The organism is Microbispora sitophila, from assembly GCF_014892245.1.
In the GTDB taxonomy this organism is placed as follows: Bacteria; Actinomycetota; Actinomycetes; order Streptosporangiales; family Streptosporangiaceae; genus Microbispora; species Microbispora siamensis.
The window spans coordinates 230,687-280,371 of record NZ_JADBGC010000014.1 but is presented as its reverse complement, the minus strand read 5'-3'; the positions used below and the strand labels follow the sequence as shown (position 1 = coordinate 280,371).

At 70.9% G+C, this 49,685-nt stretch carries 43 protein-coding genes, 1 tRNA gene and 1 rRNA gene (1 of these 45 cut by a window edge); 40 read left to right on the top strand and 5 right to left on the bottom strand.

The window, feature by feature from the left end:
* Window positions 1–110 precede the first annotated feature (110 nt).
* The 21 genes from rrf (at window position 111) to IL992_RS26145 (ending at window position 24,137) form a co-directional block, all read left to right on the top strand.
* Window positions 111–227: ribosomal RNA gene (rrf, locus tag IL992_RS26245) — 5S ribosomal RNA — on the top strand.
* A 531-nt stretch (window positions 228–758) separates the two neighbouring features.
* Window positions 759–2,096, top strand: a complete 1,338-nt coding sequence (locus IL992_RS26240; protein WP_193206018.1) for a bifunctional folylpolyglutamate synthase/dihydrofolate synthase — start codon at window positions 759–761, stop codon at window positions 2,094–2,096.
* Window positions 2,097–2,104: 8 nt separating this feature from the next.
* A complete protein-coding gene (locus tag IL992_RS26235; RefSeq protein WP_319018829.1) occupies window positions 2,105–2,443 on the top strand; it encodes a DUF4233 domain-containing protein in 339 nt (112 codons plus the stop codon).
* An 11-nt stretch (window positions 2,444–2,454) separates the two neighbouring features.
* Window positions 2,455–3,975: a hypothetical protein gene (locus IL992_RS26230; protein WP_193206016.1), complete on the top strand. Its 1,521-nt coding sequence runs from the start codon at window positions 2,455–2,457 to the stop codon at window positions 3,973–3,975.
* Window positions 3,976–4,173: 198 nt separating this feature from the next.
* A complete protein-coding gene (gene ndk, locus IL992_RS26225) occupies window positions 4,174–4,584 on the top strand; it encodes a nucleoside-diphosphate kinase (RefSeq protein ID WP_193206015.1) in 411 nt (136 codons plus the stop codon).
* A gap of 219 nt (window positions 4,585–4,803) precedes the next feature.
* Window positions 4,804–5,835: a rod shape-determining protein gene (locus IL992_RS26220; RefSeq protein WP_169984810.1), complete on the top strand. Its 1,032-nt coding sequence runs from the start codon at window positions 4,804–4,806 to the stop codon at window positions 5,833–5,835.
* A gap of 15 nt (window positions 5,836–5,850) precedes the next feature.
* Complete coding sequence (locus IL992_RS26215; RefSeq protein ID WP_193206014.1) at window positions 5,851–7,089, top strand: rod shape-determining protein MreC; 1,239 nt, start codon at window positions 5,851–5,853, stop codon at window positions 7,087–7,089.
* Between the two features lie 3 nt (window positions 7,090–7,092).
* Window positions 7,093–7,611, top strand: a complete 519-nt coding sequence (mreD, locus tag IL992_RS26210; protein WP_193206013.1) for a rod shape-determining protein MreD — start codon at window positions 7,093–7,095, stop codon at window positions 7,609–7,611.
* Entirely contained in the window at window positions 7,608–9,662 is a 2,055-nt protein-coding gene (mrdA, locus tag IL992_RS26205; protein ID WP_193206012.1) for a penicillin-binding protein 2, read from the top strand. Before mreD ends, mrdA begins: the two co-directional genes overlap by 4 nt.
* A 12-nt stretch (window positions 9,663–9,674) precedes the next feature.
* Window positions 9,675–10,847 carry a rod shape-determining protein RodA gene (gene rodA, locus IL992_RS26200; protein ID WP_193206011.1) on the top strand — a complete coding sequence of 391 codons (1,173 nt, stop codon included), beginning with the start codon at window positions 9,675–9,677 and terminating at the stop codon, window positions 10,845–10,847.
* Window positions 10,848–10,976: 129 nt separating this feature from the next.
* Window positions 10,977–11,225, top strand: coding sequence for a hypothetical protein (locus IL992_RS26195; RefSeq protein ID WP_193206010.1), 249 nt, complete (start codon window positions 10,977–10,979; stop codon window positions 11,223–11,225).
* Window positions 11,226–11,279: 54 nt separating this feature from the next.
* The gene (locus IL992_RS26190) at window positions 11,280–12,752 is read left to right on the top strand and encodes a tetratricopeptide repeat protein (protein WP_193206009.1); all 1,473 of its coding nucleotides are present in this window, start codon (window positions 11,280–11,282) and stop codon (window positions 12,750–12,752) included.
* A complete protein-coding gene (locus IL992_RS26185) occupies window positions 12,749–13,630 on the top strand; it encodes a phosphotransferase family protein (RefSeq protein ID WP_193206008.1) in 882 nt (293 codons plus the stop codon). Before IL992_RS26190 ends, IL992_RS26185 begins: the two co-directional genes overlap by 4 nt.
* Window positions 13,631–13,679: 49 nt before the next feature.
* Window positions 13,680–15,602 (top strand): TIGR03960 family B12-binding radical SAM protein, encoded by a 1,923-nt coding sequence (locus IL992_RS26180; protein ID WP_193206007.1) that lies wholly within the window; start codon window positions 13,680–13,682, stop codon window positions 15,600–15,602.
* Between the two features lie 94 nt (window positions 15,603–15,696).
* Window positions 15,697–16,428 carry a TIGR03936 family radical SAM-associated protein gene (locus tag IL992_RS26175; RefSeq protein ID WP_193206006.1) on the top strand — a complete coding sequence of 244 codons (732 nt, stop codon included), beginning with the start codon at window positions 15,697–15,699 and terminating at the stop codon, window positions 16,426–16,428.
* A 103-nt stretch (window positions 16,429–16,531) separates the two neighbouring features.
* Window positions 16,532–19,471, top strand: a complete 2,940-nt coding sequence (locus tag IL992_RS26170) for an Rne/Rng family ribonuclease (protein WP_193206005.1) — start codon at window positions 16,532–16,534, stop codon at window positions 19,469–19,471.
* Window positions 19,472–19,658: 187 nt separating this feature from the next.
* On the top strand, window positions 19,659–19,973 hold the full coding sequence (gene rplU, locus IL992_RS26165) for a 50S ribosomal protein L21 (protein WP_030505848.1): 315 nt from the start codon (window positions 19,659–19,661) through the stop codon (window positions 19,971–19,973).
* Window positions 19,974–20,018: 45 nt separating this feature from the next.
* Window positions 20,019–20,276: a 50S ribosomal protein L27 gene (rpmA, locus tag IL992_RS26160; protein WP_030505847.1), complete on the top strand. Its 258-nt coding sequence runs from the start codon at window positions 20,019–20,021 to the stop codon at window positions 20,274–20,276.
* Window positions 20,277–20,372: 96 nt separating this feature from the next.
* Window positions 20,373–21,722 (top strand): GTPase ObgE, encoded by a 1,350-nt coding sequence (gene obgE / locus IL992_RS26155; RefSeq protein ID WP_193206004.1) that lies wholly within the window; start codon window positions 20,373–20,375, stop codon window positions 21,720–21,722.
* Between the two features lie 13 nt (window positions 21,723–21,735).
* The gene (gene proB, locus IL992_RS26150) at window positions 21,736–22,866 is read left to right on the top strand and encodes a glutamate 5-kinase (RefSeq protein WP_319018828.1); all 1,131 of its coding nucleotides are present in this window, start codon (window positions 21,736–21,738) and stop codon (window positions 22,864–22,866) included.
* 14 nt (window positions 22,867–22,880) lie between these two features.
* Window positions 22,881–24,137 carry a glutamate-5-semialdehyde dehydrogenase gene (locus IL992_RS26145; RefSeq protein WP_193206003.1) on the top strand — a complete coding sequence of 419 codons (1,257 nt, stop codon included), beginning with the start codon at window positions 22,881–22,883 and terminating at the stop codon, window positions 24,135–24,137.
* Window positions 24,138–24,140: 3 nt separating this feature from the next.
* Here IL992_RS26145 and IL992_RS26140 read toward each other — a convergent pair whose 3' ends face one another.
* Complete coding sequence (locus IL992_RS26140; protein ID WP_193206002.1) at window positions 24,141–24,803, bottom strand: LuxR C-terminal-related transcriptional regulator; 663 nt, start codon at window positions 24,801–24,803, stop codon at window positions 24,141–24,143.
* 227 nt (window positions 24,804–25,030) lie between these two features.
* Between IL992_RS26140 and IL992_RS26135 the strand changes: the two genes are divergently transcribed.
* Window positions 25,031–26,575 (top strand): serine/threonine-protein kinase, encoded by a 1,545-nt coding sequence (locus tag IL992_RS26135; protein WP_404804787.1) that lies wholly within the window; start codon window positions 25,031–25,033, stop codon window positions 26,573–26,575.
* 45 nt (window positions 26,576–26,620) lie between these two features.
* On the opposite strand, the gene IL992_RS26130 is transcribed toward IL992_RS26135, so the two are convergent.
* Window positions 26,621–27,631, bottom strand: coding sequence for a M48 family metallopeptidase (locus IL992_RS26130; protein ID WP_404804786.1), 1,011 nt, complete (start codon window positions 27,629–27,631; stop codon window positions 26,621–26,623).
* 113 nt (window positions 27,632–27,744) lie between these two features.
* Here IL992_RS26130 and nadD point away from each other — a divergent pair, with 113 nt between their 5' ends.
* On the top strand, window positions 27,745–28,356 hold the full coding sequence (gene nadD, locus IL992_RS26125) for a nicotinate-nucleotide adenylyltransferase (protein ID WP_193205999.1): 612 nt from the start codon (window positions 27,745–27,747) through the stop codon (window positions 28,354–28,356).
* Window positions 28,357–28,492: 136 nt separating this feature from the next.
* Complete coding sequence (locus IL992_RS26120; RefSeq protein ID WP_193205998.1) at window positions 28,493–28,963, top strand: hypothetical protein; 471 nt, start codon at window positions 28,493–28,495, stop codon at window positions 28,961–28,963.
* Between the two features lie 26 nt (window positions 28,964–28,989).
* Here IL992_RS26120 and IL992_RS26115 read toward each other — a convergent pair whose 3' ends face one another.
* Window positions 28,990–30,234, bottom strand: coding sequence for an MFS transporter (locus IL992_RS26115; protein ID WP_226873776.1), 1,245 nt, complete (start codon window positions 30,232–30,234; stop codon window positions 28,990–28,992).
* A gap of 70 nt (window positions 30,235–30,304) precedes the next feature.
* Between IL992_RS26115 and IL992_RS26110 the strand changes: the two genes are divergently transcribed.
* The 5 genes from IL992_RS26110 to IL992_RS26090 all read left to right on the top strand — a co-directional run bounded on the left by IL992_RS26110 (window position 30,305) and on the right by IL992_RS26090 (window position 33,131).
* Entirely contained in the window at window positions 30,305–30,826 is a 522-nt protein-coding gene (locus IL992_RS26110; RefSeq protein ID WP_193205996.1) for a winged helix-turn-helix domain-containing protein, read from the top strand.
* A gap of 131 nt (window positions 30,827–30,957) precedes the next feature.
* A complete protein-coding gene (rsfS, locus tag IL992_RS26105) occupies window positions 30,958–31,362 on the top strand; it encodes a ribosome silencing factor (RefSeq protein ID WP_079321005.1) in 405 nt (134 codons plus the stop codon).
* Between the two features lie 25 nt (window positions 31,363–31,387).
* Window positions 31,388–32,023: a histidine phosphatase family protein gene (locus IL992_RS26100; RefSeq protein ID WP_193205995.1), complete on the top strand. Its 636-nt coding sequence runs from the start codon at window positions 31,388–31,390 to the stop codon at window positions 32,021–32,023.
* A 91-nt stretch (window positions 32,024–32,114) separates the two neighbouring features.
* Window positions 32,115–32,187, top strand: a tRNA-Ala gene (locus IL992_RS26095).
* Between the two features lie 143 nt (window positions 32,188–32,330).
* Window positions 32,331–33,131, top strand: coding sequence for a glycoside hydrolase family 16 protein (locus tag IL992_RS26090; protein ID WP_319018826.1), 801 nt, complete (start codon window positions 32,331–32,333; stop codon window positions 33,129–33,131).
* Between the two features lie 16 nt (window positions 33,132–33,147).
* Here the strand turns inward: IL992_RS26090 and IL992_RS26085 are convergent, their stop codons facing one another.
* The gene (locus IL992_RS26085) at window positions 33,148–34,533 is read right to left on the bottom strand and encodes a Dyp-type peroxidase (RefSeq protein ID WP_193205994.1); all 1,386 of its coding nucleotides are present in this window, start codon (window positions 34,531–34,533) and stop codon (window positions 33,148–33,150) included.
* Between the two features lie 144 nt (window positions 34,534–34,677).
* Here IL992_RS26085 and IL992_RS26080 point away from each other — a divergent pair, with 144 nt between their 5' ends.
* The 8 genes from IL992_RS26080 (at window position 34,678) to IL992_RS26045 (ending at window position 42,088) form a co-directional block, all read left to right on the top strand.
* A complete protein-coding gene (locus IL992_RS26080) occupies window positions 34,678–35,772 on the top strand; it encodes a carboxylate-amine ligase (protein ID WP_193205993.1) in 1,095 nt (364 codons plus the stop codon).
* A 75-nt stretch (window positions 35,773–35,847) separates the two neighbouring features.
* Window positions 35,848–36,201, top strand: coding sequence for a hypothetical protein (locus IL992_RS26075; RefSeq protein ID WP_079320999.1), 354 nt, complete (start codon window positions 35,848–35,850; stop codon window positions 36,199–36,201).
* Entirely contained in the window at window positions 36,198–36,611 is a 414-nt protein-coding gene (locus IL992_RS26070; RefSeq protein WP_193205992.1) for a hypothetical protein, read from the top strand. Before IL992_RS26075 ends, IL992_RS26070 begins: the two co-directional genes overlap by 4 nt.
* A 71-nt stretch (window positions 36,612–36,682) precedes the next feature.
* A complete protein-coding gene (locus tag IL992_RS26065; protein WP_226873775.1) occupies window positions 36,683–38,110 on the top strand; it encodes a CynX/NimT family MFS transporter in 1,428 nt (475 codons plus the stop codon).
* 73 nt (window positions 38,111–38,183) lie between these two features.
* On the top strand, window positions 38,184–38,846 hold the full coding sequence (locus IL992_RS26060) for an SRPBCC family protein (RefSeq protein ID WP_193205991.1): 663 nt from the start codon (window positions 38,184–38,186) through the stop codon (window positions 38,844–38,846).
* A 144-nt stretch (window positions 38,847–38,990) separates the two neighbouring features.
* Entirely contained in the window at window positions 38,991–39,791 is an 801-nt protein-coding gene (locus tag IL992_RS26055) for a dienelactone hydrolase family protein (protein ID WP_193205990.1), read from the top strand.
* Between the two features lie 220 nt (window positions 39,792–40,011).
* Window positions 40,012–40,872 (top strand): DMT family transporter, encoded by an 861-nt coding sequence (locus IL992_RS26050; RefSeq protein ID WP_193205989.1) that lies wholly within the window; start codon window positions 40,012–40,014, stop codon window positions 40,870–40,872.
* A gap of 235 nt (window positions 40,873–41,107) precedes the next feature.
* Window positions 41,108–42,088, top strand: coding sequence for a LacI family DNA-binding transcriptional regulator (locus IL992_RS26045; protein ID WP_226873774.1), 981 nt, complete (start codon window positions 41,108–41,110; stop codon window positions 42,086–42,088).
* Between the two features lie 98 nt (window positions 42,089–42,186).
* Here IL992_RS26045 and IL992_RS26040 read toward each other — a convergent pair whose 3' ends face one another.
* The gene (locus IL992_RS26040) at window positions 42,187–45,942 is read right to left on the bottom strand and encodes an alpha-L-arabinofuranosidase C-terminal domain-containing protein (protein WP_193205988.1); all 3,756 of its coding nucleotides are present in this window, start codon (window positions 45,940–45,942) and stop codon (window positions 42,187–42,189) included.
* A gap of 254 nt (window positions 45,943–46,196) precedes the next feature.
* Here IL992_RS26040 and IL992_RS26035 point away from each other — a divergent pair, with 254 nt between their 5' ends.
* The 3 genes from IL992_RS26035 to IL992_RS26025 form a co-directional block, all read left to right on the top strand.
* Window positions 46,197–47,189, top strand: a complete 993-nt coding sequence (locus IL992_RS26035; protein WP_193206045.1) for a LacI family DNA-binding transcriptional regulator — start codon at window positions 46,197–46,199, stop codon at window positions 47,187–47,189.
* Between the two features lie 75 nt (window positions 47,190–47,264).
* Window positions 47,265–48,254, top strand: a complete 990-nt coding sequence (locus IL992_RS26030) for an ABC transporter substrate-binding protein (RefSeq protein WP_319018825.1) — start codon at window positions 47,265–47,267, stop codon at window positions 48,252–48,254.
* Between the two features lie 76 nt (window positions 48,255–48,330).
* Window positions 48,331–49,685, top strand: the 5' portion of a protein-coding gene (locus IL992_RS26025; RefSeq protein ID WP_193205987.1) for a sugar ABC transporter ATP-binding protein. The gene runs 154 nt beyond the window's last position; only the first 1,355 of its 1,509 coding nucleotides appear in the window; it begins with the start codon at window positions 48,331–48,333; its stop codon lies beyond the right edge, outside the window.

Below are 49,685 nucleotides of genomic sequence, written 5' to 3'. Positions count from 1 at the left end.
GGAGCTGACCGGTACTAATAGGCCGAGGACTTGACCATGATGTGCTCGCGTTCACTATGTGATCTCAGAGACAGCAACCGCTTGTGAGTTGGTTGTGTGTTTCGTGGGGTTACGGCGGTCATAGCGGCAGGGAAACACCCGGTTACATTCCGAACCCGGAAGTTAAGCCTGCCAGCGCCGATGGTACTGCACCGGGGACGGTGTGGGAGAGTAGGACACCGCCGGACAATCTTTTGAATACGGAAGGGCCATCCTTGTTGGGGTGGCCCTTCCGCATTTCCCGGGGAGTTTTTCCTCGGGGCTCTGCTGGTGGGGTGTGGTGGGTGGTGTGTTGCCCCGGCCGGGTGTGGCCGGGGTTTTCGCATGTTCAGGGCTGCCGGTCGGCGCCGCCTGGTTGGCGGGGCCGTCTTTGGGGGCGGGAGCTGGCACAGGGGAGGAGCGGAGCGGGCGGGAGGGAGGACCGCAGCGAAGGCCCAGCGGAGCGGGCTTCGCGAGGACCGGACCTTCCGGCCGGCGCAGTGACGTCCCAACCCAGCGGAGCGGGCTTCGCGAGGACCGGACTTTCCGGCCGGCGCAGTGACGTCCCAACCCACACGACGTCCCCGTCTCAACCCAACGCCGTCCCACCCCCAAACGCCGTCTCACCCCAAACCATGTCCCACCCCACGCCGGCCAATACTCCACGCGGATCACCTCGTGCTCATGTCACCGGTCGCTCATATCACCCGCACCGCGTACCACCTCGTGAAGGGGTGGCCATGAGTTCCCGTACGCTGAGGGTCGTGGAATATCGAGCCGTCGAGCAAGCGATCATGGCACGGGGAGTGGAGTGGGATTTCAGTCCCACTCTTGACCGGATCACCGCGCTGATGGAGATCCTCGGCGACCCCCAGAAGTCGTACAAGGTCGTTCATATCGCGGGCACCAACGGGAAGACGAGCACCGCGCGCATGGTCGAGGCTCTGCTGCGCGAGCGTAACCTGCGGGTGGGCCGCTACACGAGCCCTCATCTGCAGTCGATGCGCGAGCGCATCTCGATCGACGGCGAGCCCTTGTCGGAGGAGCGGTTCGCCGAGGTGTACCAGGACATCGCCCCCTACCTCGAGATGATCGACGCCAAGGTGGGCAAGCTGAGCTTTTTCGAGGTGCTGACGGCGATGGCCTTCGCCGCGTTCGCGGACGCTCCCGTGGACGTCGCCGTGGTCGAGACCGGTATGGGCGGCACCTGGGACGCGACGAACGTCGCCGACGGGACGGTCTCCGTCATCACGCCCATCTCGCTCGATCACACGGACTACCTCGGCCCGGACATCGCCACGATCGCCGGTGAGAAGGCCGGCATCATCAAGCCGAAGGCGATGACCGTGCTGGCGCAGCAGGCGCTGCCCGCCGCCGAGGTGCTGATGCGGCGGGCGGCCGATGTCGGCGCGGTGGTCGCCCGCGAGGGGCTGGAGTTCGGCGTGCTGCATCGCGAGCTCGCGATGGGCGGCCAGATGCTCCAGCTCAGGGGCTTGAAAGGCGTGTACGAGGACGTGTTCCTGCCGTTGTACGGCGCGCACCAGGCGGGCAACGCCGCGGGCGCCCTGGCCGCCGTGGAGGCGCTGACGGCCGGCGACGACCCGCTGGGCGAGGAGGTCGTACGGCAGGCCTTCGCCCAGGTGAGCAGTCCCGGGCGGTTGGAGATCGTACGGCGGGGCCCGACCGTCCTGATCGACGCGGCGCACAATCCCGCGGGCATGGAGGCGACGGTCGAGGCCCTGACCGAGGCGTTCGGGTTCACCCGGCTCGTCGCCGTGGTGGCCGTGATGGCGGACAAGGACGTGGACACGATTTTGGACCTGCTGGAGCCGGTGGCCGAGGAGATCGTGGTCACCCGCAACTCCTCTCCTCGCTCGCTGAGCCCGGACGATCTCGCGGCCCGGGCGGAGGCGGTCTTCGGTCAGGATCGCGTCCACGTCGAGGACCGGCTCGACGACGCCATCGACAAGGGCGTCGCGCTGGCCGACCAGGGCGACGAGTTCGGCTCCGGCGTCCTCATCACCGGCTCGGTCGTGACCGCGGGCGAGGCGCGCATCCTCCTCAGGGCCACCAAATGAGCAGCGCCGTGTTCGAAGTGACCCCCGGCATGCGCCGGCTCTGCGCGACCGTCCTCGGGATGCAGGCGATCGTCGTCGCGCTCATCAGCCCGGTCGCGATCACCATCAATCACGTGTCCACGCCGCTCGCGCTGACCGTCGGGCTCGGGCTGGCCGTCCTGTGCGTGCTGGTCGCCGGCATGTTGAAACGCCCGTACGCGTACATTGCGGGCACCGTGCTTGAAATCCTGACAATCGCCACAGGATTCCTGGTCCCGGTCATGTTCTTTCTCGGGGTGATCTTCGCCGCCCTGTGGATAACGGCCATCTTCGTCGCTCGCCGTGTCGAAGGGGCAACGAAGCGCTAAAGTCGGCAACCATGGCCGTCCCTCCCGTACCGCAGGCTCGGACCGCCGTGCCGGTCCGTGCCGTGCGCGTCCCTCTGCTGGTCGACGTCGTCATCGGGTTGCTCACCTTGGTGGCCCTTCCTCTCGCGCTCGTCGCCATCCCGAACACGATCTCCGTGGTGGCGGCGCTGCTGCCGCCGGGCGTGTCGCAGGTCGATATGATCCGCGCACACGGCCTGGCGCTGCCCGCCATGCTGGTGACCGTGCCGCTCGCCGCAGTCGCGGTGCGCAGGCTTCGCGCGGCGCCGATCCTCGTGGCGGGGCTCACGCTGCTCGCGCTCGCCGACGTCGCCGGGGGGTACACCGACACCGTCGCGCTCGTCGGCGTGCTGCGCGTGCTCCACGGGATCGGCGCGGGCATGCTCGTGCCGGCCACGCTGGTCGCGGTGGCCGAGCGTCCCCGGCACCGGGTGCTGCTGCCGATCTGGGCGGGCGCGCTGGCCGCCTCGCTGCTGTCGGCCCAGGCCCTCGCCCTGTGGGCGATCCGTGACGTGTCCTCCTGGCAGGTCACCCTCCAGCCTTACCCGCTGCTCACCGGGGTGGCGCTGGCCCTCGCCGCGGCATACCTGGTGCTCTGGATGATCTCTGGCGACGGCGGGCCGCGGGCCGAGGGGGAGATCCTTCCCGCGGGCCGGCAGACGTCGGCCGAGCGCGGGCGGCTCGCACTGGCCATCGTGCCCGCCGCGGCCATCGCGGTGCTGGGCGTCGGGATCACCTTCGACTGGCCGCCGCACCTGGTCGTCGTCGCCGCGGCGGTCGTGGTGGTGGCGATGCTGGCCCTCGCGGCGCTCGGCACGTTCGAGGGGCCCGGCGGCCGTACGCTCGCGTTCGTCAACGTCGCGGTGGGGCTGGTGGTGCTGCCGACCGCCGCGCAGATGACCTACATCGAGCTCGGCGGCCCGCTGGGCGGTCCCGGCCTCAAGGGCCTGTGGGTGCCCTTCCTGGTGGCCGCGATGACCGCGCTCGTGGGCGCCGTCCTCGCGGGGCGGGCGCCCGAGACGTTCGCGGCCCGGATGACGGTCCTCGGTCTCGCGGCCGTCGTCGCGGGGCTGGCCGCGATCAGGCTGCTGGTCCCGGCGCCGTCGGGCACGCCGCTGGTGGTGCCGTTCGTCCTGCTGGCCGCCGGGTCGGCGGTGGCGCTGGTCGGCGCGTTCCGCGCGGCGGGCCTCGGATCGGCGATGCTGGGCCTGTCGCTGTGCTTCCCGGCCGTGCTCGCGGGCTTCCTGCTCGGCACCGGCATCCAGGTGAACCGGCTGCGCGACGCCGCGGAGACCGCGCGGGGCGACGGGAACGCCCTGGTCGACGGGTTCATCGACGCGTTGCACACGTGGGCGCTGGTCGGCGGGTTCGTCGTGGTCGGAGTGATCGTGCTCTCCTCCGTCCTGACCCGGCGGGCCGCAGCCGCGTCGGCGGACGGCGAGGTGGTGATTCCCGCGCCGACCCCGTCACCGGAGGAGGACGACATCCCCAGGGACGCCGGCCCGGCACACTGACACCGCCTCGAACGGTCCGCCCTGCCGCCGGAGACCCGCCGGCACCGGACTCGCCCGATCGGAGCGGCGTTCCCGGACCGGTAAGCTGCCGTTGCGTCGGAGCTTTCCAGCCGGAGCTCCCCAGACGCTTGACGGGTGGGCCCGCGATCCGCCGGGTCACCGTGTACGGCGAGTCAAACGACCTTAGGAGAAGAGACCGTGTCCGAGCGTACGCTTGTCCTGATCAAGCCCGACGGGGTCCGTCGCGGCCTCATCGGGGACGTCATCGGCCGCATCGAGCGCAAGGGCCTCAAGATCGTGGCGATGGACCTGCGCACGCTCGACGCCGAGACGGCCAAGGCCCACTACGCCGAGCACTCCGAGCGGCCGTTCTTCGGCGAGCTGGTGGAGTTCATCACCGGCGGGCCGCTGGTCGCGATGGTGCTCGAGGGCCCCCGGGCCGTCGAGGCGTTCCGCGCCCTGGCCGGCCTGACCGACCCGGTGAAGTCCACGCCCGGCACGATCCGCGGCGACCACGCCCTGGAGATCGGCGAGAACGTCGTCCACGGCTCCGATTCGCCGGAGTCCGCCGCCCGGGAAATCAAGATTTTCTTTCCGGACCGTTTCTAGTCCTTGCCACACGAGAGGCCCCGGTTTAAACCGGGGCCTCTCGTGTTTTTCCAGGTGGTGACCGAGCTTAGGTCGGGGGACATCGGTTTTTCCGGGGGCTTGAGAGCTCGATGTGCCCAGTGATGAGCACATGCCGTTACGATTCGAATGCGATGCGTCATCCCGCACTCCCGCTGAACCCGGTAACCGCTAACCACCTGAAGGAAGGCTTCCTTCCGCATGGGCAGCAAGCTGACATTCCTGGGCCGTGACATGGCTGTCGACCTTGGCACGGCGAACACTCTCGTCTACGTCCGAGGGCGCGGCATCGTCCTGAACGAGCCGTCCGTCGTCGCCATCAACGTCACGACAGGAAAGATCGTGGCAGTTGGGATAGAAGCGAAGCGGATGATCGGGCGGACGCCCGGAAACATCGTCGCGATCCGTCCCCTGAGAGACGGTGTCATCGCGGATTTCGATGTGACCGAGCGAATGCTGCGGTACTTCATCCAGAAGATCCACAAACGGCGGCACTTCGTGCGTCCGCGCATCATCGTGGCCGTGCCGAGTGGCATCACCGCGGTGGAGCAACGCGCCGTGAAGGAAGCGGGCTACCAGGCCGGGGCCCGCCGCGTGTACATCATCGAGGAACCGATGGCGGCCGCGATCGGAGCCGGCCTGCCGGTCCACGAGCCGACCGGGAACATGGTCGTCGACATCGGCGGCGGCACCACCGAGGTGGCCATCATCTCGATGGGCGGCATCGTGACCAGCCAGTCGATCCGCGTCGGGGGCGACGAACTCGACCAGGCGGTCATCGCCTTCGCCAAGAAGGAGTACTCGCTCATGCTGGGCGAGCGCACGGCGGAGGAGGTCAAGATCGCTGTCGGGTCCGCCTGCGTCACCGGCGAGGACTTCCACGCCGAGGTGCGCGGCCGCGACCTGGTCAGCGGCCTGCCGAAGACGGTCGTCATCAGCGCCGAGGAGATCCGCCGGTCGATCGCGGAGCCGGTCAACGCGGTCGTGGACGCGGTGAAGTCGACGCTGGACAAGTGCCCGCCGGAGCTCTCCGGTGACCTCATGGACCGGGGGATCGCCGTGACCGGTGGCGGCGCTCTGTTGCGCGGCATGGTCGACCGGTTGCGCGAGGAGACCGGCATGCCGGTCCACCTGGCCGAGAACGCGCTCGACTCGGTCGCGCTCGGCTCCGGGCGGTGCGTGGAGGACTTTGAAGCCCTCCAGCAGGTGCTCGTGCCGGAGCCCCGCAACTAAGGAGCGTCAAGCGTCATGAGAGACACCCGCCGTGCCCGTCTCACGCTCGGACTCCTCCTCGCCGTGGCGCTGATCCTCATCACCGTGGATCACCGGGCCGGGAACGACCACGTCCTCGGCCCGGTGCGTGACTTCACGGGCGCCGTGTTCGGAAAGGTCGAGCGCGTCGGCGCCGCCGTCACTCGGCCGATCACCGGATTCGTCGGCATGCTGCGCGACGCGCCCTCCGCCCAGCGCGCCATCGCGGACCTGCGCAAGGAGAACGCGCGGCTGCGGGACGAGGTGTCGGCGCAGCGGCTCGACAAGGCACGGGCAGAGAAGCTGGACCGCCTGCTCGGGCTGGCGGGGCTCGGCCGCTACCGCATCGTGCCGGCCCAGGTCGTCGCGCGGCGTACAGTGGCCGGTTTCGAGGACACGGTCGAGATCGACGCCGGCACCGGTGACGGGATCCGGCCCGACATGACGGTGCTGAGCGACGCCGGGCTGGTCGGCCGCGTCGTCCAGACAGGCCCGGCCGGCTCGACGGTCGCCCTGCTGACCGACCCGGCACTGTCGGCGGGGGCCAGGCTGGAGGGCGGCAACGAGCTCGGTGTCGTGAGCGGCCTCGGCGAGGAGGGCGGCGGCGGCAACCTCATCAGGTTCCGTCTGCTCGACTCGACCGTGCCGATCGGCGTGGGCCGCCGGATCGTCTCGTTCGGTTCTCAGCAGAGCAAGCCGTACGTGCCGGGCGTGCCGATCGGCGTGGTCGAGCGGGTGGACAACACGCCGGGTGAGGTGACCAGGACGGCCTACGCGCGGCCCTTCACCGACTTCTCCGCGCTGGACGTCGTCGGCGTGGTCGTCGCGGCGCCGAAGCGTGATCCGCGCGACGCGGTGCTGCCGCCGAAGCCGCCGCCGCCGAAGCCGCCGCGCGAGGACCAGCGGCGCGGCGACGACGGCCGCGGGCAGGGGCGCGCCTCGCTGGAGGCCGAGTGGGGGCTCGGCGACCGGGGCCGCGGCGCGGGCGACGAGTCGCGGGCCACGACCGAACGGCAGGCGCGCGAGGGCCGGCCCGAGGCCGCGCGGGAGCGGCGCGGTCGGCACGGCACCCAGGCCGTGGACGGGGAGCGGCAACCCCAAGAGCGGTACGCCCAAGAGCAGTACGCCCAGGAGCCGCCCGCCGCCCAGGAACGGCCCGCCGCCGACGAGCCGCGAGGCGCGCCCCGGCAGCGCGAGGGCGCCGCGGCGGACGACGGCCGCGGTGGGGGGAACTGACCGATGGCCCGCAACCTCCTCGCCGCGCTGCTGCTCTTCGTCGCTCTGGTGCTCCAGGTCAGCGTGGTCAACCGGCTGCTGTTCTCCTGGGCGCCCGACCTGGTGCTGTTGACGGTCGCCGCGCTCGCGACCAGGCGTGGGCCCGTGCCGGGTGCGGTGATCGGCTTCTGTGGAGGGCTCGCCTACGACCTGCTGCCTCCCTCCAACCACACGCTGGGCGAGTACGCGCTGGTCCTGTGCGCCCTCGGCTACGCGGCCGGGCGTGTGGGAGAGCGCGTGCCGCTGGTCGCGGTTGCGGCGTGCGCCGTGGTCGCGCCCGGCCTGCTGGCCGGTCTGGGCGCGCTGATCGGCGCCCCGGGGATCACCTGGCCGGTGCTGGCCACGGCATGGCCCCGGGCCGCGATCTGCAATCTCGTGGCCGCTCCGCTGGTGCTCCGGGCGGTCAAGATCACGCACGGCGGTCACCGGAAGCGCGCCGGTGGCGGCGAACTCGTGCCGAGCTGGAGACGGGGGACGGCATGACACGTTTGCGCGGACGCCTGCTCGTCCTGCAGGTGCTGGTCATCGCCATGATCGTGGTGCTCGTCGTCCGGCTGTGGCAGGTCCAGGTGGTGCAGGGGTCGCGGTTCGTCACGGTCGCGACGGAGACGCGCACCCGTGAGGTGCGGGTCCCCGCCCTGCGGGGGGCGATCCTCGACTCCTCCGGCCGCCCGCTCGTGCGCAACCGTACGACGCTGGTGGTCTCCGTGGACCGCGGCCGGCTGGAGCGGATGCCGGACGGCGGCGACGCGGTCCTGCGCCGGCTGTCCACCGTGCTGAAGGTGCCGCTGTCGAAGCTGAAGCAGGAGATCCGGGCGTGCGGCCCCGGCATCAGCCGCCCGTGCTGGCCCGGCTCGCCGTACACGCCGATCCCGGTCGCCGACAACGTCAACCCGCGGGCGGCGCTGCAGATCCTGGAACGCCAGGAGGACTTCCCCGGCGTCACCGCCGACATCCAGGCGATCCGCGACTATCCCGGCGGCAAGGACGCCGCCCAGCTCCTCGGCTACCTGCAGCCGGTGACGCAGAGCGAGCTGGAAAAGCGCGAGGGTCTCAAGGCCAACTACTCGGGCGTCGACCTCACCGGCCGGGACGGGCTGGAGCGCACCTACGACTCCGCCCTGCGCGGCACGCCCGGCCTGCGCAACGTCCAGGTCGACCGGATGGGCAAGGTCATCACGGTCAACCAGCAGTCCGACCCGGTCCCCGGCGACATCCTGGTGACCAGCATCGACGCCAACGTGCAGCGCGTCGTCGAGAAGTCGCTCGACCAGGCCATGCGGGAGGTGCCGAACTCGGACGGCGCCGCCGGTGTGGTGCTCGACGTGAAGACCGGCCGCGTGATCGCGATGGCCAGCCGGCCGACGTACGACCCCAAGGTCTGGACGGGCGGCATCTCGGAGAAGGACTACCGGCGGCTGCTGTCGGACAAGTCGGGCAAGCCGCTCGTGTCGCGAGCGATCGCCGGTGAGTACGCCCCGGGTTCGACCTTCAAGATCAGCTCGGTGTCGGCGATGGTCGCCGACGGCGAGCCCCTGCACGGCACCTACCAGTGCCCGAGTTCCTACAACGTCGAGGGCCGGTCGTACCCGAACGCGGGCGGCATGAGCCTGGGCGCGATCTCGCTGCACGAGGCGCTGGTCAAGTCGTGCGACACCGTGTTCTACAAGGCCGGGTACGAGGAGTGGCTGCGCGACGGCGGCAAGACTCCCAAGGCCAAGGTCAAGGAGCCGATGCCCAACATGGCCAAGGCCTACGGCTTCGGCAAGCGCACCGGCATCGACCTGCCCGGCGAGTCCGCGGGCCGCATTCCGACCCGCGCGTGGAAGCTCGACCTGTACAACTCCACGAAGTCGGAGATGTGCAAGCGGGCCAAGACCGGCTACCCGGAGATGAAGGACCAGAGCCGGGCCGCGTTCGCCAAGCGGCTGGCCAACGAGAACTGCCTGGAGGGCATGATCTTCCACGCCTACGAGGCGGTCAACCTCTCGATCGGGCAGGGCGACGTCCTGGTCACCCCCCTGCAGCTCGCCCGGGCGTACGCGGCGCTGCTGGGCGACGGCAACGTGCGCAGCCCGCGTGTCGGCTGGGCGCTGATGCGTCCGGACGGCACCCTTAAGCAGGAGATCCCGGTCCCGGTCGTGGGGCACCTGCCGGTCAACGACGAGACTCGCACCTATATCCGCAAGGCGCTCAGCGAGGTGCCCTCGGACGGCACGGCCGCGGGCGCGTTCCGCGGGTTCCCGATGAACATCGTCAAGATCGGCGGCAAGACCGGTACGGCAGAGGTCTACGGCAAGGAGGACACGTCGTGGTTCGCGTCCTTCGCGCCCGCGGACAATCCGCGGCTGGTCACCGTGGTCATGGTGGCGCAGGGCGGCTTCGGCGCCTCGACCGCCGCGCCCGCGGTGCGGCGCATCTGGGAAGGGATCTTCGGCCTCGGCAAGGGGGACGACGGCAAGCCGCTCAAGCCGGCGCTTCCGGACGGCAAACCGGTGACGCGGCTGCCGGCCATCAGCCGCGAAACGCAGTGAGGCGGGCCTGCCATGACTGATGCCATCGGAGTACGGCGGAGGTCGTTCGCGAGCCGCGTCGTCGGCCGGGGATCGGTCGTCTGGCGGATGGACTGGGTGCTGTTCGGCGCGGTGGTCGCGCTCAGCGCGGTCGGCACGCTGCTGGTGTGGTCGGCCACCCGGACGTGGTCGTCGATCGAGCCGACGGGCATGGCCAAGAAGCACGTGCTCAACCTGCTCATCGGCCTGGCCCTCTACAGCGCGGTCGCGGTGACCGACTACCGCTGGCTGCGTACGTACGCGCCGGTCCTGTACGGCATCGCCGTCATCGGGCTGATCCTGGTCATCAGCCCGATGGGATCGACGATCAACGGCCACCACTCGTGGATCCTGCTGGGCGGGGGCTTCGCCCTGCAGCCGGCCGAGTTCATGAAGCCGGCGCTGGTGGTGATGCTGGCGCGGTTGCTGACCCCGACGTCGGAGAAGGGGAAGACCAAGGACCGGCCGAGGGCCTCCGGTCTCGCGCTGTCCCTCGCGGTGGTGGGCGTCGCGGCGGCGCTGGTCATGTTGCAGCCCGACCTCGGCACCACGATGGTGCTGATGGCGACGACCGGCGCGATCATCGTCTTCTCCGGGATACGCAAGCGCTGGGTGGTGGCCGGGGTGCTGCTCGCGGCGCTCGCGGCGGCGGCGGTGTGGTCGCTGGGGCTGCTCAAGCCCTACCAGGTGGCGCGGTTCACCGCGCTCATCGACCCGTCGAGCGACCCGCGCGGCGTGGGCTACAACAGCACGCAGGCGCTGGTGGCGATCGGGTCGGGCGAGGTGTTCGGCAAGGGCCTGTTCCACGGCGGCCAGACCACCGGACGCTTCGTGCCCGAGCAGCACACCGACTTCATCTTCACCGTCGCCGGCGAGGAGCTCGGCTTCGTCGGGACGGTCACCGTGGTGGCCCTGCTCGGCGTGGTGCTGCTGCGCGGCGCGCGGATCGCCCGGATGTGCGGCGACCGGTTCAGCGCGCTCGTCTCCGGCGGCATCGTCGCGTGGCTGGCCTTCCAGACGCTCGTCAACGTCGGCATGACCATCGGCATCATGCCGATCACCGGTGTGCCGCTGCCGTTCGTCTCCTACGGCGGAACGGCGACGTTCGCGAACATGACGGCGGTGGCCATTCTGCAGGCGATCCACCTCAGGTCGCGGCCCGTTTGACGTGTGACGCCCGCATGAGAGCCGTCCGCAGGGTGGCGGACCCTCGCTCTCACTGGCGTCCGCACCACCCCGCGAACATCATGGGAACAGAACAGGTTCGGGGGTTGAACGAACCATTACGGAGGAACGGTGACTCCGGACGACGAGGTGCGGGAGCGCGAGCGCGCCCTTGACCTGCTGCGCACGGCCTTCCCCGACTACCGGATCGTGTACGGCGGCGGGCGGTGGGCCGCCGCGGCCGCGGGCGACCCGCCGACGGTGTGGTTCGCCGAGACGCCGGCCAGCCTCTGCGGTCAGCTCTTCACGGCCCAGTTGCGCCGCGGCGGGACGGTCGTTCCTCTCCGCCTGAAGGAGAGCGACTCGCAGTGCGCGAGGTGACCGGTTCGTGACATGTACGGCGTTAGCGTGCGGGTGTCACCACTGGGAGAGCCGATGACGACACCCTCACGCGGCGGGGACCGGTCCGCCATCCAGATCGCCGGCGGCATCCGCGAGCGCACCCTCGCCGCTCTCGGGGAGCCGCCGACGACGGCGGTCTTCCACCAGATCGCCGACGAGATCCATCTGTGCTGCCCGCAGCTGACCCGTTTCAAGTGCCTGCGCCTTGCGTACGGGTGGACGGTCGAGGAGGCGATCGAGCGCTTCCACGCGATGTGCGACCGCGAGCAGATCAAGCGCAGGGGGCTGAGCGAGCGGTCCTGGCGGGAGTGGGAGGCCGGGGCGCGGCCAGACCGCGACTACACCGACCTGCTGTGCCGCCTGTTCGAGACGGGCCCGGTGCAGCTCGGCTTCGCCCGGGACTACACGCCGACGGAGATGCGCCGTCCCGGCGCGTGGCGGCGCCCCGCCGCGCCCGACCTGATCAGCGCCGCCGCGCAGGAGGCGAGCGAGCACGCCGAGCGGGTCGAGACGAGCGAGGTCGGCGACAGCACGCTGGAACGGCTGCGCACGCAGGTGATCTGGCTGTCCCGGAGGTACGTCTGGGAGGCGCCGCTGCCGCTGTTCGTGGAGATGCGGGCGCTGCAGGAGCAGACCCGCCGGGCGCTGGAGCGGCGCGTCCACCCGGCCCAGGCAGGTGAGCTCTACTTCCTGGCGGGGGCGCTGTGCGGCCTGATGGCCAACGCGAGCATGGACATGGGCCGCCGGGTGCCCGCCGACACCCTCGCCCGCGCGGCGTGGACGTACGGCAGGATCGCCGGCCACCGGTCACTCATGGGCTGGGCCCGCGGCATGCAGGCGTCGGTCGCGCTGTGGGACCGGCGCTACGAGGACGCGGCGGGCTACGCCGAGGACGGCCTCACCCAGTTGCCGCGTGGCCAGGGCGGCGCGCGGCTGCACATGCTGCGCGCGCGGGCGGGCGCGATGCTCGGCTGGACCCGCGAGGCCGAGGACGACCTGCTCAAGGCGGCGGACGCGCGGGAGGCGGGAGCCGGGGACGAACTGCACGACGGGTTCGCCGGGGAGTTCGCCTTCCGGCCCGCCAAGCACGCCTACTACACGGCGGTCACGCACCTGCACCTCGGCCAGCCCGCCCGGGCGATCGAGCAGGCACGCACCGCGCTCGACCTGTACGAGCGGGAGGACCGGCAGAACAGGTCGTACGGCTGCGAGGCGATGGCCGGAGCCCACCTCGCGGTCGCGCACCTGATGGAGGACGACCCCGGCGGGGCCGAGCAGGCCCTGACCCCGCTGCTGGCCCTGCCGCCCGAGCGCAGGATCGACAGCCTCGCCGAGACGCTCCAGTCCACCCGGCCCATGGTGCGCGGCTCGCTCGCCGAGCGGCTGGAGTCGTTCTGCGCGACCGGCCTGCCCCAGTCGGCCGCCCAGGCGCTGCCCGAGGCACTGTCCGAGGCACTGCCGGGGGCCCCGTCCGAGGCGCCGCGCAGTGAGGGGGGTCTGCGATGACCGTCTCCACCGTCGCAGGCACCCCGCCCGCGCTCGCGGAGGCGTGCCGCCAGGCGGGGCTCAGCGCCGACGGCGCCCGGTTGCTGCGCAGTTTCGCCAACACGGTGTACCACCTGCCCGGGGAGGGGGTCGTCGTCCGCCTCGCGGAGGCCGGCACCCCGGGCAAGTACGACCGCCTGGTCACCTCGCTCAAGGTCACCCGCTGGCTGCACGAGCAGGGCTTCCCCGTCACGCTGCCGCTCGACGTGCGTCAGCCACTGGCCGTCGAGGGCTGCCTGGCGACCTTCTGGCACTACGAGCACGGCGCGGACGACGGAGACCCCGTCCCGCTCGGCCTGCTGCTGCGGTGGCTGCACTCCCTGCCGCCGGTCCCGTTCGCGCTGCCGACCTACGATCCTTTCGGCCGCGTGCGGCGGGCCGTACGGGCCAGTCTCGTGCTGGACGGCGAGGAGCGGGAGTGGCTGCTGGGCCGGTGCGCGGCGCTGGAGGAGGCGTATTACGAGCGGGTCGAGTTCGCCCTGCCGTACGGGCTGGTCCACGGGGACGCGCACCGGGGCAACCTGATCCGCACCGCCGACCGGATCCTGCTGTGCGACTGGGACTCGGCCAGCGCCGGGCCGCGCGAGATCGATCTGGTGCCCACTCTGCAGGGCGCCAGGTTCGGCCTGTCCGACGCGCAGCGGGACGGCTTCGCCCACGCGTACGGGTGCGACATCAGGGACTGGCCGGGCTATCCGGTGCTGCGCGACATCAGGGAGCTGCAGACGCTGACGGCCGTGCTGCGCATCGGGCACCGGGACGACGCGGCGCACGCCGAACTGCGCCACCGCCTGGCCTCGCTGCGCGCGGGCGACGACCGGATCTGGCACCCCTTCTGAGGACGGAAGATCCGCAGGGGCCACTCCCGGGAGCCGATACCCTGGATGCATGTCTGTCGAGTCGTTGTTTCCCCGCCTGGAGCCGCTGCTGCCCAAGGTGCAGAAGCCGATCCAGTACGTCGGGGGCGAGCTGAACTCGACGGTCAAGGACTGGGACGAGGCGACCGTCCGGTGGGCCCTGATGTACCCGGACGCCTACGAGGTCGGCCTGCCCAACCAGGGGGTGCAGATCCTCTACGAGATCCTCAACGAGCTGCCCGAGACGCTGGCGGAGCGCACCTACGCGGTGTGGCCCGACCTCGAGGCGCTCATGCGGTCCGAGGGCGTCCCGCAGTTCACCGTGGACGGGCACCGGCCGGTTCGCGCGTTCGACGTCCTCGGGGTGTCGTTCGCGACCGAGCTCGGCTACACGAACCTCCTCACCGCGCTCGACCTGGCGGGGATCCCGCTGGAGTCGGCGGACCGCACCGACGAGGACCCGATCGTGCTGGCGGGCGGCCACGCCGCGTTCAACCCGGAGCCCATCGCCGACTTCCTCGACGCCGCCGTGCTCGGCGACGGCGAGCAGATCGCCATCGCGATCTCCGAGGTGCTGCGCGAATGGAAGGCCGAGGGCTCGCCCGGCGGCCGCGACGAGCTGCTGATGCGCCTCGCCTCCACCGGCGGGGTGTACGTCCCGAAGTTCTATGACGTCGAGTACCACCCGGACGGCCGCATCATGCGCGTCGTCCCCAACCGCGACGGCGTGCCGACGCGCGTGTTCAAGCACACGGTCATGGACCTCGACGAGTGGCCGTACCCGAAGAAGCCGCTGGTCCCGCTCGCCGAGACCGTGCACGAGCGGTTCAGCGTCGAGATCTTCCGGGGCTGCACCCGGGGCTGCCGCTTCTGCCAGGCGGGGATGATCACCCGTCCGGTCCGGGAGCGGTCGATCACCACGATCGGCGACATGGTCGAGGCGGGGATCAGGGAGTCCGGCTTCAGCGAGGTCGGACTGCTGTCGCTGTCCAGCGCGGACCACTCCGAGATCGCCGACGTCACCAGGGGTCTCGCCGACCGCTACGAGGGCAGCCAGGTCGGCCTGTCCCTGCCGTCCACCCGGGTCGACGCGTTCAACATCGACCTGGCGAACGAGCTGTCCAGGAACGGCCGCCGTTCCGGGCTCACGTTCGCGCCCGAGGGCGGCTCCGAGCGGATGCGCAAGGTGATCAACAAGATGGTCACCGAGGAGGACCTGATCCGTACGGTCACCACCGCCTACTCCAACGGCTGGCGGCAGGTGAAGCTCTACTTCATGTGCGGGCTCCCGACCGAGGAGGACGAGGACGTCCTCGGCATCGCCGACCTGGCCAAGAAGGTCATCAAGGCGGGCCGCGAGGCGACGGGTTCGCGCGACATCCGCTGCACGGTCTCCATCGGCGGGTTCGTACCCAAGCCGCACACCCCGTTCCAGTGGGCCGCCCAGTGCGACCACGAGACGGTGGACCGCCGGCTGCGCGCGCTGCGCGACGACCTGCGCTCCGACAAGGAGTACGGCAGGGCCATCGGCTACCGCTACCACGACGGCAAGCCGTCGATCGTGGAGGGGCTGCTGTCGCGGGGCGACCGCCGGGTGGGCAGGGTCATCCGGGCCGTCTGGGAGGACGGCGGCCGGTTCGACGGCTGGAGCGAGCACTTCTCGTTCGAACGGTGGATGGCCGCGGCCGAGCGCGCCCTCGCCGACGAGCCGGTCGACGTGGACTGGTACACGACGCGTGAGCGGGACGAGCACGAGGTGCTTCCCTGGGACCACCTCGACGCCGGCCTCGACCGCGAGTGGCTGTGGCAGGACTGGCAGGACGCGCTCAACACGGTCGAGGTCGAGGACTGCCGCTGGACGCCCTGCTACGACTGCGGTGTCTGCCCCACGATGGGCACGGAGATCCAGATCGGCCCGACGGGCAGGAAACTGCTGCCACTCACCGTGATCTGACGCTCACGGCTTATTCTGAAAGACGATCGACCGACACCGGAAGGACGACGGAACTCTGAAACCCGTTCCCGACGGGCCCGCGCCCGAACCCACGGTGCAGCGCCTGCGCGTGCGCTACGCCAAGCGGGGCCGCCTGCGTTTCACCAGCCACCGCGACATCTCCCGCGCCGTCGAAAGGGCGGTGCGGCGAGCGGGTATTCCGGTGGCCTACAGCGCCGGCTTCAGCCCCCACCCGAAGATCTCCTACGCCGGCGCCGCCCCCACCGGAGTGGCGAGCGAGGCCGAGTATCTCGAGATCGGGGTGAACCGGCCGTGCGACCCGCGGCGGGTTCGCGACGACCTCGACGCCTCGCTGCCGCCCGGGCTGGACGTGCTCGACGTGGTGGAGGCGCGGGACGGGAACCTGGCCGACCGGCTGGAGGGCTCGATGTGGGAGCTGCGGCTCCCCGGGGCCGATCCGGGCGAGGCCGAGCGGGCGGTGAAGGAGTTCCTCTCGGCCGGCCTGGTGGAGGTCGAGCGCCTGACCAAGAAGGGAATGCGGCGGTTCGACGCCCGCCAGGCGGTGCGTTCGCTGGCCGTCGTGGAAGGGCCGGGAATTACGGCAGGTCAGGAGACCGTTCAACCGTGTGTCATACTTCGTATGGTTGTTCGGCACGAAACACCTGCCGTCCGGCCCGACGACGTGCTCATGGGTTTGCGTCTCGTGGCAGGCTTCGCGCCGCCGTCACCCGCAGCGGTGACCAGGCTGGCGCAGGGGCCGCTCGACGCGATGACCGGTGAGCCCGCCGACCCGTTCGCCTTCGACCGGGCAGGCGGAGACCTATAAGACTTGCCGCCGAGGCGCCGACAGGAAGCCCGGCGGACCGCGAGAGACGAGAGCCTCCGCGCGGCGCGGAAACGTGCCCGGAGGCTGACGGGAGAGCGCCCGCATGCTCGACAACGAGCCCACTGACGGGGCTATGAGCCTTGACGGTGACACGACAAGAGAAGAACGCGGCCAGGCCGGGGGAGACGTGGTTTCCTCCGGTCCGTCCGGCGTGTCCACGACCCCGCGCCGCCGGTCGGCGAGCCGCCCGGCCGGGCCTCCGCCCGAGCCGGACGACCTGCCGCCGCCGGTGACCACGGTGGCCGCGGCCAACAAGCCGAAGGCGGCCAAGAGCACCGTGGCCGCAGAGAGCACAGCCGAAAGCACCCTGCCGAAGGCAGCCGAGAGTACTGTGCCGAAGCCTGCAGAGCCCGCCGAGACCCCCGCGCAGGAGGAGCCGGTCGCGAAGGAACGGCCCAAGCGGGTCACCCGCCGCCGTACCAAGACCGCCGAGGTCCCGACCGCCGAGGCCCCCGCCGCCGAGGAGCCGGTTGCCGAGACTCCGCCGGCGGAGACGGTGACGGCCGCGGCGGGGACGGCTGTGGCGGAGACGGCGCCGGTCGCGGACGACGAGCCGGCCGCGCCCACCAGGCGTCGCCGGACCCGCAAGAGGACCGACGAGACCGAACCGTCCCCGGAGCAGGCGGAGAAGACGGCGCAGGCCGTTCAGGCCGAGGAGCCCGCCGCTCCGAAGCGCCGCCGCCGCGTCCGCGCCGAGGAGCCGGAGCCGGAACGATCCAGGGTGATGAGCGCCGCCGAGGCGGAGGTCGCCGCCGCGCTGCGGCTCAACCTCCCCGACGAGGAGCCGCTGGACGACGAGCCGCTCGACATCGAGGACGTCGACTTGGAAGACGTCGACACCGAGGAGGACGGCGGGCGGCCGGACGTGGTGGCCGACCCCTTCGGTCTGTCCGTGCGGCAGCCGTCCGTGCCCTCGGTGACCTTCCAGGCGCCGTCGGCGCTGTTCCAGCCGCTCTTCCAGGCCCCCGACCCGTTCGCTGTGCCCGCGCAGAGGCCGGCGTCGCCCGCGGCCGAGCCGGTGGCGGCCGAGGACGAGGAGGCGGAGGAGCCGGAGGAGACGGCCGAGTCCGGCGAGGACGAGTCCGAGGCCGAGGGCGGCACCCGCAGGCGGCGCCGCCGCAGGGGCGGACGCGGACGCGGTACCCGTGCCAGGGACGGCGAGGACGGCGAGGAGCAGGAGAGCGAGGGCGAGGAGCCGCACGCCGCGTCGGCGGAGGAGGACGACCGCGAGCAGGCGGAGGACGACTCCGAGGGACAGGCCGGCACCAGGCGCCGTCGTCGCCGCCGTCGCCGTGGCACCGAGGAGGCCGAACTGGCCCCCGACGACCCGCCGAACACCGTCGTCCGCATCCGGGCGCCCCGCGCCACCAGGTCCACCTCCGTGGACGAGGTCCAGGGCGTACGGGGATCGACCCGGCTGGAGGCCAAGAAGCAGCGCCGCCGTGAGGGCCGTGAGCTGGGCCGCCGCCGTCCCCCGATCATCACCGAGTCGGAGTTCCTGGCCCGGCGCGAGTCGGTCGAGCGGATCATGGTCGTGCGCCGCCAGGGCGGCCGCACCCAGATCGCGGTGCTCGAGGACGGCATCCTCGTCGAGCACTACGTCGACCGGGAGTCCAGCCAGTCGTACGTCGGCAACGTCTACCTCGGCAAGGTCCAGAACGTGCTGCCCTCGATGGAGGCGGCGTTCGTGGACATCGGCAAGGGCCGCAACGCCGTGCTGTACGCCGGCGAGGTGAACTTCGACACCGCGGGGCTGGAGGGTCAGCCCAAGCGGATCGAGGCGGCGCTGAAGTCCGGGCAGTCGGTGCTCGTCCAGGTCACCAAGGACCCGATCGGTCACAAGGGCGCCAGGCTGACCTCGCAGATCAGCCTCCCCGGCCGCTACCTGGTCTACGTGCCGGACGGCTCGATGACCGGGATCAGCCGCAAGCTGCCCGACAAGGAGCGGGCCCGGCTCAAGCAGATCCTCCGCAAGGTCATGCCGGAGAACGCGGGCGTCATCGTGCGCACCGCCGCGGAGGGCGCCTCGGAGGAGGAGCTCAGCCGCGACGTCGCCCGGTTGTCGGCCCAGTGGGAGAACATCCAGCGCAAGGCCAAGTCGGCCAGCCCGCCGGAACTGCTGTCCGGCGAGCCCGACCTGACCATCCGGGTGGTCCGCGACGTCTTCAACGAGGACTTCAGCTCCCTGGTCGTCGAGGGCGACGAGGCGTGGACGACGGTGGATGAGTACGTCCGCTATGTCGCCCCGCACCTGGCCGAGCGGCTGTCGAAGTGGGAGGAGGAGACCGACGCGTTTTCCGCCTACCGCATCGACGAGCAGATCGCCAAGGCGATGGAGCGCAAGGTGTGGCTGCCGTCCGGCGGCTCCCTGGTGATCGACCGGACCGAGGCGATGACTGTCGTCGACGTCAACACCGGCAAGTTCACCGGGCAGGGCGGCAACCTCGAGGAGACCGTCACCCGCAACAACCTGGAGGCGGCCGAGGAGATCGTCCGCCAGCTCAGGCTGCGGGACATCGGCGGCATCATCGTGATCGACTTCATCGACATGGTCTTGGAGAGCAACCGCGACCTGGTGCTCCGGCGGCTGCTGGAGTGCCTGGCGCGGGACCGGACCAAGCACCAGGTGGCCGAGGTCACCTCGCTGGGTCTGGTGCAGATGACGCGCAAGCGGGTCGGCCAGGGCCTGCTGGAGGCGTTCTCCACGCCGTGCGAGTGCTGCCACGGGCGCGGGATCATCGTGTCGACCGAACCGGTCGAGGCGAAGCCCGAGCCGCGCGGCACGCAGGGCAAGATGGCCATCGAGAAGGCGGTGGCCGAGAAGCTGGCGACGAGCGAGGGCTCCGTCGCCGCGGCGTCGGGCTCGGTGCGCGAGAGCGTCACCGACGCCATCGACGCCGAACCCACCAACCCCGACGAGGGTGACGGCTCCGCGTCGTCTTCCCGGGGACGGCGACGTTCCCGCAGGAAGACGGCGGAGTAACGACTTCGTCACCCGGCGGTCCGCTCGGTTCGACCTGGGTACCGGATATCCGGTACCCTAGTCAACCGGTGCGCCTGGTGTCGGCGTGCCTGGCTTCGCGCGCCTGCCCGGATCGCCGGTCGTGTATCGACAGCAGCTGGATGCGGGGCGCGGCATCTCAGCATTTAGCCAGTAGAAGGGTTCCGCGGTGTACGCGATCGTTCGTTGCGGCGGCAGGCAGCAGAAGGTCTCCGTCGGGGACGTCCTCGAGGTGGACAAGGTCGCCGGAGAGGTTGGCTCCTCGGTGTCGCTGCCGGCGGTGCTCGTCGTCAACGACGGCGATGTCACCACCGACGCCGCCACGCTTTCCCGGTTCCAGGTGACCGCCGAGATCCTCGGCGAGACCAAGGGGCCGAAGATCCGGATTCTGAAGTACAAGAACAAGACCGGATACAAGAAGCGCCAGGGTCACCGCCAGCGGTACACCCAGGTCAAGGTCACCGGCATCAACCCCGGACAGTAGTTTCCCGGGGGACGACCCCCGCTTACCCCCGAAAGGGAGTGAATCATGGCACACAAGAAGGGCGCCTCGTCCACCCGGAACGGCCGTGACTCGAACGCTCAGCGCCTCGGTGTGAAGCGTTTCGGCGGTCAGCTGGTGAACGCCGGCGAGATCATCGTCCGTCAGCGCGGCACGCACTTCCACCCCGGCGACAACGTCGGCCGCGGTGGCGACGACACGCTGTTCGCCCTGGCCACGGGCCGGGTGCAGTTCGGCACCAAGCGCGGTCGCCGCGCGGTGAGCATCGTCCCGGCCGCGGAGTAGATCCGCCCCGGACACCAACAAGCAGCGCGATGAGGCGGATCGAGCATTCGGTCCGCCTCATTCGTTTTTCCATACAGCAGTGAGGGGGAGCGGCTGATGGCCGACTTCGTGGACCACGTCGTCCTGCACATCAAGGCGGGTGACGGGGGCAACGGCTGCGCCTCCATCCACCGGGAGAAGTTCAAGCCGCTGGGCGGGCCCGACGGCGGCAACGGCGGACGCGGCGGCGACGTCATCCTGGAGGTGGATCCCAACACCTCCACCCTGCTGGAGTACCACCACCGGCCGCACCGCCGGGCGGGCAACGGCAAGCAGGGCATGGGCTCCAACAGGGACGGCGCCAACGGCGAGGACGTCGTCCTGCCGGTGCCCAACGGCACGGTCGTGAAGGACGCCGGGACCGGCGAGGTGCTGGTCGACCTGGTCGGCGCCGGCACCCGGTACGTCGCCGCCCAGGGCGGCTTCGGCGGCCTCGGCAACGCCGCGCTGGCCAACGCCAAGCGCAAGGCCCCCGGGTTCGCGCTGCTCGGCGAGCCGGGTGACGAGGCCGAGATCGTGCTCGAACTCAAGACCGTCGCCGACGTCGCGCTGGTCGGGTTCCCCAACGCGGGCAAGTCGTCCCTGATCGCGGCGCTCTCCGCGGCCCGCCCCAAGATCGCCGACTATCCGTTCACGACGCTCATCCCGAACCTCGGCGTGGTGACGGCGGGCGAGACGGTCTTCACGGTCGCCGACGTGCCGGGGCTCATCCCGGGGGCGTCCGAGGGCCGGGGGCTCGGTCACGAGTTCCTCCGGCACGTCGAGCGCTGCTCGACGATCGTGCACGTGCTCGACTGCGCGACGATCGAGCCTGGGCGCGACCCGGTCACCGACTACGAGGTGATCGAGGCCGAGCTCGCGGCGTACGGGTCGCTGCAGGACCGGCCGCGACTGGTCGCACTGAACAAGGTGGACGTCCCCGACGGCCGGGACCTGGCCGACATCGTCACGCCCATGCTGGAGGAGCGCGGCCTGCGCGTCTTCGAGATCTCCGCGGCCAGCCACGAGGGCCTGCGGTCCCTGGCGTACGCGATGGCGGAGATGGTGGCGGCGGCGCGGGCGCAGGCCCCGGTGGAGGAGCCCACGCGGCTGGTCATCCGGCCCAGGCAGCTCGGCGAGACCGGGTTCGCCGTACGCCGGATCGACGAGAACCGTTTCCAGGTGACCGGCGAGAAGCCCGAGCGGTGGATCCGCCAGACCGACTTCTCCAACGACGAGGCCGTCGGCTACCTGGCCGACCGGCTCGAACGGCTCGGCGTGGAGGGGGAGCTGATCAAGGCCGGCGCGACGGCCGGCGCCGAGGTGATCATCGGTCCGATGGAGGGCGGCTACGTCTTCGACTGGCAGCCGTCGCAGGGCACGGAGGCGACCATGGGCCCGCGTGGCACCGACGCGAGGCTCGGCTGATCGGGGAGATGACGTGACTGGCAGGGAGCGGATTCGCGAGGCCGCACGGCTGGTGGTCAAGGTGGGGTCGTCGTCGCTGACGACGTCCCGGGGCACGATCGACGTCGACCGGGTGGACGCGCTGGTGGACGTGCTGGCGGCCCGGCGCACGGCCGGCACGCAGATCGTGCTCGTGTCGTCCGGCGCGATCGCCGCCGGGCTCGGGCCGTTAGGGCTGCGCGACCGGCCGAAGGATCTGGCCACCCAGCAGGCGGCCGCCTCGGTCGGGCAGGGCGTGCTGGTGGCCCGCTACACCTCGTCCTTCGCCAGGTATGGCCTGCGGGTGGGACAGGTGCTGCTGACGGCCGACGACATGATGCGCCGCTCCCACCACCGCAACGCCCAGCGGACGCTGGCCCGGCTGCTCGAACTCGGCATCGTCCCCGTGGTCAACGAGAACGACACGGTGGCCACCGACGAGATCCGGTTCGGCGACAACGACCGGCTCGCGGCGCTGGTGGCCCATCTCACCCACGCCGACGGCATGGTGCTGCTGTCGGACGTCGACGCGTTGTACGACGGCGACCCGCGCAGGGACGGCGCCCAGCGGATCGCCGAGGTCCGGGGGCCCGAGGACCTGGAAGGCGTCGAGCTGGGCACCTCAGGCCGAGTCGGCACCGGCGGCATGATCACCAAGGTGGAGGCGGCCCGCATCGCCACCGGGGCGGGCGTCCCGGTCGTGCTCACCGCGGCGGCGCACGCGGCGCAGGCGCTCGCCGGGGCCGACATCGGCACCTGCTTCCATCCGGGGGGCCGTCACCCCGGCACCCGGCTGCTGTGGCTGGCCCACGCGACGACCGGCCGGGGCCGCCTGCACCTGGACGCGGGCGCGGTCGAGGCCGTGGTCGAACGGCGCAAGTCGCTGCTGCCCGCCGGAGTCGTGAAGGTCGAGGGCGACTTCGCCGCGGGCGACCCGGTCGACCTGTGCGCGCCGTGGGGCGCCGTCGTCGCCCGCGGTCTGGTCAACTATGACGCGGGGGAGGTCCCCGACCTGCTCGGCCGCTCCACCAGGGAGCTGGCCAGCACACTCGGCCCGGAGTACGAGCGCGAGCTGATCCACCGGGACGACATCGTGATATTGGAGCCTGTTCACCACCACAAGTGACGGAGCGCGAGGCAATGTCTGAGGCAGAGGAATTTCGCAAGGTCGCGCGGGCGGCGAGGGACGCCGCGACGGTGCTCGCGCCGATGCCGCGCGCGCCGAAGGACGCGGCGCTGCGTGCCGTGGCCGACGCCCTGGAGGCGGCCACGGACGAGATCGTCGCGGCCAACGCCGTGGACGTGGAGCGGGCCAGGGAGAACGGCACCTCCGAGGCGATGATCGACCGGCTGCGGCTCGACGCCCGCCGGATCGCCACGATCGCGGCGGCCGTCCGCCAGGTGGCCGACCTGCCCGACCCGGTCGGCGAGGTCGTGCGCGGCAGCACGCTGCCCAACGGCCTGGAGCTGCGTCAGGTGCGGGTGCCCCTCGGCGTCATCGGCATCATCTACGAGGGCCGGCCCAACGTGACCGTGGACGCGGCCGCGCTGTGCCTCAAGAGCGGCAACGGCGTGCTGCTGCGTGGGTCGTCCAGCGCGTACTCCTCCAACACGGCGCTGGTGCGGGTCATGCAGGAGGCGCTGGCGGCGACCGAGGTGCCCGCGGACGCCGTGCAGCTCGTGCCGGGCCAGACCCGCGAGTCGGTCAAGCACCTGATGCGTGCCCGCGGGCTGGTGGACGTGCTGATCCCGCGCGGCGGCGCCTCGCTGATCAACAGCGTGGTCGAGGAGTCGACCGTGCCGGTGATCGAGACCGGGGTGGGCAACTGTCACGTGTACGTGGACGCCGACGCCGACATCGACACCGCCCTGAAGATCCTGGTGAACGCCAAGGCGCAGCGGCCCTCGGTCTGCAACGCGGCCGAGACGCTTCTCGTGCACGCCGCCATCGCCGACGAGTTCGTCCCCAGGGCGCTGACGGCGCTGAAGGACGCGGGCGTGACCGTCCACGGGGACGAGCGGGTGCGGGCCTACGGCACCGACGTCGTGGCCGCCACCGAGGAGGACTTCACCACCGAGTACCTCTCGCTCGACATCGCCGCCGCCGTCGTCGACTCGCTGGACGACGCGGTCGCGCACATCCGCACGTACGGCTCCGCCCACACCGACGCCATCGTGACCCGCTCCCAGCAGGCCGCCCGCAGGTTCGTGGCGACCGTGGACTCGGCGGCGGTCGCGGTGAACGCCTCGACCCGGTTCACCGACGGCGGGGAGTTCGGCTTCGGGGCGGAGATCGGCATCTCCACGCAGAAGCTGCACGCCCGGGGCCCGATGGGGCTGCCGGAGCTCACCTCCACCAAGTGGATCTACACCGGCGAGGGTCACGTACGGGTCTGACCGTCAGACGCGGGCGAACACGGGACGCGAGCCGAGGCCCGCGTCCCTGGCCCGCAGGGCCGCGTCCACCCGGCTGGGCGCGGCCAGCTTCGTCAGCACATTGCTCACGTGGTTGCGCACGGTCTTGGTGGCCAGGCACAGCTCGCGGGCGATCTCGGCGTTGGACCTGCCGTCGGCCAGCCGTTCCAGGATCTCGTGCTCCCGCTGGGTGAGGCCGGGGAACGGGCTGCGGACCTGCGGCGTGGTGAGACGGTCGAGGAGCCGGGGCGCCAGCCCGCCGCCGAAGACCACCTGCCCGAGCGCCACGGACCGGACCGCCGCGGCGATCTCCGCGGGCCCCGATCCCTTCAGCAGGTAGCCGGACGCGCCGGCGCGCAGCGCGCCCAGGAAGCCCGCCTCGCCGTCGTCGGCGCCCAGCGCGAGCACCCGTACGGCGGGGCAGCGGCGGCGCAGGGAGCCGAGGGCGCCCAGCATCGCCAGGTCGGCAAGCAGCACCTGCGGCGACAGCCTCACGCACAGGCGCAGGGCGTCGAGGTCGTCGCAGGCGGTGCCGACGACGGAGAGGTCGGCCGCCTGCTCCAGGGCGTACCGGATCCCCTCGACGAACAGCGGGTGATCGTCGGCGACCACGATGGTGATCGCGCCGGAGGAGTCAGTCATCGTCATCTGTCTTCGTCTCGCCGGTGTCAGCGCGGCCGGCGGTCCGGCCGGTGTGTCGATGAACAGACTGCCGGGGCGCGCTTGTGGGCCGGTTGGCATCGGCTTGTACGCGATCCGAACGGCGCGCCTCCCCCTATTGGGGCGGCCGGGCCGCTATGGTTGGCGCTCCTATGGCTGGACGTCTCGGGCGGGTCGGCCCCTACGCGCTTCTAGAGCGGCTGGGCCGGGGTGGCATGGGTGAGGTGTACCTCGCCGTCGGCCGCCGGAGCGACCGCGTCGCGGTGAAGATGCTCCGCGACCCCATCGAGAACGACCCCGACGCCCGATTACGCCTCGAACGCGAGGTGCGGGCGCTGCGCCGGGTCGAGAGCCCGTACGTCGCCCAGGTGCTCGACGCCGACCTGTCCGGCGACCGGCCGTACCTCGTCATGGAGTACATCGAGGGGGAGAACCTCCTCGACGCCGTACGGCGCCGCGGGCCGCTGTCGGAGTCCCGGCTCATCGCGCTTGCGCAGGGCCTCGCGTCGGCTTTGGCGATCATCCACGCGGCGGGGGTGGTGCATCGCGACGTCAAGCCGGCCAACGTCCTGCTGGGCGAGGACGGGCCGGTGCTGATCGACTTCGGCATCGCGCAGGTGCTCGACGCGACGCGGGTCACGATGACCGGGACGTTCCTCGGCACGCCCGGCTACTGCGCCCCGGAGGTCTTCGCCGACGAGACCGTGGGGGAGCCCGCGGACGTGCACGGCTGGGCCGCCACGGTGGCGTTCGCCGCCACCGGACGGCCGACCTTCGGCCGGGGGACCGCCCAGTCGCAGATGTACGCGGTGCTGAACGGCAAGGCCGACCTGGTGGGGGTGCCCGCCGCCCTGCTGCCGCTTGTCCGCGCCGCCCTGCACCGCGACCCCGCCCGCCGCCCGACCGCCGCGTTGCTGGCCGATCGCCTGTCCCGGCTCGCTCGGGCCGCCGGGGAGTCCTCCCGCGCGCCGGGTGAGCCGTCCGTCGCCGAGGCCACCACGCGTGCGCCCGCGGAGGCGGCCCGGACGCGTGTGGCGGCCGACGCCAAGCCGGTGGCAAGGAAGGCCGCCAAGACGGAGGAGAAGCCGGTCAGGAAGGGCGCAGAGACCACGGTGCGGGAGCCGGCGAAGGCGGCCGAGCGGGCCGCCCGGCGTGGCGGCCCCGGCTCCGCCGCACGCCCCCGGCGGGAGAGGGCGGCCACGGCCCTCGCCGCCGCGCCGGAGGGGGCGGAAGGGGCGCTCGGCATCCCGACCGGGAACGCCGCCCTGGTTCTGGTCGCGCTGCTCGCCGTTCCGTGCGTGGTGGCGTCGGTGGTCTACCCGCTCGCCACCTTCGCGATCACGTCGGCCCTCGCGGTGGTGATCAGGGCCGTGTGGACCAGCCACTGGCTCGTGCGCAGCCGCGATCCCGGTCGCGCCCGCGCCTGCCTGCGGGCGCTGTCGTTCCCGCTCACGCTGGCCGGCTCGCTGCTGTCGGCCGTCGTGTGGCCGGGGCTGCCCGCCGCCGCGGCGGCGTTCGCGGCGCTGTGGGTGGGCGCCGGGGCACGCCTGGAGCCCGAGTGGTGGTCTCAGCCGGTGCCCGTCACGATCGCCGGCGTCGCGTTCGGCGTCGTCAGCGGTGCGATCATCGGCCGGGAGATCGAGCGCGCGGGCGCGGCCATTCCCGGCCTGCGGCGGGAGGGCCTGCGCGCGCTCGCCGTTCTGGGTGGCTTCGTCGCGCTCTGCGCCGCAGCCGTCCGTGCCGTGGCCTTCTTCTTCTAGTGGTCGTGGCCGTGCCGGGCCGGCCCGGTGCTCGATTCTCGCGGCTCAGTTCTCGCGCCGGGCGAAACGGTTGAAGATGCGCTCGCCGGCGTTGACCGCGCCCTCGGCTACGTCGCGCAGCACGCCGATGAACGGGTCCTGCGACTGCGCCCAGGACTCGCGGTAGGAGTTGGCCGCCGCCTTGATCTCGTCGGTGATGCTGGCGTTGGCGTCGTCCTCGCGGCGGGGGTAGGTGCCGGCGATGATCCGGTCGTACTCTCCGCCGCGACGCCAGCGGTCGAGTTCGGCGACGCGGGTCACCGCGAACGGGTGGGTCGTGCCGAGCATGTTGAGGACCTTGAGGAGGCCGTCGCGCACGTCGCCCGCGGTGTCGTACTCCCTGGCCTGGTCGAGGAACGCCTCGATGTTCATCTCGTGCAGGCGGGAGCCGCCGGCGAGCTTCATGAGCGCACGCAGCGCGGCGTCGGGGTCCTGTCCGGCGAGCAGGCCGCCGCGGTCGGCGGACATCTCCGCCTTGCGCTGCCATTCCTCCAGGGCGGCGACGATGACCCGCAGGCCGATGTAGCCGAGCGGGATCCAGGCCACCCGGGTGGCCAGGCGGGTCAGGATCGCGAGCATCGTGCCGTAGACGGCGTGGCCCGACAGGATGTGCGAGGTCTCGTGGCCGATGACGAAGCGCAGTTCCTCCTCGTCCATGAGGTCGAGCAGCCCCGTCGAGACGATGATGAACGGCTCGTCGAAACCGATCGCCATCGCGTACGCCTTCGGGTCCTGCTGCACGTAGATCTCGGGGATCCGGTGCAGGTCGAGGATGTAGGCGCTGTCGCGGCCCATGTCGTGCAGGGCGCGGAACTGGGTGTCGGTCGTGCGCACCGCGGAGGCCAGGAACATCAGGCGGAGCCTGCGCTCGCTGAACAGGCCGGACGTGCGCTTGAGTACCGCGTCGAATCCGGAGAGCGAACGCATCGCGACCAGCGCGGAACGGTCGGCGGGGTGTTCGTAGGCTCGCGAGCTGATGCCGGGCAGCTGCACGCGATTGCGATCGGGAGTGGTCATGTTCCGCATGCTATGTCTCACGGGCCGGACGCGCGCGGACGCCGCGGGGAGCCCGTCCGTCACCGGAGGGCCGGTTTCCGGTGTGGTCCGGTAGGGGCGTTATCGTCCGTTGCATGCGTAACGGGACGGCGATCCGGCGACTGGGCGTGATGGGCGGGACCTTCGACCCGATCCACCACGGCCACCTGGTGGCGGCCAGCGAGGTGGCCCACCACTTCAACCTGGACGAGGTGGTGTTCGTCCCGACCGGCCGGCCATGGCAGAAGGCCGAGCAGAACGTGTCCTCCTCGGAGGACCGCTACCTGATGACGGTGATCGCCACCGCGTCGAACCCCCGCTTCTCGGTCAGCCGCGTGGACATCGACCGGCCCGGCCCCACGTACACGATCGACACGCTGCGTGACGTCAGCGCGGCGTACGGCCCGGACGTGGAGCTGTACTTCATCACCGGCGCCGACGCGCTCGCGCAGATCCTGAGCTGGCGCGACGTCGACGAGCTGTTCACCATCGCGCACTTCGTCGGCTGCACCCGGCCCGGTCACACGCTCCAGGACCCCGGCCTGCCGGCGGGCAAGGTCAGCCTGATCGAGATTCCGGCCCTGGCGATCTCCTCCTCCGAGTGCCGCGATCGCGTGGCCGCCGGCGAGCCCATCTGGTATCTGGTCCCCGACGGCATCGTGCAGTACATCAACAAGCGCGGCCTCTACCGAGACCCGGCGTACTGACCGGCGCCCATGTCCGCCGCGACTCGGGCGGCGGACAAGCGCAACCTCCCTGAAAGCCGATCGCAAGAGGCCTGTCCCAGACTGCCCTCGCCGGTGAACGCGGCGAATGCGGGCTTCTCAGGAGAGGGTGTATTCCATGGCCGTCAAGTCTTCCAGTGGACGCACGATCGCTGCTCTGACCGTCGGTGTGCTCGCCGGGTCCCTCTTCGCGGCGGGCGGCATCGCCGCCGCGTCCTCGGACTCCGACGTCATCCACGCCTGCGTCAGGAACAGATCGGGCGACGTACGCATCGTCGCCGAGACGACCACGTGCAGGACCGGCGAACGCAAGCTTTCGTGGAACGAGAACCTCTCGCAGGGACCGGCCGACCCGGTCAAGCCGAGCGTCCTGACTGCGGACTTCAACTTCCCCGGCAGGGGGCACAAGTTCCTCTACTGCCCCAGCGGGAAGACCGCGACGGGCGGAGGATTCCTCTTCGACGAGACCGGGGAGACCGGCCGGGAGATCATCGCGAGTGTTCCTTCCGCGGGCAAGGAGGACACGCCGAATGGCTGGCTGGTCATCGCCAGGAAGGCCAGGGGCAAGGTCTACGTGGTCTGTGTCTGATGTCCGCTCGGCAGGGCTCGGGAGTCCTATCGGCCGGCGTCAGGCGACCGGGAGCTCGTCGTGGCCGCCGGTGATCGTCGCGCTCCGTCTGACCGCGGGCGTCCAGGGCACACGCCGCACGCAACGGCGAGCGCGCCGGCGATCGCCGCCGCGTACAGCACCGGACGGTAGGAGGTCAGGGCGAGGAGCCCGGCGCCGAGCGCCATCCCCACAGCGGTCGGGACGAACAGCACGCTGTTGGCGGTCGCGGACACCGTGGCCAGCAGGTCGCGGGGCGCGATCCGCTGTACGGCGGTGAAGGCGGCGACCAGCACCCAGGGCAGCCCCAGCCCCGACAGCAGGCTCGCCGCCGTCACGACGGGCTCCCAGGGGACCGCACGCAGGGCCACCGAGACGGCGAAGAGGAGTCCTCCGGCGGCGGACAGCCGTGCCTCGCCGGCCCGGCGCAGCAACGGCCCCGCGATCAGGCCGCCGAGGACCGTGCCGCCGCCCTGGACCGCGGACAGCACGCCGGTGAAGGCCGGCTCCCGGTGCAGGCCGTGGTCGACCACGGCGAAGACGATTGCTCCGTTGACGCCGGAGACCAGCATCAGCGCCGCGCCGGACAGCACGAGGCGGCGCAGGAGCGGGTCGCGGAACAGGAAGCGCGCCCCCTCCGCCGTCCGGGCGACCCAGCCACGCGTCACTCGGGCGCGCCGGGCGGAGGCGGCCGGCAGGCGCAGCGTGCCGAGCAGCCAGGCGCCGGCCGCGAAGGTGGCCGCGTCGAGCGCGACCACCGCGTCGCCGCCCGCGGCGGCGAACAGCCCGGCGCCCAGCAGGGGCGCGGCGAGACGGGTGCCCTCCGACGCGCTCATGCGCAGCCCGTTGACCTCGGCCAGCAGCGTCTCCGGCACGGCCGCGGGCAAAACGGCCGCCTCCGCCGCGTCGAGCACGACGAAGCTCACGCCGTAGAGCAGGAGCACCGCGAACAGCAGCCAGACCTGCGCGGGGGAGCGGACCAGGAAGAGCAGGCAGAGCGCCGCGCCCATCACGACGTTGGTCCAGACGAGCACGGGCCGGGGGCCGAGGACGTCGGTCACCGCGCCGAGCACCGGCCCGGCCGCCGTCGGCGCCCAGAAGCAGAAGGAGGCGAGGCCGGCGAGGCTGTCGGAGCCGGTCAGCGACTTCACCCAGATGCCCGCGACCAGGGACATGGCCATGGTGCCGAAACCGGAGACCACGACGGCGCTCAGGTAACGGCGGGCGTTGCGGTCGGCGAGGGCGGCTCTCATGCCGGGGATCATCGCGGCAGCCGACCCCCAAGTCAATGCTTGGGTGTTGTGATGGTGTTTACTTTCCGCCATGGCGGAGGCGGATCCCAGGCTCAGGGCACTCGCGCATCCGGTGCGGCTGCGCATGCTCTCGCTGATGTGGGGCGCGCCCATGTCGGCGGCCGAGCTGTCCCGCGAGCTGGGCATCTCGCATGCCCTCGCGAGCCACCACCTGCGCTGCCTGGACGAGGCAGGGCTGGCCGAGCTGGCCGACGTACGGGTCCGGCGCGGCGGCCGGGAGCGCCGCTACCGGGCGGCGGGAGGGACGCCGCTGACCGAGCAGCGGGACGGTTTCCCGCTGCTCGCCGAAGCGCTGGCGCGGTCGCTGCGCGAGCGGGCCGGGCTCCGGCGCGCGGGCGAGGAGGGGGTGACGGCCGACGCGGAGCTGTGGGTCGAGCCCGAGCTGTGGCACGACGTCCGCGGCAGGATCCTCGCCGCGATCGTCGACCTGCACGAGGGCGCGGCGGCCCCCCGTACGCCGGGAACGATCCGGGTCGGCGCCACTGTCGCCGCCTTTCCGCTTGCGGAATCCATGGGCCCGGAAGGACGTTGAACTCCTGATCCCGGGCATAACACCGGAATCGACAGGGTGTGCCGGTAGGGTCTCCCCGGGAAAGCCGGTTGTACGGGGCACTCGGAATGTGCACCCTGGAAGAGCCCGTCAACGGAGGACAGAACCGAATCGTGACAGCATCCGAGAGATCGATCCAGCTCGTGCGGGTGGCGGCCGAGGCCGCCGCCGAGAAGCTGGCCGACGACATCATCGCCTACGACGTGAGCGAACAGCTCGTCATCACCGACGCCTTCCTTCTCTGCTCCGCGTCCAACGACCGGCAGGTCCGCGCGGTCGTCGACGAGATCGAGGAGCGCCTGCGCGTGGAGGCCGACGCCAAACCCGTACGCCGTGAGGGCGAACGGGAGGGCCGCTGGGTCCTGCTCGACTACCTCGACATCGTGGTGCACGTGCAGCACGAGGAGGACCGCCACTTCTACGCGCTGGAGCGCCTGTGGAAGGACTGCCCGTCCATCGAGCTGCCGGAGAGCGTCAAGCGGGTCGCCGCGCAGCGCGGGCACGGAGCGGCCCGGTGACGAACGCCATCATCGGGGCGGCGCGATGAGCCGTCGCCTCGTCTGCCTGCGGCACGGGCAGACGCTGTGGAACGTCGAGAAGCGTTTCCAGGGACACACCGACATCGCATTGGACGAGACCGGCATCGCGCAGGCGGCCCGGGCGGCCTCTCTGCTCGCGGCGCTGCGGCCGACCATGCTCGTCTCCTCGGACCTGCGGCGCGCGTACGACACCGCCGCGGCCCTCGGCCGGCTCACCGGCCTCGACGTCGCCGTGGACAAGGACCTGCGCGAGCGCGGCGGCGGCGAGTGGGAGGGCCTGACCCGCGACGAGATCAGGGCGGGCTGGCCGGTCGAGTACGAGGCGTGGGAGGCCCCCGGCGGCGAGGATGTGGCGCACGTCGCCGACCGTGTCGCCGAAGCGATCGAGCGCTGGGCGTCCCGCCTGGACGAGGACGGCCTGCTGGTCGTCGCCTCACACGGAGCCGCGCTGCGGCTCGGCATCTGCCGTCTGCTCGGGCTGCCGCAGGAGCTGTGGTCGGCGCTCGGCAGCCTGGGCAACTGCTCGTGGTCGGTGCTGGAGGAGGGCCGCCGCGGCTGGCGCCTGCTGGAGCACAACGCGGGCACGCTGCCCGAGCCGATCAGCAGCGACGACAGCCCCGCCGCCACCGCCGACGGCTGAGACGCCTGTGACCGGTGACGATTAGGTAAACGGAAGAGCATACCTATATGCTCTCCGAGCGCCGCGCCGGGAGCACCCGGAGCGGTGGCAAGGGGCTATAGCGCAGCTGGTAGCGCACCTCCATGGCATGGAGGGGGTCTGGGGTTCGAGTCCCCATAGCTCCACACATCACGGCTGGAACTTTCACGCTCGTCTCCCGCATGACCTGCGGTCCCGCTCGGGGCCCGGGCGCGGACGTTGACTCATCTGTGACCACTGCCTGACTCTCTCGTCGGATGCCTGCATCGCCCGAGATTGGACAACCGGCGTGAGACGTCACCGTGCCCCTCTCCGTGTTCTCGCGGCCGCCGTGGTGGGCTCGGCCGTCATCCCCGCCACTCCGGCGCACGCGGCGACGTGGGAAACGGTTGTCGACACCGGCTCGTTCTCCAGCTACTCCGCCCTGGAGTCGGAGTGGAATTACCTGTATCCGTGGGGGTCCGACCACAACGGCTCCGCCCGGATGTACGGCTCGGCCGGCGACCACAACCACATCTCGCTGTCCGGCGGGGTGCTGACGCTGACCGCCACCAGGATCACCTGGGATGAGGGCACCAGCACCGCGAACCCGCACCCGGCCATCCACTACCACTCCGGCGCCATCCACGCCCGCGATCAGGTCGTGGTGAACGACCAGTTCCCCAACTGGGAGGTCAAGGGCGACTTCCAGGCGCCGTCGGCCCGCGGAACCTGGCCGGCCTTCTGGCTGACCGGCGTCAACAGCTGGCCGCCGGAGAGCGACATCCTGGAGTTCAAGGGCGACGGCCGCAACTGGTTCAACACCTTCCGCACCTCGTCCGACGTGGACAGCACGGTCGTGGGCGTGTCGTCGCCCGGCTCCTGGCACACCTACCGCGCGTGGATCACCAAGGTGAGCGCCACGGACGTGGACATCCACTACTACATCGACGGCCAGTGGAAGACCGTCCACCACGCCCGTGGCTTCGTCGGCAAGCCGATGTGGCTGATCGTCAACCTTCAGATGGAGGGCTCGTCCGGCTCTCCGGGCCCGAGCGCGAGCACCTATTACCGGGCCCGGAACGTCTACGTCGGCCGCTCCCGCGCCTGACGCGAGCGCCGGAGGATCACAGGCTCTTGAGGTAGGCGAGCGAGGGCATGAAGAAGTACTCGCCGCCCTTCATCGTCACGGTCTGGGGGACCTGGTGCTGGGGACCGCTGAGCTTCGTGCTGCCCCACGCCTTCGGATAGCGCACCTTGACATCTCGCTTGCCCTGGCCGATCACGGGGTCGTGACCGGTGCCCTGGGCGGGGAAATCGGCGTTGTCGGCCCAGCTCTGCTGGGTGAACTCGAACTGGTTCTGCAGGCTGGAGTTGAACGCCATGAACAGCAGGCCCACCCCGCCGGTCGGCCGGGTCGTCGCGGGCGCGTCGTCCCACGGCTTGTCGGCGCGCCTGCCGTACGTCTGGCCGCGCCGGGCCATCATGACGCCGAGTGCGCGCTCCAGCCCGCCGTCCCGCGAGTCCCGAGGGTTGGCCTTGCGGATGTGCGCGCTGACCGGGCACTTGGATCCGGGGTCGTCGCGGTAGCTGAAGTCGTTCTGCACCGGGTGGCCCTCGGAGCTGGGCTTGCCGTGCAGCCGCAGCGGCGTGCCGTTGCGGAACCGGCCCACCAGCATCGCGCCCGCGAGCGGCCGGTCGTCTCCCTTCAGGCCGAGCGCGTCGGCGAGGGCCTCCTCGGCCTCGCGGAACGCGCGGACGTTCTGCTCCAGCTTGCGCAGGACGAGGTAGCTGCCGAAGTGCCGGCTCGGGTGGGGAGCGAGGGGGTCGGGGACGAGCACGTGGCTCAGCGGGAAGAACGGGTTCCAGTTGGTGCCGGACTCGGCGGCCACCTGGTCGGCGAGGAACAGCGGCTGGCTGCGGCCGTCCACGTATCCGAAGTGCTCGATGCCCCGGCCCTGGGCGTCGCGCAGGCCCTCGCCCTTCTCCTCACCGACGATCTTCGCGGTCTTCGGCAGCAGGGCGAGGACGCGCTCACGGGTGGCGGCGACCGGTTCGGGCGTGGCGTCGCCGATCAGCACGATCGCGTGGATCTCCTCCTGGTAGTGCTTCTCCCAGGCGCCGACCGCCGGATCGCTCAACGTGTCCTTGCGCCGCTTCATCCCCGACTTGAACGCGTTGTCGGTGAATTTCGTGGTGGAGTCGCCCAGTTTCAGATAGCCGATTTTGCTGATACCGACGCCTACGTACGGCGTGCCGGTTTTCTTCGAGCGGTTGAAGTCGCGGACCTCCTCCAGGTGCTTCCTGGCCGATTTCATGAGCGGGACGAGGGAGCGCAGGAAGCGCCTGCCGTCCGGGCCGTCGCCGAAGTGCACGAGCAGCAGGGACATGCTTTCCCTCACGTGCGCCTGCAGGATGTTCGGCTGCAGGTTGTCGAGCATGGCCTTGGTGTCTGCGTCGAGTTTCGCCGAGTCCCAAGCGAGCGGCTTGCCGTTGGACAGGTCGACCGGCATGTCGGTTCCTTCCCCGTAGTGGAAATGTCGGGCCCCCACCGATAAGAGTCATCATCTACGGAAAAAGTTCGGCGCGCTTCGATTTTGCCCATACGCGATGGACCAGGTCAGGCCTATTCCGCACCACCGGGGTAGTGATCGGTCATGACGAAGAGACGGCCTGTCGGCGTTGAAGAGGAGTTCCTTGTCGTCGATCTCGAGACCCGGCGGCTGACGCCGCTGGCGGAGTCGATGCTGGAGCGGCTGCCGGACGAGGGGTTCGCGGCCGAACTGCAGCGCTCGGTGGTGGAGACCAACAGCACCCCGATGGAGGACCTGGGCGACGTGCGGGCCGAGATCGTGCGGCTGCGCCAGGCGCTCGTGTCGGCCGGCGAGCCGCTGGGGGTGGGCGTGATCGCCTCCGGCACGACCCCGATCACCGGTATCGAGGGCTACACGTTCACCCCCGGGGAGCGCTACGAGTACCTGTCGGAGTCCTACCGGTTCCTCGCCCAGGAGCAGCTCATCTGCGGGGCGCAGGTGCACGTGGAGATCGACGACAGGGACGTGACGGTGCTCGCCGCCCAGCGCGTGGAGGCGTGGCTCCCCCCGCTGCTCGCGCTCAGCGCCAGCTCGCCCTACTGGATGGACGAGGACAGCGGGTATGCCAGCAGCCGGGCGCTGACCTGGCAGCGCTGGCCGACGGCGGGACCGCTCGGCCCGTTCGCCGACGCCGCCGAATATGACAGAACGGCCGAGGACCTGGTGGCGTCCGGCGTCATCGAGGACCAGGGCATGGTCTACTTCGACCTGCGGCTCAGCGCCCACGTGCCGACGGTGGAGATGCGCATCTGCGACTCCTGCCCGCTCGCCGACGACGTGGTGCTGCTCGCCGGCCTCTTCCGCGCCCTCATGACGAGGGAGATGGAAGCCGTGGAGCGGGGTGAGCCGCCGACCGGCGAGCAGCGCCTGGCGCTGCTGCGGGCGGCCAACTGGCGGGCGGCCCGCGACGGGCTGGAGGGCGATCTGCTGTCGCCGGTGACGAGCCGGCCCGCGCCGGCCCCGCGGCTCATCACCTGGATGCTGGAGGAGTTGCGGCCGACCCTGGAGAAGCTGGGCGACTGGGAGATCGTCTCCGAGCTCGCCGACGCCGCGCTGCGCCGGGGCAGCTCCGCCTCGCGCCAGCGAGGGGCGTACGCGGTCAACGGGAAGCCGGAGGACGCGGTCGACCTGCTGCTCGCGGAGACACGGCAGCGCTAGGAGGGCGTGCGACAGGGCGGGCGTGCGGGCCGATACCCTACTGGCCATGTCTGCGATCCCCGCCCTGAGCGCGGCATGAACGGCGCCTATTCGGGCTGGCTGATCGGTGCCGCCCTGCTGCTGGCGCTCGTCGGCGTCGTCACCGCCGTACGGGACCGGCCGATGGGGCCGGTGCTGCTGGCCGGGCTGGGACTGCTGGAGCTCGCCGTGCTCGCGCAGGCGGGCTTCGCGCTCGCCGGGCTCGGCCACGTGGTGGAGAAGGCGACCTTCATCGGCTACCTGGCGGGCACCGTGGTGATCCCGCCCGCCGCCATGTGGTGGGGCCGGGCGGAGCGTACGCGCTGGGGCCCGGGGGTCATCGCCGTGGCCGCCTTCACCGTGGCCGTCATGACCGGACGGCTGCTGCAGATCTGGAACGCGGGCGCATGAGCGCCCCTTCCGGACAGGACCGGGGCGGCGAGGCCGTACGCTCCGGGCCGGGACGCGTGCTCGTGGCCGTGTACGGGATCTTCGCGCTGGCCGCGACCTCCCGCGCCGCCGTGCAGATCGCCACGAGATTCGCCGAGGCGCCGCTGGCGTACGCGCTGTCGGCGTTCGCCGGAGTGGTCTACATCGTGCTCACGGTGGCGTTGGCCCGGGGCGCCCGGCGCGTCGCGGTGGCCGCCTGCCTGGTCGAGCTGGCCGGGGTGCTGGTCGTCGGCACGCTGAGCCTGGCCGACCCCGCCGCGTTCCCGCAGGCCACCGTGTGGTCCGGGTACGGCAGCGGGTATCTGTTCGTGCCGCTCGCGCTGCCCGTCATCGGCCTCCTGTGGTTGCTGCGCGGAGTCCGCCGCTCGTAACGGTCCCGGGGAGCAGGGAACAAATGAGAGCTATGAGGGCTTTGGTATGGTGTCAATCGTAGGATGACCGGATGAGGGGAGATGTTGCGGCGATGAGTGCCGTCGTGACGCGGAGGGGCGTGCTGCGAGCACAGGGCGGATCGATGGCGTGGCTGATCGCCGGGGGCATCGCCCTCGCCGCGTTGAACCTGCGCACCGCGGTGACCAGCGTGGGGACCGTCCTCGACCAGGTGAGCGCCGGGTTGGGTCTGTCGGGGGCGATGACGGGGCTCCTCACGACGCTGCCGGTGATGAGCTTCGCCCTGTTCGGCGCGCTGACGCCGGCCCTGTCGCGCAGGATGGGGGAGCACCGGCTGCTGCTGGCCGCGATCGTCCTGCTCGCGGCGGGGCAGGCCGTGCGCTCCCTCGTCGGCTCGGCCGTGCCGTTCATGGCCGCCAGCGCGGTCGCGCTGGCGGGCGGCGCGGTCGGCAACGTCGTCATCCCCGCGCTGATCAAGAGGCACTTCCCCCGGCGGGCGGGTGCGATGACCACCGTCTACTCGACGGCCCTCGCGGCCGGGACGATGGTCGCCGCGGCCGCGACCGTTCCCGTGCAGCAGGCCGCGGGAGGCAACTGGCACGTGGCACTCGGGGTGTGGGCGGCTCTGGCCGCCGTGGCCGCGATTCCGTGGCTCGCGCTCAGGCGCGGTGAGCCGGAGCGGCGCGACACATCCGCGAGGGCCGGAGCCGACGGCCTCCTGCGCAGCAGGCTCGCCTGGGCCGTGGCCGGATACTTCGGCTCGCAGTCGCTCATCGCGTACGTGATGTTCGGCTGGCTGCCGCTGCTGCTGCGGGACAACGGCTACACCGCCGGCCAGGCCGGCCTGGTCCTCGCCGTGTTCACCGGGCTCGGGATCCCCGTCTCCATGGCGGTGCCCGCGCTGGCGGCCCGGCTGTCCGGCCAGCGCCCGCTCGTGATCGCCTTCGCCGTCCTGTACGCGGCCGGCTTCGCGGGCCTGCTCACCGGGCAGGCGCTGTGGGCGTGGTCGATCCTCGTGGCCGTCGGCGGGGGCACGTTCCCGCTCGCGCTGGCGATGCTGGCCATGCGGACCCGCACGGCGGCGGGCACCGCCGCGCTGTCCGCCTTCGGACAGAGCGCCGGCTATCTCATCGCGGGCGCAGGTCCGATCACGTTCGGCCTGCTCCACCAGGTGAGCGGCGGGTGGGCGCTGCCGTTCGGGCTGCTGTTCGCCGCGCTCGCCGTTCAGGTGGTCACCGGCTGGTACGCGGCGGCCGACCGCACCCTGGAAGACGAGGCTCCGCCCGCGCCCGGTGGGCGGCGCAGCGACCACGTCTCGCGGGGCGTGCGCGACCTCGTCGCGGGACGGATGCGTCGGTCGGCCGACACGGCGCGGCGGGCGCGGTCGGGCGACGGGGGCAACGGGGGCAACGCGGCCCGGCCGCGCCTGGCCCGTCCGGCCGGACGCCACGAGAAGCGCCGCAGGTCGGCCTCCCGCTGAGGCCGCGCACCCGGGTTTACGTCCATCTCTCAGGGCAGGCGTAGCGCAGAAACCCACGAGAGAAGGAGAAGGCATGAGCTCGATCGAACAGTCCGTCGATGTGAATGTCCCGATCCGCACCGCGTACAACCAGTGGACGCAGTTCGAGAGCTTCCCGGAGTTCATGGAGGGCGTGGAGTCGGTCAAGCAGATCGGCGACACGCGCACCGACTGGGTCGTCGAGATCGCGGGCGTCCGCCGCGAGTTCGAGGCGGAGATCACCGAGCAGCACCCCGATGAGAGGGTGGCCTGGCGCTCGGTGGACACGCCGCGGCAGGCCGGCGTGGTCACCTTCCATCGGATCGACGACAACACGACCCGGGTCACGCTGCAGATGGAGTACGACCCCGAGGGCTTCCTGGAGAAGGCGGCGGACGCCCTGCAGATCGTCCGCATGCGCGTCAAGGGCGACCTGGAGCGTTTCAAGACGTTCATCGAGTCGCGCGGCGGCGAGACCGGCGGCTGGCGCGGCGAGGTTCCCGGCCCGCACCAGCAGGGCGGCACGCGCCTCGGCGGCTCCGGCACGGGCTACGACATCGGCGAGCCGATGCCGCCCCAGACCGTGAATCCCGAGTATCCGCGCGAGACGCCGCTGCCGCCGCCCGGCACCGGCCCGATCCCGCCCGCTCCCGGCACGGGTCCCGTCCCCGGCACCGGCCCGGTGCCGCCGCGTGACACACCCGGCCCGGTGATCTGATCCATACGACGAGGCCCGTCTCCCGCACCCCGGGAGGCGGGCCTATTCGTTATTCGTGAGTGATCGAAAATTTATTTCGTTCTGATATGATATCGAATCTGTCTTATAGCCTCACGGGCGTACCCGATCAATGCAGTGAAAGGGATGTCGCCTGTGTGTTACGAGCCAGATGCCGTGCCGCCCGTCCACGGTTCTCCGGTCACGACCGTCACGTCCGAGCGCCTCGTGCTGACCTCGGCCGACGGGGCGAGGTTCGCGGCTCACCTGTCCCGCCCCGGCCGCCCGTCCGGTCCTGCGGTGCTCGTCCTGCCGGACAACCGCGGACTGTCGGGATTCTACGAGCGCCTCACAGAACGGCTCGCCGAGCAGGGGCACACCGCGCTCGCCGTCGACTATTTCGGGCGTACGGCCGGGACCGATCCGCGGCCCGACGACTTCCCCTTCATGGAGCACCTGGGCAAGGCGCACAAGGACGGGCTGTTCGCCGACATCGCCGCCGGCGCCGCACATCTGCGGGCCGAATGCGACGAGGAAATCGTCTCCCTCGGCTTCTGCTTCGGCGGCAGGCTCGCGTTCATGACGGCCCGGCCCGCCTTTGGGCTCGCCGGCACCATCGGCCTGTACGGATATCCGGACGTGCTGTTCGGCAAGCCCGGCCCCACCCAGATGGCGGGCGAGCTACGCGGGCCGATCCTGGGGTTGTTCGGCGGCGCGGACGAGGGCATCTCCACCGACGTGGTGCGCGCGTTCGACGAGGCGCTGGAAGGCGCGGGCGTTGCGCACGAGTTCGTCACCTATCCGGGGGCGCCGCACGGCTTCTTCGAGCTGGGCCGCCCGGAGCTGGCCGAGGCCTGCGCCGACGCCTGGTCACGCATCCTCGACTTCCTGAAGCGGACAGCCCGAGGCGACCTGACCTCGCCTCGGGCTGCCACGATGCAAGACTAAGCCTTCCGGCTCCCGCCGCGCGCACCGGCACCCCCGAAAGTGCCGAAATGGTGATGCGGCGAGCCGTGCGGACCCGTTACGGTGCCCGCGTGACATTGATCGTCTCTCCGCCGCCCGCTCGCTAGCGGGCGGCGCCATCCGGTGAGCCGGGCCAGGGCGGCCCGGCCGGTGGCCCCTGCCCGCCTGCGGGAATCGGGCCCACCTCACTGGAGAGACGTCGATGAATCACGCTCCAGCCCTGTCCGTACGGCAGGGCCTTGTCTACGTGTCCACCGCCGCGGTCGCCTGGGGAACCGGGGGAGCGGCGGGGGCTGTCCTGCACGGCGCGGGGCAGCTGAGTCCCGTCGCCGTGTCGTTCTGGCGCTTCGCCTGCGGCGCGGCGCTCCTGCTCGCCGTCGCCCGCAGCCGCCCCTCCTGGCGGGCGGTGCTGCTCGTCGGCCCGGCGATGGCGGTGTGCCAGGCGGCCTACTTCGCGGCCATCGCCGAGGCCGGGGTCGCGGTCGCCACGATGATCACTATGGGCGCCACCCCGCTCCTGGTGGCGGCCGGTGGCCGGGTCTTCCTGGGCGAGCCGCTGGGCCGCACCGGCCTCGGATGCGCGGCGCTCGCCGTCGCCGGTCTGGCCATGCTCACGGGAGGCGCGCAGACGGTCACCCCGGTGGGCGCCGGCTACGCGCTGCTGTCGGCGTTGGCCTACTCCCTCGTCACCCTCACGACCCGTCGGATGCCCGCCGACGGCGTGGCCGTGTGGGGGTTCGCCGGAGGCGCGGCCTGCCTGCTCCCGCTCGCCGCCGCCGGAGGGCTGCTGCCCGCCGGGCACACCGTGACGAACGTGCTGCTGCTCGGCTACCTGGCGGCGGTGCCGACGGCGCTCGCGTACGGGCTGTTCTTCGCGGGACTGCGCGTCGTGGGCGGCACCACGGCGGCCGTCCTCTCCCTGCTCGAACCGCTGGTGGCCGCCGTCATCGGCGTCGTGCTGCTGGGGGAGCGCCTGTCGGCCGTACAGGTGGGCGGGGCGAGCGTGCTCCTGTTCGCCCTCGCCTGGCTCGCCAGGGGGGAACTTCGCCGCGCCCCGCGCTAACGCAGGGGCCGAACGACCTGTTAGCGATACCATGAGCTGGGGGCAGTGCGCGTACGCGGTCACCAAACGGAACGTTCCCCACCGGGCTCGTGACGCAACAGTGATCACCACGGTATTGACACGGCTCGCTGTTATCGCAAACAGTCAGGAAACCTGATCCGGAATGAGCGGGGCGCGGCGGATGACGAAGGTCCGGCCTGGAGAGAGCCCGACCGAACGCCCGAAGGCGGCGGTCATGGAGGACGTCGCGGAGCTGGCAGGAGTGTCGGCGATGACGGTGTCGAGAGTGCTGAACGCCCCGGAGAAGGTGCGCCCGGAGACCCGGGCGCGCGTTCTCGCGGCGGTCCGCGAGCTCGACTACCGGCCCAATTCGGCGGCGCGGGTCCTGGTGACCGGCCGCTCAGGTGTGCTGGGGGTCGTCTGCTTCGACACCACCCTGTACGGCCCGGCCTCCACGTTGTTCGGCATCGAGCAGGCGGCCAGGGACAGCGACTACCTGGTCAGCATCGCCAGCCTGCCCGCGCTCAACCGCAGCTGGATCACCAGGGGAATCGACCGCCTGCGGTCCCAGTCGGTGGACGGCGTCATCGTCGTCGCGCCGCACGAGTCGGCCGCCGAGGGGCTCCGGCACCTTCCCCCGGGCCTCCCGGTGGTCGACGTCGGCGGAGGCACGGATCTGCCGGTGCCGGTGGCGGCGGTGGACCAGTACGCCGGCGCCGCCCGCGCCACCCGCCACCTGCTCAGTCTCGGTCACCGCACCGTCTGGCACCTGTCGGGCCCGCCCAACTGGATAGACGCGAGCGGCCGGGTAGCCGGCTGGCGGTCGGCGCTGGAGGCGGAGGGCAGGGAGGTGCCCGAGCCGCTGGTCGGCGACTGGACCGCCCACTCCGGCTACGAGATCGGCAAGCGGCTCGCCCGTGAGCCCGACGTGACGGCGATCTTCGTGGCCAACGACCACATGGCGATGGGCGTGCTGCGGGCCCTGCGGGAGACGGGCCGGCGAGTTCCTGAGGACGTGAGCGTCGTCGGCTTCGACGACGTCCCCGAGGCGGCCTACTTCTGGCCGCCCCTGACCACCGTACGGCAGAACTTCGGCGAGGTCGGCCGGCAGGCGTTCCAGCTCCTGCTGGACCGCATCGCCGGGGTGGAGGGCGAGGCGAGGCGCATGGTGGAGCCCGAACTCGTGGTGAGGGAGAGCACCGGCGTCAGCCCCTGAAAAGCGGACACACGTGAGAACGGCGGCAGGCGTGTCCACGCCTGCCGCCGCTCGGGAGGAGCCGCCCGGGGCGATGGCGCACCCCGGGCGGCCGCTTGTTACGGCTTCACCTCCAGCGTCACCGTGGTGGCCGACGGCCGGAAGCGGGCGTCGCCGGAGTAGGAGACGGTGAGCTCGTGCGTGCCGGCCGGCAGGTCGAGGCCGAGTTCGGTCTTGCCCTGGCCACCGGGGTTGACCGTCCCCTCGCCGAGGATCGTCGCGCCCTCGGACACGGTCACCTCACCGGTCGCGCCCTCCGGGTCCACGCTGTAGTGAACCTGGACCTTCTTGCCCTGCTTCACCTGCTTGGGCGACGCGTGAGCGGTGACGGTCGTGTCGGCCCGGGTGTCCTTGCCGAGGCGGATGAACGTCACCGAGTGGGCCGGGAAGTCGTAGGTGAAGGCAGAGGAGAATCCGCTCACCTCCCGCTCGACCGGGGAGATCTTCGTGGGCTCGGCGAGCGAGTTCACGGCGGCGGGGTCACCGGTCAGCGAGGTGACGAGGGCCTTCGGGGCGATCTTGGCGCCGCCGAGGTCGACCGTGCTGCGCACGGCGGTGTCCTGGGCGTTGACGGCCTTGACCACCACGTCGCCGGTGTCGCTGTCCTTCGAGACCACCTGGTAGAGCGGCTCGACGGAGGCGTTGTCGGTGAAGTCGTTGATCTTCTGGCCGTCCAGCCAGGTGGTGATGTGCCGCCCGGAGACCTGGATCTTGATCTTGTAGTCGCGACCGGTCTGGACCGTGGTGCTCGACGTCGCGATCGACGACTTGGAGCCGTTCGTCGCCTTCTCGATGGCCGACTGGGTGTTGTTCCAGCCGCCGATGTTCCACCAGTAGAAGTTCCCGGTGTCCTTCGCGCCGAACATCACCAGGAAGCCCTCGGCGCCGCCGGTCTTGCGTGCCGTGACCTCCAGCGTGTAGTTGGACCAGTCCGTCGAGCCGGCCGTGGAGCGGGCGTCGGTCACGTTGGCCGTCTGGACGTACGCGCCGTCCTGCACCGCCCACGTTCCCTGGCCGGGGGTCCACTTGCCCGTGCCGTTCGAGAAGTCGTCGCTGAACAGGACCGTGCCGTCGGCCCCGGTCACCTTGACGTCGTCGTAGCGGACCTGGGTGCTCCAGGAGCCGAGGCCGATGGCGCCCTTGATGTCGTCGACCGGCAGCGGGCTCGCCTTGTACGTGCTCGGCAGCACGGTGTCGCCCACGTTGCGGGAGAACAGGCGCTGCACGTAGTAGCTGGGGGAGCCGTACACCTGGTCGTTGTCGAACCAGATGAGGTCCGGCGTCCAGTTGACGTAGTCGACGTTGGACAGCAGCGGCGCGTACGACGCCAGCTCGACGACGTCGGAGTTGCGCTCGATGCCGGTCAGGTACGACGCCTCGGTCAGCGCGTTCCAGTACGTGTTGCCCTTCGAGGCGTACTCGCCGACGAACACGTGCGGGCCGCTGCGGTCGTAGGTGTCGTAACGGTGGTTGTTGGCCAGGAACCAGCTCGGGTCGTTGTAGTAGTGCTCGTCGACCAGGTCGGCCTTCTGGTCACGTGCGAACTGCCACATCCGGTCGAACCAGGAGCCCTGGGACGTCTGGCCGGCGTTCGAGAGGATCTTGATGTCCGGGTACTTGGCCCGGATCGCGCTCGCGAACTTGGGGAAGTTCGTGAAGAACTCGGTGTAGATCTCCTCGTTGCCGAGGCCGATGTACTTGAGGTCGAACGGCTTGGGGTGGCCCATGGCGGCCCGCTTGGCACCCCAGGTGGAGTCGGCCGGGCCGTTGGCGAACTCGATCAGGTCGAGCGTGTCCTGGACCCACCGCTGGAGCTTGGCCTCGTCGGTCAGCGGCCGGTTCTCGTTGCAGCCGTTGACGCCCACCGAGAGCACCGGCAGCGGCTCGGCGCCCAGGTCCTCCGCGAACTGGAAGTACTCGTAGTAGCCGATGCCGTACGTCTGGTTGTAGCCCCAGAAGTTGAAGTTCGTCGGCCGCTCCTCGACCGGGCCGAGCGTCTCCTTCCACTGGTAGATGCGGCGCCGGTCCTGGTTGAGCGAGTACGGGTCGTAGGTGCCGACGTTGGTCACGCACCCGCCGGGGAAGCGCAGGAACCGCGGCTTGAGCGCGGCGATCGTCTCGGCGATGTCCTTGCGCATGCCGTTCTCGCGGCCCTTGAAGGTGTCCTCGGGGAACAGCGAGATCATGTCGAGGTCGACCCGGCCGGTGCCGCCGGCCAGCACGACCAGGCGCGCGGCGTCCGTGGTCTCGCTCGTGGTGATCGTCGCGGTGTACTTCTTCCAGTCGGCCGACTGGGCGTCGATCGTGGCGGTGCCGTAAACCTTGGAGCCGTCGGCGCTCTCGATGGACGCGGTGATCGGGCCGCCGCCGGTGCGCCGGGCGAACAGCGACAGGTCGTAGGTCTTGCCGGCCTGGACCGCGATGCCCTTGTTGAAGCCGGCGTTGCTCACGCCGTAGCCGGTGCCCGGGTTCGTGATGTCCAGCCGCAGGAAGTTGCGGTTGTTGCCGTTCAGCGGCTGGTCGCCGGACACCGCGGCCGTGCCGGCCGCGCCGCCGCGCCCGACTTTGGTCCACGCGGTCAGGCCGTTGTAGTTCCGGTTGTCCACCGAGTTGAACTCGAAGGACCGGTTCTGCACGAGCTCGGCGTACAGGCCGCCGTCGGCCGCGTGGTTGATGTCCTCGTAGAAGATGCCGTACAGGTTGGGGCTGACCTTGGTGCCGGCCGCGGTGGTGTCCACCTTGAGCTCGCCGACGTCCTTGGCATAGCCCTCGACCTGGAACTTCGTCCCCTGGCCTGCGGCGACGAGTCTGCCGTCGCTGACCGTGATCCGCTTGTCCCCGGCCGACAGGTACACCTTGCCGCCGCCGGCGTCGCGGAGCTGGAACGCTCCAGCCGTCGAGCCGAGGCGCAGTGTGGAGTCGTCCGCGACCTGCAGGTAGCCCTTGCCGTTCAGGTCCTTGAGCGCCACCGTGCCGTCGCCCTTGTCCTCGGCGGTGACCGCGAGGCTCGTCATGCCCTGGGCGTCGGAGGCGACCACCTGCCCGTCCTTGGCGGCCGACAGGTACGGCGCGGAACCGGCCGCGCGCAGCGTGAACGCACCGGACGGGACGATCGTCTTGCCCTCGGCCGCCTTGACCGCGAAGTAGTCGAAGTCGGCCGCGATCGGCGTGCCGTTCTGCGCGGACAGCGCGAACAGCCCGACCTGCTTGACGTCCAGTGCGGCGGTGACCTTGGACGCCTGCACCCAGGCCGAGCCGTCCCAGTACGACGAGGTGAACTGGTTGCCCGACCTCGTCAGCTTGAGAATCTCGCCCGTGGATCCGGAGCGGCTCGCGAAGGCCGCGGTGAAGGCCGCCTTCACCTCGGTGTCGGTCTCGATGACGTTGCCCCCGGACGAGCCGACGTGGGCGAGCCCGGCGCGGACGTAGTTGTCCCAGTCCTGCCAGGCGAAGATGCCGGCACTCTGGTAGTCGAGCGCGACCGGGGCGCTGAACTTCGTGACGACCTCGAAGTCCCCGGCGGGGACGTCCATGAGGAAGATGTTCTTGGCCGAGTTGTCGGTCTGGTAGGTGTCGCCCTTCAGCGAGTGGAGCCGCAGGCTGCCGGGCTGCTCGCTCAGGGACCACTGGGTGTTGTCGGGGTTGAGAACCTGCCAGTCGGGACCGAGCGCGGCGGCGTCGAACTGGTCGACGGACGCGCCGGTGGGGATCGGGTCGGCGATTTCGGCCTGAGCCGGCGTGGTGGAGAGCACGCCGCCCACCACACCGCTCACCATGGCCGCCGACAAGGCCAGTGACCAGGCCTTTCTGCTCATTCGGGGGGCTCCTCCGGTTTCTGTTAGCGTTAACATCAGGCGATGGTCGCGAAGTGAGCGCTAACAAGCTGGATTCGGCCACCAGTTAAGGGCCATGCGGCATGTCCGTCAATAGGACGTTAACGCGATGTTTCGGTGTGACCGGACCGTAACCGGCCACCACCTTGACGGGGGGTCGTGTTAACGCTCACAGTCTTCCCAAGCAGTTGAGAGGAGCGCCAGTGGGACCCAACGTCGACCGCCGCCCGCCCGTCATGGCCGACGTGGCCAGGCTGGCCGGAGTGTCGCACCAGACGGTCTCGCGGGTGCTCAACGACCATCCGAACGTCCGCGCCGAGACCCGCACCCGGGTCATGCGGGCCATCGACCAGCTCGGTTACCGCCGCAACCTCGTCGCCCGGGCCCTGGTCACCAAGCACTCGCGCACGCTGGGCGTGGTCAGCTTCGACACGACGCTGTACGGCCCGGCAAGCACGGTATACGGAATCGAGCAGGCGGCGAGGGACGCGGGCTACTTCGTGAGCATCGTGAGCCTGCGGACCATCGACAGGGCCGGCGTGAACGACGCGATCGGCTACCTCGCCGAGCAGGGCGTGGACGGCATCGTCGTCGTCGCCCCGCAGCGGTCGGCGGCCCGGGCGCTCGACGACCTGCCGGCGGGCATGCCCGCCGTGGCCGTCGAGGGCTGGCACCAGGGCGAGGTCTCCGTGGTGAGCGTCGACCAGGTCGAGGGCGCCAGGCTGGCGACCTCGCACCTGCTCGACCTCGGGCACGAGACCGTCTGGCATGTCAGCGGCCCGGCGGACTGGCTGGAGGCCGAGGGCCGGATCGAGGGCTGGCGCGCGGTGCTGACCGCCGCGGGGCGGCCCGTCCCCGGCATGCTGACCGGCGACTGGAGCCCTCGATCGGGTTACCACGCCGGCAAGGAGCTCGCCGCCATGGCGGGCGACGTCACCGCGGTGTTCGTCGCCAACGACCAGATGGCGCTCGGCCTCCTGCGCGCGTTCACGGAGGAGGGGGTGAAAGTCCCCGAGCAGATCAGCATCGTGGGCTTCGACGACATCCCTGAGTCGGAGTTCTTCTCCCCGCCGCTCACCACCATCAGACAGGACTTCGGGGCCGTAGGCAGGCGCAGCATCGACGTGCTGCTCCGGCAGATCGAGTCGGGCGAGGGGCTGCCTCATGAGCGTCTCGTCGTGCCTCCCCAGTTCGTGCTCAGGGGAAGCACAGCCGTCGCCGCGCGCTAGCCGCACGGAAACACATTGGATGATCAGCGCTGTGCCGTAGGTGTTAGCGCTAACAGGTAGAAAGGATCCCCCACAGTGTTGAAGAGGATCTCGGCACTGATCCTGGCCGGAGCCACGGCCCTGACGATGGCCGGTTGCAGCAGCAGTGGCGGCAGCGGCGGTTCGTCCGGCGGTGGCGCCGACGACGGAAAGATCGTGATGGGCTTCGCCCAGGTCGGCGCGGAAAGTGGCTGGCGCACCGCCAACACCAAGGACATCCAGGAGTCCGCCAAGGCGGCCGGCATCGAGCTGAAGTTCTCCGACGCTCAGCAGAAGCAGGAGAACCAGATCAAGGCCATCCGCTCCTACATCCAGCAGAAGGTCGACGTGATCGCCTTCTCGCCGGTCGTGGAGTCGGGCTGGGACACCGTCCTCAAGGAGGCGCAGAACGCGAAGATCCCGGTCATCCTCACCGACCGGGCCGTGGACTCCAAGGACACCAGCCTGTACAAGACCTTCCTCGGCTCCGACTTCGTCGAGGAGGGCAAGAAGGCCGGTCAGTGGCTGGTCGACCAGTACAAGGACAGCAAGGACGACGTGAACATCGTCCAGCTGGAGGGCACCACCGGCTCCGCGCCCGCCAACGACCGCAAGGCCGGCTTCCAGCAGGTCATCTCCGCCGACCCCAAGTTCAAGGTCATCGCTTCGCAGAGCGGCGACTTCACCCGCGCCAAGGGCAAGGAGGTCATGGAGGCCTTCCTCAAGTCCAACCCCAAGATCGACGTGCTGTACGCGCACAACGACGACATGGGCCTCGGCGCCATCGAGGCGATCGAGGGTGCGGGCAAGGTCCCGGGCAAGGACATCAAGATCATCACGGTCGACGCGGTCCACGACGGCATGCAGGCCCTCGCCGACGGCAAGATCAACTACATCGTCGAGTGCTCCCCGCTGCTCGGCACCCAGCTCATGGACCTCGCCAAGAAGGTCGTCAAGGGCGAGCAGGTGCCCCAGCGGGTGGTCACCGAGGAGACCACCTTCACCCAGGAGCAGGCCAAGGAGGCCCTGCCCAACCGCAAGTACTGATCGGGTTCCGGGCCGCCCCCGTCACGGGGGCGGCCTCACCCGCGACGACGAGTTACGAGCATGAGAGGGGCGCCGCATGGCCGCACCCGCGCCGATCCTGCGGATGAGCGGGATCGGCAAGCAGTTCCCCGGCGTGAAGGCACTGGACGGCGTCGATTTCCGGCTGCTGCCGGGCGAGGTTCACGCGCTGATGGGAGAGAACGGCGCCGGCAAGTCGACCTTGATCAAGGTGCTGACCGGGGTCTACGACATCGACGCAGGAGAGATCGAGCTTGAGGGCAGGCGGGTCGCCTTCTCCAGCCCGCTCGCCGCGCAGCAGGCGGGCATCAGCACCGTCTACCAGGAGGTCAATCTCTGCGCGAACCTGTCGGTGGCGGAGAACATCTTCATCGGACGCGAGCCGCGCCGCTTCGGCCGGATTCAGTGGAAGGCGATGCGCCGCCGGGCCGCGGAGATCCTCTCCCGCCTCGATCTCGACCTCGACGTGTCGGCGCCCCTGTCGTCGTACTCGCTGGCGATCCAGCAGATGGTCGCGATCGCGCGGGCGGTCGACATCGACGCGAAGGTACTCATCCTCGACGAGCCCACCTCCAGCCTGGACGCCGGAGAGGTCGCCCAGCTTTTCACGGTGATGCGCAGGCTCAAGGAGCAGGGCATCGCGATCCTGTTCGTCTCGCACTTCCTCGACCAGATCTACGAGATCTCCGACCGGATGACGATCCTGCGCAACGGCACGCTCGTGGGGGAGTACCTCACCAGCGAGCTGAGCCAGGTCGAGCTGATCGGCAAGATGATCGGCCGCGAGCTGGCCGACCTGGAGAAGCTGGAGGAGCGCCCGCCGGCCCGCGAGGGTGCGCCGCTGGTCCAGGCCGAGGAGCTGGGCCGCACCGGCGCCATCCAGCCGTTCACGCTCACCATCCACGAGGGCGAGGTCGTCGGCCTGGCCGGGCTGCTCGGCTCGGGCCGTACGGAGATCGCCCGGCTGCTGTTCGGCGCCGACCACGCGGGCACCGGCTCACTGAAGATCGGCGGCGAGCAGGTCAGCCTGCGCACGCCGCGCTCGGCCGTCGCCCGCAAGCTCGCCTTCTGTTCCGAGAACCGGCGCGCCGAGGGCCTCATCCCCGACCTGACGGTCCGGGAGAACCTCATCCTCGCGCTGCAGGCCTCCCGCGGCTGGACCAGGCCGATCCCCCGGCGCAAGCAGGACGAGCTGGTCGACAAGTACATCGCCGCGCTGAACATCCGCCCGGCCAACCCCGACCAGCTCATCAAGAACCTCAGCGGCGGCAACCAGCAGAAGGTGCTGCTGGCCCGCTGGCTCATCCTGGAGCCCCGTCTGCTCATCCTCGACGAGCCCACCCGCGGCATCGACGTCGGCGCCAAGGCCGAGATCCAGCGCCTCGTCGCCGAGCTGTCGGACGGCGGAATGGC

Bases quoted from the DNA above. Each gene is read 5' to 3' on its own strand.
- IL992_RS26240 (WP_193206018.1), top strand. From the start codon at position 759: ATGAGTTCCCGTACGCTGAGGGTCGTGGAATATCGAGCCGTCGAGCAA.
- IL992_RS26230 (WP_193206016.1), top strand. From the start codon at position 2,455: ATGGCCGTCCCTCCCGTACCGCAGGCTCGGACCGCCGTGCCGGTCCGT.
- IL992_RS26220 (WP_169984810.1), top strand. From the start codon at position 4,804: ATGGGCAGCAAGCTGACATTCCTGGGCCGTGACATGGCTGTCGACCTT.
- IL992_RS26215 (WP_193206014.1), top strand. From the start codon at position 5,851: ATGAGAGACACCCGCCGTGCCCGTCTCACGCTCGGACTCCTCCTCGCC.
- mreD (WP_193206013.1), top strand. From the start codon at position 7,093: ATGGCCCGCAACCTCCTCGCCGCGCTGCTGCTCTTCGTCGCTCTGGTG.
- mrdA (WP_193206012.1), top strand. From the start codon at position 7,608: ATGACACGTTTGCGCGGACGCCTGCTCGTCCTGCAGGTGCTGGTCATC.
- rodA (WP_193206011.1), top strand. From the start codon at position 9,675: ATGACTGATGCCATCGGAGTACGGCGGAGGTCGTTCGCGAGCCGCGTC.
- IL992_RS26190 (WP_193206009.1), top strand. From the start codon at position 11,280: ATGACGACACCCTCACGCGGCGGGGACCGGTCCGCCATCCAGATCGCC.
- IL992_RS26185 (WP_193206008.1), top strand. From the start codon at position 12,749: ATGACCGTCTCCACCGTCGCAGGCACCCCGCCCGCGCTCGCGGAGGCG.
- IL992_RS26180 (WP_193206007.1), top strand. From the start codon at position 13,680: ATGTCTGTCGAGTCGTTGTTTCCCCGCCTGGAGCCGCTGCTGCCCAAG.
- IL992_RS26170 (WP_193206005.1), top strand. From the start codon at position 16,532: ATGCTCGACAACGAGCCCACTGACGGGGCTATGAGCCTTGACGGTGAC.
- rpmA (WP_030505847.1), top strand. From the start codon at position 20,019: ATGGCACACAAGAAGGGCGCCTCGTCCACCCGGAACGGCCGTGACTCG.
- obgE (WP_193206004.1), top strand. From the start codon at position 20,373: ATGGCCGACTTCGTGGACCACGTCGTCCTGCACATCAAGGCGGGTGAC.
- IL992_RS26145 (WP_193206003.1), top strand. From the start codon at position 22,881: ATGTCTGAGGCAGAGGAATTTCGCAAGGTCGCGCGGGCGGCGAGGGAC.
- IL992_RS26140 (WP_193206002.1), bottom strand. From the start codon at position 24,803: ATGACGATGACTGACTCCTCCGGCGCGATCACCATCGTGGTCGCCGAC.
- IL992_RS26135 (WP_404804787.1), top strand. From the start codon at position 25,031: ATGGGTGAGGTGTACCTCGCCGTCGGCCGCCGGAGCGACCGCGTCGCG.
- IL992_RS26130 (WP_404804786.1), bottom strand. From the start codon at position 27,631: ATGACCACTCCCGATCGCAATCGCGTGCAGCTGCCCGGCATCAGCTCG.
- nadD (WP_193205999.1), top strand. From the start codon at position 27,745: ATGCGTAACGGGACGGCGATCCGGCGACTGGGCGTGATGGGCGGGACC.
- IL992_RS26120 (WP_193205998.1), top strand. From the start codon at position 28,493: ATGGCCGTCAAGTCTTCCAGTGGACGCACGATCGCTGCTCTGACCGTC.
- IL992_RS26115 (WP_226873776.1), bottom strand. From the start codon at position 30,234: ATGAGAGCCGCCCTCGCCGACCGCAACGCCCGCCGTTACCTGAGCGCC.
- IL992_RS26110 (WP_193205996.1), top strand. From the start codon at position 30,305: ATGGCGGAGGCGGATCCCAGGCTCAGGGCACTCGCGCATCCGGTGCGG.
- IL992_RS26100 (WP_193205995.1), top strand. From the start codon at position 31,388: ATGAGCCGTCGCCTCGTCTGCCTGCGGCACGGGCAGACGCTGTGGAAC.
- IL992_RS26085 (WP_193205994.1), bottom strand. From the start codon at position 34,533: ATGCCGGTCGACCTGTCCAACGGCAAGCCGCTCGCTTGGGACTCGGCG.
- IL992_RS26080 (WP_193205993.1), top strand. From the start codon at position 34,678: ATGACGAAGAGACGGCCTGTCGGCGTTGAAGAGGAGTTCCTTGTCGTC.
- IL992_RS26075 (WP_079320999.1), top strand. From the start codon at position 35,848: ATGAACGGCGCCTATTCGGGCTGGCTGATCGGTGCCGCCCTGCTGCTG.
- IL992_RS26070 (WP_193205992.1), top strand. From the start codon at position 36,198: ATGAGCGCCCCTTCCGGACAGGACCGGGGCGGCGAGGCCGTACGCTCC.
- IL992_RS26065 (WP_226873775.1), top strand. From the start codon at position 36,683: ATGAGGGGAGATGTTGCGGCGATGAGTGCCGTCGTGACGCGGAGGGGC.
- IL992_RS26060 (WP_193205991.1), top strand. From the start codon at position 38,184: ATGAGCTCGATCGAACAGTCCGTCGATGTGAATGTCCCGATCCGCACC.
- IL992_RS26055 (WP_193205990.1), top strand. From the start codon at position 38,991: ATGTCGCCTGTGTGTTACGAGCCAGATGCCGTGCCGCCCGTCCACGGT.
- IL992_RS26050 (WP_193205989.1), top strand. From the start codon at position 40,012: ATGAATCACGCTCCAGCCCTGTCCGTACGGCAGGGCCTTGTCTACGTG.
- IL992_RS26045 (WP_226873774.1), top strand. From the start codon at position 41,108: ATGGAGGACGTCGCGGAGCTGGCAGGAGTGTCGGCGATGACGGTGTCG.
- IL992_RS26040 (WP_193205988.1), bottom strand. From the start codon at position 45,942: ATGAGCAGAAAGGCCTGGTCACTGGCCTTGTCGGCGGCCATGGTGAGC.
- IL992_RS26035 (WP_193206045.1), top strand. From the start codon at position 46,197: ATGGCCGACGTGGCCAGGCTGGCCGGAGTGTCGCACCAGACGGTCTCG.